Here is a 57,671-nt window from a genome sequence, read left to right on the forward strand (position 1 = left end):
GACCTGCTGGATGCCAACGTAGCCCTCCTGTCTTCAAAGATAAATGTATTGAATGCAAAAGCAGATGCGGCCCTGGCTTACCAGAAGCTGCTGGAGAGCAGCGGCATCTTACCTGCACAGCATTAATAAATAAATACCAAACTCTTAAAATCAGAAAACGATCATTTAATATCCGATATTATGGCAAAGGAACAAGTTCAAAATCAGCAGGGCGAAGCAGGCCAAAAGAAGAAAAGAAGTCCTATATTCTTTATCATACTTGCAGCATTGATCATTGGGGGAGGCTACTTTGGCATTAAAGCCTTTATCTACGGCCGGCATCATGAAGATACCGACGACGCCCAGATTGCTGCCAATGTAAGTCCGGTCATCTCCAAGATACCGGGATATATTGCCGGCGTAAAAGTAAAAGACAACCAGTTTGTGCACAAAGGCGATACGCTGCTGGTGTTGGATACAAGAGACCTGCAAATGGCGCTGGATCAAGCGGAAGCAGCCCTGGTTACGGCCCGGAGCAACGTGGCTTCTGCAAAAGCCGGTACCGAAGCGGCTCAAAAAAATATTGGCACTGCCACGGCCGCCGTTGCTACCGCCGATGCCCAGATAGAAGCAGCAAAAGTGAATATTTGGCGTACGTCTGAGGATCTCAAGCGGTATGAGAACCTGATCAGGGATCACTCCATTACCCAGCAGCAATATGAGCAGGCCCTTGCGGCCAAACAAACTGCCGACCGCCAGCTGGCGGTCCTGAAAGAGCAGCGGAACCAGGTAGCGGCTCAAACCGGAGTCGTATCCTCCCAGTCGAAAGCAACTGCAGAACAGATCAGTGTTTCCGAGGCAACAATGCGCCAGCGTGAAGTGGATGTTGAGAATGCAAAGCTGAACTTAAGCTATGCCGTCATCGTAGCCAATGAGGACGGTGTGGTATCAAAAGTTCCGGTGCAGACGGGGCAATTCATCCAGGCCGGTGCACAATTGTTCAGCATCATCCTCAACAATGATAAATGGGTGGTGGCAAACTTTAAGGAGACCCAGTTATCAAGAATGGTAACGGGGCAAAAAGTGGAGATCGACGTGGACGCATTTCCCCGGCATCATTTTGAAGGGGTGGTAAGCTCCTTTTCTCCGGCAACAGGCTCTATTTCCGCCCTGCTGCCAGCGGACAATGCCAGCGGGAACTTTGTTAAAGTGGTACAGCGGGTACCGGTAAGGATTGAATTCGTGAACAGGAATGATTCCCTGATACAAAAATTACGCGCCGGTATGAATGTGCTGGTGGATGTTCATCTTAATTAGTGAGACGTTAGTTAGTGGGAAGCTGGATAGTGAAATGTGCGCGGGTAAAAGGGGAAGCAGATTTTTTCACTGGTCAACTTTTTATTTCTCACTAATTAAATTTCACTTCTTATAATAAAAGATATCAATTTATGCAACAGGATTCTCTTGTAGAATATGGCGCGCGGCGTGTTATTGTAACGGTTACCGCGATCATTTGTGCTTTGCTGGAGATTGTGGACAGTACCATTGTAAACGTGGCGCTGAACGATATGAAGGGAAACCTGGGGGCCACCTTGTCCGAGGTAGGATGGGTGATCACCGCCTATGCCATCGGTAACGTGATCGTTGTTCCGATGACGAGCTGGCTTTCGCAGCAGTTTGGCCGGAGAAATTACTTTGCAGTTTCCATCGTATTGTTTACCGTTTGTTCCTTTTTATGCGGCAATGCCACCAATATATGGGAACTGGTTGCCTTCCGTTTCCTGCAGGGGGTAGGCGGCGGCGCATTGCTGGTTACCTCTCAAACGATCATTACGGAATCCTACCCGATTGAAAAGAGAGGCATGGCCCAGGCGATCTACGGATTGGGAGTGATTGCCGGTCCTACATTGGGACCGCCGTTGGGTGGCTATATTGTAGACAACTTCAGCTGGCCGTACATCTTTTACATCAACATACCTCTGGGGATCATTGCTACGCTGCTCACATTGCAGTTTGTACGCAGCCCTAAATTTGCGGAGAAAAAGGCCGCTCATGAAATTGACTGGCTGGGGATTTTTTTGTTGAGCGCCACGGTGGGGTCGCTTCAATATATCCTGGAAAGAGGGCATGAAGATGACTGGTTCTCCAGCAAAGCGATCATTGTGCTGACGATCACTGCTGTTTTTGGGCTGTTTTTCTTTATCTGGCGGGAGCTTACCTATAAGAACCCCATCGTGGAGCTGCGGGTGCTCCGGAACGGGAATCTGAGGGTTGGTACGATCATGTCCTTTATCCTGGGATTCGGACTTTATGGATCCACGTTTATTGTACCCCTTTATACACAGAGTATCCTGGGCTGGACGGCCCTGCAGGCGGGGATGTTGATGATCCCGGCCACGCTGGCGACGGCATTCATGATGCCGTTCATCGGGCGGATGATCGCAAAGGGGATCCCCCAGCAATACATGGTAGCTACCGGTCTTTTCCTTTTCTTTATCTACAGCTTCTGGGGATACAAGATCATTACACCCGATACCGGGAAGGATGCCTTTTTCTGGATGCTGATCGTGCGGGGGGTAGGACTTGGGCTATTGTTCATCCCCATCACTACGTTGGCGCTTTCTACCCTGAGAGGGCAGGAAATTGGCCAGGGGGCAGCGTTTACGGGGATGATGCGCCAGCTGGGTGGCTCCTTTGGAGTGGCGGCCATTACCACTTTTATCGCTAACCGTAATATGCTTTACCGCAACGACCTGGTGTCGAAGCTGGACGTGAACGATCTGGATGTGCAACAGCGTGTGAGCGCCCTGCAGCATGGTTTTACCGCAAAAGGAATGACCCCCGATGCCGCGTTGCAGTCGGCCCATAAAGTCCTTGATTTTACAGTGACCAGGCAGGCTACGGTACTTTCCTATATGGATGTATTTCTTTACCTGGGGCTGATGTTCCTGATCTGTATTCCGTTCATCCTGTTTATAAGGAAGAGAAAAGGCAAACGGGAAAAAATGGATATGAGCGAAATGATGCACTGATGAGGGCATTTCCGGTTTGTTTGAAGCTAGCGTCCGTTCGCTGCCTGATGCGCATTCGCAGTTCTATATATTGCTCACGGATTCCACGGATATTTATGGAATTCTGTGAGCGGCTTCTCCCGGTACCATCATTTATGCAGAGGGCAGGGAATATTGAATCTAAAATCTTTCCGTTTGAGGGCTGATAGATGACTGCTGAAAGCTGATCGCCCTCAACTCAGAACTTTGCCGTATTTTTAATCCCGATGTTACAAAAATATATGGCTGTACTGGGACTGGCATTGTTCCTTGTTTCTTTATGCGGGTGCGTTTCTTACCGCAAACGTCCTACACGCTTATACGAGAAAGTGCTTTCGAAAAAAATGACCTTTGATGCTGGTATTGTTCCGGGTGTTCCTTTTAAGGACGGAAAATGGGACACGGTGATGAAGGGAAGGGTGATCTGGGCTACACAGCTTTATAAACAAGGCATTATCCGTAACATTATATTTTCCGGCGGGGCCGTGTATTCACCTTATTACGAGGCCAGGATCATGGGGCTTTACGCACAGCAGCTGGGGGTAGATGCCGCACATATTTTTTATGAAACCAGGGCCGAGCACAGCACGGAAAACGTGTTCTATTCCTATCAGATTGCGCGCCGGCAGGGCTTTAAGTCTGTTGCCCTTATTACTGATCCTTTTCAATCGTCCATGATGAAGCGGTTTACCCGGCGTAAGTTTGGTACCCCGGTAGTGCATATACCCTTTATGGTAGATACTCTTAAGAAATACAATGATATCGATCCGGTCATTGATCCGTCTCCGGCCTATGTACAACCTTTCAGGTCCATCCTGGAACGGGAGGGCTTTTTCCGCCGGTTTCGCGGCACCCTGGGTGCTTTTATTCCCTGGGAGAACAGAAGGCGGAAAAGAGCCCGGCCTTTGTAGCAATAAAGATCTGTTAGGTTTTTAAAACCTATCAGGTCGCTTCCTGTTTGTTAAAACTATAAAGCAGGTAGAACAGTGCAGGTAAAATAAAAACACTTCCCGCCAGGAGGGCAACGGCCAATGCATGAATGGTTTTATCGGAACCTTTATGGACCAGCAGCGATAGACCCTCTGTGTTTTTCAGGTTGATCAGTACCGGATAATGCTCGTAGGTAATGGCTACCAGCAATAAGGTGATCTGAGCGCCGGCAATGATCCGCAGCCACCGGGTGGACTGGCGGAAGAGGGAGGCCCACATCCAGAATAGTGAAAGGGCGGCGAGCATGACACAGGTGATGCTTACAGGATTGCCGAAAAGCCAGCCGGCCAAAGGAACGTCATCGCGGTAAGCGGCAATCAATACCAGCCCGGCAGCGACAATAGCGGCCAGGCTCATATGCCTGGCTTTCCGGATAAACCGCTGCCGTTCCGCTGCTGTTTTTGTTTCACCGATAATAAAAATGGCAGCCAGGAATCCGCAGATCGTAACAGTAAAGATACCTACGGTTACCGGAAACAATCCCAGCCAGCTGAAGATATAGGCATCCGTGAAGTGGGTAGCCTGCGGATCGATCCTCCCCGAAACGGCGCTGCCGGCAATGATGCCGAGGAACAGGGGCGTAATGACACTGGAATACATAAAGGTTTTGGAATAAACCACCTGCATGCGATCCTGTACCGCATCATAGTTCCGGAAGCTGAAGGCGGTACCCCTTGCCACAATGCCCAGCAGCATAATGACCAGCGGAATGTGAAGGGATATGGAGACCGTGGAATAAATAACAGGGAAGCCAACAAAGAGGATCACGATAGCAATGATCAGCCACATATGATTGGCCTCCCATATCGGGCCGATGGCACGGTACATAACCTGCCGGGTCTGATCCTTGCTTTTACGTGTAGAAAGGAATTCGAGGATCCCCGCACCAAAATCGGCCCCTCCCATTAATACGTAAAGAAGGATCGAAGCCCACAGATATGCCATTACTACATAAAGCATCACGAATATTTATTTATGGTGAAGACCGGGAGCAGAGCATCGGGTGATCAGCTATCAGCCTTCAGCTCTCCGTTCCGGTGCCAACCTGAAACGTTGAATTTTAAACCTTGATCAAAATGTTCTTTTTACTCAACTTGTCACATCATATAATTTGCCCACCATCTTCACCTGCCGGTACAGCAGGGCCATCACTACAATGCTCAACGAAACATACACGGCAGTAAAGATAGAGAACGAATAAACAATGCCGGGCATGGGCGTAACCGCATCGCGGGTGCGCATAATGCCATAGATGATCCAGGGCTGGCGGCCTACTTCCGTTACGGTCCAGCCGGCTTCCACAGCGATAAAGCCTACCGGAATGGCGGCGGCGAACAGTTTCAGAAGCCATCGTTTTTCCAGCCATCTTTTTTTACGCCAGAGTGTAAAGAAATAAAAGACAGCGATCAGCAACATCATCATTCCCAGGCCTACCATCACCTGGAAAGCATAATGGGTAATGGCAACGGGGGGGCGAACGTCTTTCGGAAAAGCTTCCAGACCCGTTACCGGCGTTTTAAAATCGCCATGTGCCAGGAAGCTCAATGCCCCGGGGATCTTTAAGGCATAACGTACGGTATCGTTCTGTTCGTCGGGGATGCCGCCCAGGATAAGGGCTGCCTTTTCTTCTGTTTTAAAATGGGCTTCCATAGCCGCCAGCTTTACCGGCTGGCGCTTTGCCACGTCCTTTGCAGAGATATCGCCGCTCAATGGCTGCAGGATAGCGCCGGCACAGGCAAAAACGGCGGCAATGCGAAAGGCTTTTGTATGAAAGAGCACATTCTTTCGCTTGAGGATCATAAGGGCATGCACACCAGCCACTGCAAATCCTGTAGCCGTAAGCGCAGCCAGGATCATATGCAGGGCCTGCGAGAACCAGGCATCATTGAACATGGCCGCGATGGGATCAATATTCAGGTATTGCCCGTTTATATAGTCAAATCCGGCCGGACTGTTCATCCAGGCATTGGCAGCAACTACCAGGATGCCGGAGGCGAGCCCGCTTACACCAACGATCACCCCGGTGAACCAGTGAAACCATTTATTAAATTTATTCCAGCCATACAGATAAAAGCCGAGCGCGATGGCTTCAATAAAAAAGGCGGTTCCTTCCAGGGAAAAGGGCATGCCAAAAATAGGCCCGGCATGTTTCATGAACTCCGGCCAGAGCAGGCCCAGCTCAAAGGACAATACCGTACCGGAAACGGCGCCCGTGGCAAAGAAAATGGCCACCCCCCGGCTCCAGGCACGGGTTACATTGCGGTAAACGATGCTGCCGGTCTTCAGCCATTTATAATGCGAAACCGCCATAAAGAACGGCATGATCATGCCAATGCAGGAAAAGATAATGTGAAATCCTAATGAAAGCGCCATCTGGGAGCGCGCCGCAATAAAGTCATCCATAATCTATGGATTGGTTTAAAAATGAACCGCTGGTAAACGGTATTTACAAAGATAGTTCAACTGTGTGAGCAAACCAGTTGTTTATTACCTGTTGCGTTATAAAGAATTGTTGCGTTTAGTAAAACAGAACCAAAAAGCAGAGAAATGCTAATGAAGAAATATAGAACCCGGCTCTTTTGCTGCCTTGTGCTTGTTTTAAGTATATACAGTTGCGATCCTCCTTTTTCAAATCTGATTCATTGCACAAAGCTTGGCTATCTTCATATCCTCCAATTTGTGATCAGGGATAAAAAAACATCGGAAAATCTTATAACAAAAGGGGTTTATAAGCAAGATTCGATACGGCTTTTTTACGAGAGTGCTCCCGGAAAATATGATACCCTATATCACACAGGAGGGGCGCAGAACATGCCGAAGGATACGGTAGCAGTCGCATTGGATATTGATCACCCTGTTTTTAGCCAGTCAAGGGAATTTTATATTAAATACAATGCTTCGGACATTGATACCTTAAAAATAGTGGCCCGGTCCAAGCGGATCAACCTCTGTAAAACTGAATATACGCTGAAGCAGTTTTGGATCAATGGAACGGTTGAAGAAATACCAAAGCATTTTTCCGGAATTTTTGTCATTTATAAATAATGCGGGACTTCGGTCCGCTCATAGCAGCTACGACAGGAAAGCCATGGATGATGTATGATTGGCTGTTTTTTGGCTCCTTTTCAGGGTATCCGGCAAAGAAAACGAGGACGGCCGCAGGGTGCCAGGGAATAATATTTGTTTGACTCAACTGAAACTATTGTTTTTACTTAAAATTGATAATTATGAGAATCTTATTGTTTTGCGCCATAATACTCGGCTGCCTGATGACACCAAGCTGTTCTAAAAAGGAAAAGACCTATGGCTGTCCGCCTGTGGGTTATTACTATTCACCCAAATTCGTAATAATCAATAAGACCACGGGAGAAAATCTTATTGAAAAAGAAGTCTATAAAAAGGAGGAGATAAGAATGTTTTACCAGAATGGGCGGGGTGGGTATGATACGCTTTATAAATTTGGAAAAGGCGATACTATAGAAATATTGGTGCCGGTTGGAACTCCGATTATAAACGATTCCCGCGATTTTTATATAAAATATAATGGTGTAGATATTGATACACTAAAAATACGGACAAGGTTAGATAAGAGAGAGGCTTGCGTCACCTGGTATGCGCCGGTTCAATTTTATATTAATGGTAAAGCTGCCTTAACGCCCCCGAACCTTTTTGGGACCTTTGTTATCAATAAACAGGAAAACCGATAAAGCAACCCTTTTCCCGGTGTTTCCCGCCGGAAAAATAGAAACACTGCGGCTGAACGGAGCGGCGTCCGGCTGAATGACATCGTCAGACAGGCAAGTAAAGCCTGCCATGAGTACCGGGGCGCGGCCAATAAGAAGTGCAACTATATGCAACGTGCAAACACGGCACTGCCTTTTGAACAATCGTTTGTGCAACCGGCCGCAAATCCGAAATAGACCGTATCTTTGCAGCCTATGACACAGGAAAAATTACAGGATATGCGGTCCCGCGTTCTCGGGATAAGGAGGTTTCTTTGACGTCGAGAACCGTCAACAGAAAATAAATGAAGATAAACAGCTTTCGTTAAGTCCCGGCTTCTGGGACGATAATCAGCGTGCCACAGAGATCTTAAAGACCTTAAAGACCAATGAATACTGGATGAGCCTGTTTCGCGAGGCCGAAACAGCAGTAGAGGACTTTGCGGTTTTGTTCGATTTCTGGAAGGCCGGTGACGCCACAGAAACAGAAACGCAGGAGGCCTATGACCGGGCCCTTGAGGTGCTGGAAGACGCTGAGTTTAAAAGCACCCTGAATGAACCGGAGGATGAATTGCCTGCAGTGATGCAGATCAATTCGGGCGCCGGCGGCACGGAGAGCCAGGACTGGGCGGAAATGATCGCCCGGATGTACCGGATGTATGGCGAAAAACAAGGCTGGAAAATTACCGAACTGGACTGGCAATGGGGAGATGGCGCCGGTATTAAAACGGCCACCCTGCAGTTTGAAGGTCCGTTTGCCTATGGCTTTTTAAAGGCAGAAAGCGGTGTGCACCGCCTGGTACGGATCTCGCCGTTCGACAGCAATGCCCGCAGGCATACTTCGTTTGCATCGGTATTCGTATACCCGCTGGTAGATGATACCATCGATATTGAGATTAAGGATTCCGAAGTAAAGATGGAAACGGCGCGCAGCGGTGGTGCCGGCGGACAGAATGTGAATAAAGTTGAAACCAAGGTATTCCTGACCCATATTCCCACCGGTATTGTGGTGGTTTGCCAGACGGAGCGTACTCAGATGGGCAACCGGGAAAAAGCCATGCAAATGCTGAAGAGCCGGTTATATGAAGAAGAGCTGCGCAAGCGCGAAGAGCTGAAAAATGCGGCGAATGCCAATAAGAAAAAGATTGAGTGGGGCAGCCAGATCCGGAGTTATGTGTTTCATCCTTACAAAATGATCAAAGATCACCGTACCGAGCATGAGGTAGGGAATGTGCAGCCGGTAATGGACGGTGAGCTGGATGGCTTTATCAAGGCCTATCTGATGCAGCGGAAGGAAACAGTTTAAACATGCAAATACAGCACCCATATCAGTGCGCTGATCATCGGAGTACGGATGGTTCATGGCTGTAAACAGCCACAAACATGTTTTTATATTTTCAAATTTTCAAATTGAGATAATATGCACCAGGGATCATTTTCCTATCCTTTGCCGGCCAATGAGCCGGTTTTGAACTACGCCCCCGGAAGTAAAGAGCGGGAAAACCTCAAAACAGCCATTGCGTTGCTGAAGAGTCAGAAAGTCGATGTGCCCATGTACATCGGGGCCAACGAAGTGCGCACCACAAAAAAAGAAACCCTGCGCCCCCCGCATGAGCACCGGTTTGTATTGGGACAATTTTCCATCGGGGAAAAGAAGCATGTACAGCTGGCGGTGGATGCAGCGCTGGCTGCAAAAAAAGACTGGGAAGCCATGACCTGGGAAAGCCGGGCGGGCATCTTTTTAAAAGCAGCGGATCTGATCGCCACAAAGTACCGTGGACAGATGAATGCTGCCACCATGCTGGGGCAGAGTAAAAATGCGTACCAGGCAGAGATCGACAGCGCCTGCGAGCTGATCGATTTTTTGCGTTTCAATGTTCATTTCCTGAGCCAGATCTACCAGCAGCAGCCTATAAGCGGTGCAGGCATGCACAACCGCCTGGAGTACCGGCCGCTGGAAGGTTTTGTACTGGCGATCACACCCTTTAATTTTACGGCGATCGGCGGTAACCTGCCTACTTCTGCCGCCATGTGTGGCAACGTGGTCGTATGGAAACCGGCACATACACAGATCTACTCCGCGCAGTTGTTTATGCGCATTCTGAAAGAGGCCGGACTTCCGGATGGAGTGATCAACCTGATCTATGTGGATGGCCCCGCAGTGGGCGATGTTTGTTTTAACCACCGGGAATTTGCCGGCGTGCATTTTACCGGCTCTACCGGGGTGTTCAATCATATGTGGGAAACCATCGGGAAAAATATTCCCAAATACAGGAGCTATCCGCGCATCGTGGGAGAAACCGGGGGGAAGGACTTTGTAATGGTGCATAAAAGCGCCCACCCGGATGTGGTGGCAACCGCATTGTTACGGGGCGCTTTTGAGTTTCAGGGGCAAAAATGTTCCGCCGCATCCCGGGCATACATCCCATCGAACCTGTGGAAGGAGGTAAAGAAACTGCTGATCGAAGGAGTGCACTCATTTAAAATGGGAGCGGTAGAAGACTTTAGCAATTTTATTAATGCCGTCATCGATGAAAAAAGCTTTGACAAGATAAAAGGATATATCGATAAGGCCAGAAAAGATCCGAAAGCTGCCATTGTAGCGGGCGGCACCTGTGATAAAAAAGTAGGTTATTTTGTTCAGCCCACCATTATTGAAACAAAAGACCCGCAATATGTAACCATGTGCGAGGAGATCTTCGGACCGGTGCTGACGGTATATATATATCCCGCCGGTAGTTTTGAAAAAACGCTGGACCTGGTGGACAGCACATCGCCTTATGCATTGACGGGCTCGATCATCGCAACAGATCGCGCGGCTATTGAAACCGCAACCAGGAAGCTGTCCAATGCTGCGGGTAATTTTTATATCAATGACAAGCCCACCGGTGCCGTGGTGGGGCAGCAGCCGTTTGGGGGTGCGCGCGCCTCCGGCACCAATGATAAAGCAGGCTCCATCCTGAATCTTTATCGCTGGCTGAGTGTGCGCACGGTTAAAGAAACTTTTAACCCACCGGTTGATTACCGGTACCCGTTCATGGCGGAGGAATAAAATTTGTTTGCCGTTTGCCCGTCCGGTCAGGCGGATCTCGAACCTTAAATTGTATAGTTTTGAAACTGATTTTAAAACCAGAGGAGATTGCGATTACGATCCGGCGGCTGGCGCACCAGATCGTAGAGAATCACGAAGATTTTTCCAGGATCGCTATCATTGGCCTGCAGCCGAGAGGTATTTTTCTGTCAAACCGTATTTACGAAGAGATACAGAAAATATCAAAGGGACAATCCATCGATTACGGCAAGCTGGATATCACTTTTTACCGGGATGATGTGCGTAATGAGCTCCATACCGCCAATGAAACGGATATCCCCTTTTCCATTGAAGGAAAAGACGTGATCCTGATCGATGATGTGTTGTACACGGGCCGTACTACCCGCGCGGCGTTTGATGCCCTGCTGGATTACGGAAGGCCAAAAAAGGTGGAGCTTTGTGTATTGATCGACCGCCGGTTTACCCGGGAGTTTCCGATACAGGCCGACTACGTGGGCAAGTACATCGATTCTTTTGAAACACAGAAGGTGCTGGTACGCTGGACGGAAAACAGCGATAAAGATCATGTAACGATAACGGAAGGATAAAATAACTGAACGGAATACAGAAGGGGTGCAAGGGTAACTTGCGCCCTTTTTTGTCTGAACTTTTGAATGGAGGAATTGTTTAAAAAAAGAAAAACAGGCTTCACACAATGCGATTGCTTTGGACCCTTTTATTCTTTTCTTTCCATAGAGCAATACTAAGCCAGGAAAGAATTCCTTACAACCTCCTTTCCAGCGAGCTGGAGGAGATCCTCGCAAAGGACCAGGGTCCCCGCGATACGCTGAATAAACTGGTGTTACAATACGGAGCTCGTGCTGACACCATCGGCGCATATTGGAGCTATATTCATGCGGTCGACTCGCTCAATATGCGGCAGGTATCCGGGATCATCAATGTCTATGGATGGCCCGATAACCGGCGGATCTCTCCGGATGCTTCTAAAGCATTATGGCTCGTTATTCAGCATGCAGATTCCCTTACCCGCGAAGAATACCTGCCGGTACTGGAACAAGCCGTTGCGGAAAAAAAGGCCCCCAAAAAATATTATGCCTATTTATACGACCGGGTGCAGATGTTCCGGGAGCGCTTTCAGCTATACGGAACACAGCTGGGCGGCGATTATGAAGGGAATACTGTGTTGTGGCCCGTTAAAGACATGATCCGGCTGGATGCCCGCAGAAAAGCGATGGGATTGCCTCCAATAAAGGAGGCGCTTAAAGATTATTCGGTTTCCTGGTCTGATCCTGCTTACGACTCGCTGGCGGGCAGGATTGTATTTTATGGGCTTGTGAGCAACCGGCAGGGGAGCGGTATTGCCGGCATCCATATTTACGAGCCCTCCGGAAAGTTTGCCGGTAAAACCGGTCAACGGGGATATTTCAGGGTTTTGGCAAACCGGAGGGCATTGCGGAAAGGACTTTTATTCAAGGGCGTGGGATACCGGGCATTTAGGTATCACTTCCGGAATCAGCAGGCGGAGGTATTTTATGATACCATCTCTTTACCGGAAAACTGACCTTTTGAATGGAAATCTTAACAACCGCGGGATTTCTTTGGCCTGATCTTGGTAGTTTTCTGTAGATACCTGTCGGCACTGCCCGGCTTTTTCATCATTAAAAAGAATGTTATGGAAACGGGAAAGGAACAGTTTTCGATTGAAGCGACCATCGGCGGCAAGCGGACGCAGATACAGGTAACGCCTGCGGAAACAACAGACGGCGTCGCTTTTTATAAATGTACAGCCGGATCTGATGAAATCACACAGATCCGGAATGACGAAGGCTTTTGGAAACAGGTTTGGGGCGATCTGAGTGACGAGGAAGTAAAAGCCATTGGGGCTGTCATTGATTCTTACCAGGAAAAGAACAAGATCGTTTCGTAGCTGCAATGGGCTGACTGCACCGGTGCAGCTGTTGCCGGGTTAGAGAAAAACGGCGATGCCGGCACTCAACCCCCGCTGGCCGTATTTTTCTTCCAAAGGCCGGGCATTGCTAAGGCCATAGCTGTATTGGAGGTTCAGTGCTATTTTTCCGGAAAACTCAATGCCGCACAGCGCATTTGCACCCCAGGAAACCCGTTTAAAATATCCCCCGTTGCCGGGCTGTATGGTTACCGGCGGCTCATTGCTCCATGTTATTTTTTCGGAGAAAACAGTTCCGTCCGTAACCAGCGCCGCATACCGGTGTTTGCCACCCATACCATAGGCAATATAAGGCCCGAGCCCCAGGTAGAGGTCGGTGTGTTTTGCGCCTTTCTTCAATATAAGGTTTAGCGGTAATTCAAGATACATGGGAGCGGCCTTTCCGTTTTTGGTTAACGTATTTTCATATTTTGTTCCTTTACCCTGCCAGTCCAGCCCGGTCCGCAGGAAGATGTGCTCCTTCATTTTAAGGTCGATGATCACGCCGGCATGATAGCTCGTCAGCCAGCTGTTCGCGTCTGGCGGAACGGTGCTGCTATGCGACTCGCTCAGCTTTACATAGTTGATGCCGCCTTTGATCCCGAAACGGATCAGGGTATTTTGTGCTTTGCAGAGCGGAAAAAGAACAAGAAGTGCGATAACGGTCAAAATCAGCCTTTGTTGCATTCATTCATGGTTTTATTCGTCTTTCAATCAGGTGGTTGTACGAGCTGTCCGGGCGATTGCCCATAAAACAAAAATAAAGAATATCTGCGTATGCGCGTCGTTTTAAATAAGCGGGATACCAGACAATCCGTTATTTTTGCGTATCTGTTTAAAACCCCGAATGACCAGTGCTATGATGAAGACATTATTCCGGCCTTTTATTTTGACGATGTTACTGGGTTGCTTTCTATATGCCTGCGAGAAAAAGGATGCTTCCCCGGAACATGAATACAGCAATACCTACTGGGACCCCTTGTCTGCAAATTATTATGTTTCGTTAGCCATCAGAGGCGATCGCTCATTATGGGCCACGGGGAGCAACAACTATGGGCAACTGGGTAATGGTATTGCCGGACGTGATTCCAATTTCCGGAAAGTGATGGACAATGTAGCCCTGGTACGGTCAGGATATTTTCATACGCTGGTATTAAAAACGGATGGTACCTTATGGGGAATGGGACGGGTCGATTCCGGGCAACTGGGCAATGTGCCGGGTAGCAAGATCGTAAAAGTACCTGTCCGGATCATGGATGATGTGGTGCGGATGGCAGGTGGATTGGCGCATAGCCTGGTGTTAAAAAAAGACGGAACGGTATGGGCAACGGGCGGAAATTTTTATGGACAACTGGGGGATGGAACCGGCACCTCCAGGAGTACCCCGGTACAGGTTGCGGCAAACGTGAAGCAACTGGCTGCAGGAAGGGACTTTAGTTTGCTTGTAAAGGAGGACGGCAGTTTATGGGCGGCCGGCCGCAATAATTACGGACAACTGGGTAATGGAAGCCGGACAGATAAAAAAACGTTTGTAAAAATAATGGACCAGGTAGTTGCGGTTGCTGCGGAAACCTATCACTCGTTGATCTTAAAGACCGATGGCAGCTTATGGGGCGCCGGGCAGAACACTTATGGTCAGTTAGGAGACGGAACAAAGGAGAACCGGGCTGAGCCCATACAGATTACCGGAAATGTTGCGGCGATGGCTTCAGGGGCTTTTCATACCGTGATCCTGAAGAAGGACGGGACATTATGGACAACGGGAAGAAACCATGTAGGGCAATGCGGGAACGGCAAAATAGAACCTTCGGTATTAACCCCGGTTAAGATCGCTTCAGAAGTCATGGCCATTGCTGCGGGCCATTATCATTCGGTGTTCTTAAAAAAAGATGGCAGGCTGTATACAACCGGGCGGAACACATCCGGGGAACTGGGGTTGGGCAACAGCGAAGATGTTAGCAAACCCACGCCCACCCTGTCTCTGGTGAGGTAAATGAGCCCGAGCCGGTCAGTTGATAAAACAACGCGACCATTTGCCATAAGCAGGGAAAATATAAGAGATCAATCTGGTAAAATATTTTTACTTTTGAGCGTTTCATTTCTGGCCGGAGGATGGCCGGACGGGAGCGCGTAAAAAAAGGAAAGGATTCATGGCAAAAGAAATTGCAGTACCAAAGACAGGAGTAACATATGATGAAGATAGTATTAAAAGTCTCGACTGGAAAGAGCACATTCGCCTTCGCCCGGGGATGTATATCGGGAAGTTAGGAGACGGAAGCAGCCCGGATGACGGGATCTATGTATTGGTAAAGGAGGTGATGGATAACTGTATTGATGAGTACATGATGGGTTACGGTAAAACCATCGAGCTGACCATTAAAGACAATACCGTAACCGTAAGGGATTACGGGCGGGGTATACCCCTGGGAAAAGTAGTGGATGTGGTGAGCAAGATCAATACAGGGGCAAAATATGACAGCCGCGCTTTTCAGAAATCGGTGGGATTGAACGGGGTAGGTACCAAGGCTGTAAATGCGCTGAGCAACTATTTTAAAGTGGTTGCGGTCCGTGATGGAAAAGATAAGACCGCCGAATTTGAACGCGGAGTTTTGATAAAGGAAAGTAAGGAAGCAAAAACAGGGGAAGATAACGGTACCCTGGTTACTTTTATTCCGGACGATACCATCTTTAAAAATTTTAAATTTCATCCCGAGTTCCTCGAAAGTCTCATCTGGAATTATTGTTTTCTGAATGCCGGGCTGAAGATCGCTTTTAACGGCAAAACCTATATCAGCCGCAACGGATTGCTGGATCTGCTGCAGCGCAAAACCAATGAGGATGAGATCCGGTACCCGATCATTCACCTGAAAGGAGAGGATATTGAAGTGGCTGTTACGCACGGGAATGACTATGGAGAAGAATTGTACAGCTTTGTAAACGGCCAGCACACAACCCAGGGAGGTACCCACCAGCAGGCGTTCCGGGAAGCGTTTGTAAAAACCATCCGCGAGTTTTATAAAAAAGACTACGACGCTTCGGATATCCGGGGTGCTATCGTGGCGGCAGTTGCCGTAAGGGTGGTGGAACCGGTGTTTGAAAGCCAGACAAAAACAAAGCTGGGATCACAGAACGTAGATATTAACGGCCCCAGCATGAAACAGTTTGTGGGGGATTTCCTTTCCAGGGAACTGGACAACTATCTGCACAAGAACCCTTCAACCGCAGAGACGCTCAAAAAGCGGATCGAACAGAGCGAGCGCGAGCGTAAAGACCTTGCAGGCATCAAAAAGCTGGCCAATGAGCGGGCAAAAAAAGCCAATCTGCACAATCGCAAACTGCGTGACTGCCGGGTGCATTTGAATGAAGAGCCGCCGGCAAGAGGCAAGGAAGAATATATTGCCAAGCAGAATGAGAGCACTATTTTTATTACGGAAGGAGACAGTGCCAGCGGTTCCATTACCAAGGCCCGGAATGTTGAAACACAGGCTGTCTTCAGCCTGCGGGGTAAGCCACTGAACAGCTTTGGGCTTACAAAAAAAGTAGTGTATGAAAATGAAGAATTTAACCTGTTGCAGCATGCCCTCAATATTGAAGAAGGAATGGAAGGGCTGCGGTTCAATAATATTGTGATTGCTACCGATGCAGATGTAGACGGTATGCACATCCGGCTGCTGATCATGACCTTTTTCCTGCAATTTTTTCCGGAACTGGTCAAACAGGAGAAGGTATATGTACTGGAAACCCCGTTATTCCGGGTGCGCGACAAAAAAGAAACGATCTATTGTTACAGCGAAACAGAAAAGAGAGCTGCCATTAAAAAACTGACCGGAAAACCGGAAGTGACCCGTTTTAAAGGATTGGGCGAGATCAGTCCGGAGGAGTTTGCCCAGTTTATCTCCGGCGACATGCGAAAACAGCTGATGCGGCTGGAACAGGGAGATCATATACAGCAATTGCTGGAATACTATATGGGTAAGAATACGATGGACCGCCAGGAGTTTATCATAGACAATCTGGTGGTAGAGATCGATGAAGCTGCGGAAGAGGCTGCTGCCTGATGCTGATGCCCCGGCGGGAGCATCTGCTTTTGGAACGGTGCACATTGCCTTTTAGTAACGAACGGGCCTGTGGGATGGGCTGACGGCTGATCATTACCGGGCGGTAGCCGCCGTATCTGCAAGTTTTTGCAATGCTGCTTCCGGTATTGCTGAAATTTTACGTTGGGAATAATCAAAACAGACCATGCCGGTTTTTGCAAATGCAACGGGTATCTTTTTGCCCTGGCCCTCTTTTTCAATCAGGTAGTACAGGTCAAAACCCACCCGCTGAAAATCGCCGGTTGCTACGGACACCAGGAGTACATCACCCATAAAAGCCTCATTTTTAAATTCAATGGCCGCATCGGCCATGATCAGTCCCAGGCCCTCCAGGGACAGCTCGGTATACCCCAGCCGGCGCAGGAACTGAACCCTGGCTTCATGGATCATTCCCAGCAGGGCATCGTTGCCCATATGCCCCCCATAGTTGATATCGGTGACCCGTACCGGCAGGGTACAGGAAAAATGGAACGCCTGGGGTAGTGTGATCTTGATCCTCGGCATATTGTGTATTTAGGATTGCTGCTGTTGCATTGTTTTTTAATAACCGGAACTGCCTACGAATGCCCACCGCCGGCATCCACTGCATTGCATATACACCTAATGGAATGGATGCCGGAAGCCTGATATGGCTCGAATATAAGTATAAAAAAAGGTTGCACCCAAAGCCGTTTTATAGAATATTGTCCGTCCGAAATAAGTTCAGCCGGACAATAAAAGCTTTGATACAAACTTTTTAAATAGGTTTTCGTATTTGTTTGGAGTGAATTGTTGGTTTACAAACCGGCGTTCTCCGACTTGGCCAGTTCCAGGATATCCAGAAAATTGTCCGGGGTGGCGGCTACAGGCGCCTTCGCCATTTCTTTCTGCCATTGTTCGATCTGGTAATTGCAATCCTCGCTGGCATTTTCGCCCGCTATACAATCGGCCATATTCCCCAGCTTTTTTGACATACGCACCACGTTGCCGTCTTCGGTCATCAGCATAATATAGCGGCCCTGGATGGCTTTATTTTTTTCTACAGTGGTCTTATAAGTGTTGCCGGATGCGGTCCTGATCTGCACCGGCTTAACCGGGGGGTCATTAAGGGCAAGGCTGCCTCCTGCTTCTGAATGCGGCAGGGCTGCCGGCCCGGTCTTTGGTTGCTGCAGCGCTACCGGGGGCTTGCTGGAATCTTTTTTACCGTCAAATATCTTGGCCAGAATGTCCTTGGTATTATTATCAGGCTTGTTAGCCAGGTGAAAAAGTGCAAACGCCAGCAGGCCGGCAATGCAGGCCGCGACGGCGTACTTCGACCAGTTGAAAGCACCTCTTTTTACCGGAGCCTGCTTCGTGGCCGGCATATCTGTTTTCAGTGCGGCATCTATTTGGTCCCAGGCGGCGGCCGGGGGCATCACCTCCAGCGTCTGGAGCCGTTCCGCAACACCGGTAAACGAATGCTCTTCTTCAAGATGTTCCCGGATATGATCCCACACAGCCGGGGGAGGCGTGGTTTCCAGCGCCTGCAACCGCTGACCCAGTGGTTTTAACGTTTGCAGTTCTTCTAACTCGCCAGCAATGTTTTTCCATGCTTCAGCCGGTGGGGTTACCTGATGGTTATATAATTTATGTTGGCTGCTCATTGCTTACTGTATCCATTTTATCTTTATTCTCAATGTATTTTTTAACCAGGTCCTGCAAAATCGCTTTTGCGCGCGAAAGCTGCGATTTGCTGGTCCCTTCACTGATGCCTAACATTTCGCCGATCTCTTTGTGCGAGTATCCTTCCACCACATACATATTAAATACCGTCCGGTAACCGGGAGACAATTGGGTGATCAGTTGTAAGATATCCTTTTCAGCTAGTTCATCCAGTACGGAAACATATTTGCCTTCGATGGTATTCTCTTCCCTTTCTGTTACCGGCTGCAGGTATTTTTTCCGGCGGAAATGCTCAATAGCCGTGTTCACAAAGATACGGCGCACCCAGCCTTCAAATGATCCGTCACCGCGAAAACTGTCCAGCTTTTTATAAACCTTAATGAACGCGTCCTGCAATATATCCTGTGCTTCTTCAGCATTAGAAGCATAACGCAGGCAAACAGCGTACATTTTTGGAGAAAAGCGGCGGTACAGTTCTTCCTGCATCCTTCGATCTCCGTCAATACATCCTTTAATTAAGTCGTTGTCCGGTATATTATGGTTGCTTTCTGTGTTCAAATTTTTAAATTTTTTAAAAAGTGGGCGACTATAGCAGGCCGGCGGGATCGGTTGACAGGAGGATCGGAACGTTTTTTCCTGTCAGGTTCCTGTTCTTGGCTTGTTAACTGCCCACAAGTTCCTTCAAATATACCACCAGTTTTTTAACTGCTTTCTTTCGGTGGCTAAATTCCTGTTTTTCTTCGAGAGTCATCTGTCCAAATGTTCGGTCGCTTCCGTCCGGGATAAAGACGGGATCGTACCCGAAGCCACCGGTACCGAGCGGTGCTTCCGCTATTTTCCCGGTGCAGAGGCCTTCAAACCGTTGTTCTTTTCCATTGATAATAAGCGAGATAACGGTTTTAAACCGGGCTTTACGGTTTCCCTGGTTGCGGAGCAGTGCAAGAAGTTTATCCGTGTTGGATGTGTAAGCCGGCTCGTCGTCGGCAAAACGGGCGCTCCGTACGCCCGGGGCTCCGTTAAGGGCTTCTGTTTCCAGCCCGCTGTCTTCGCTAAAGCAGTTCTTGCCGGTAAGCTGGTATATAACGGTCGATTTTTCGGTGGCATTGGCCTCGAGGGTGGGATGGGGCTCTGGTATGTCTTTCAGGATCCCGGCTTCCCGGAGGCTGATGATTGAAAATCCTTCAGGCAGGGCCTGCCGGATCTCGAGCACTTTATGTTCATTATTGGTGGCAAAAATCAATTCGATCATATATTGAATATTGTTTTCAGGCTGGCCCAGAGCTGGGTTTTGGCGGGTTTGTCTTCTTTAAGTTCGTGCAGTGAAGGGGCGTGGACCACTGTCAGCCCCGCATGGTTTTGTACCTGGTATGGCGGAATTTCAAACGGAAGGCCAAATGCGGCGGTGGTAATACCAAATAATAATACCACCGCACTTTGAAAATGCCCGATGATCATTTTGTGATCCAGGGCCGGATAGTTATGGCGGTTCACGATGGCCACGTCGTTCGGCGTTAGTTTACAGGCATTGAGCAGCTGTGAGAGAAACTGAAACGAAGTATCCGGCAGGTGCAGGTCGCCCGGGTAATACACCACCACGAGTATATTCTTTTTATTTCCGCCCAGCGATTTCCAGTCGGGCAGAGCTGCTGCAGCCGGTGCATCTTCACCGGAAGCAATAGCGGCGGGCTCCGGCTGCACAGCAGGCGGGGCCTGGGTTGTGGGGTCTATTGACAGGGATCTTGGATAAAGCCGGGCAACCAGCCCGGGCGTCAGATCAATTTTATTCAGACTCATACGTTTTACTTTTTTCCTAACAGCACTGTTCGTACCTTCGCTATACTCCCGTAAAGGTATCGGGATCAAAAATAATATTTTATGGTGGAAGCAATGAGTATTCCGGTAACGAAAACCGGTAAGAGCAAGCTGCAGGAGGTGGATTTTGACCACCTGGGTTTTGGTAAGTATTTTTCTGACCACATGCTGGAAGCGGATTACGTAGATGGTCAGTGGACAAATGTCAATATCCGCCCTTATGAGTCTCTTGGCTTTCTACCGGCCCTATCCGTGCTGCATTACTCACAGACCATTTTTGAAGGACAAAAGGCGCATAAAGATGAAAACGGCAATATCCACATCTTCAGGCCCCATGAGAACTGGAAGCGCATGAACCGTTCGGCAGAACGGCTGGCCATGCCATCCGTTCCTGAAGAGATCTTTATTGATGGTATGAAACAACTGGTGGAGCTGGATAAGGATTTTATTCCTGCCGGCTATGACGAATCGCTGTACATCCGTCCATTTCTTTTTGCTACGGAAGAAACACTGGGCGTAAAAGAGTCTTCTTCCTATAAATTCCTGATCATTACCGGCCCTGCAGGTTCTTATTTTTCCGCTCCGGCGCGCATTTATGTGGAAGAGAAATATACAAGGGCCGCGCCTGGCGGAACCGGTTTTGCAAAAACGGGTGGCAACTACGCCGCATCCCTGCTGTCTTCCGCGGAAGCAAAAAAGCAAGGCTATGACCAGGTATTGTGGATGGATGCCCTGGAACACAAATATGTGCAGGAGGTAGGGGCCATGAATATCATGTTTATCATTGGAGATACATTAGTAACCCCGGATCTTACGGACGGCACTATTTTAAGTGGCATTACCCGACTGAGCCTGCTGGAGCGGTTCCGTGACCAGGGTTTTAAGGTAGAAGAACGCAAAGTGTCGATCGATGAATTGATCGATGCTTATAAAGCCGGCAATTTAAAAGAGGTATTCGGGTGTGGAACAGCTGCCACCATTTCCCATGTTAAAGAACTGAAATACAAAGATTTTGTAATGGAATTTAATGTGGATAGCATGACCATTTCCGCAGAGATGAAAAAATACCTGCTGGATTATAAAGAGAACAAGCACGGTGATCCCTATGGATGGCTGGAAAAAGTATAAGTTGTAACAATTTCAACAGGTGAACGGGCCCGGAATACACTTCCGGGCCCGTTTCGTTAAATGAAAGACCTTTGACTATCATTGAATTAGGACCTTGCGCTGACAGGTATCGGTGTGCTACCCGAGCCACTTATAAGTAGTACCTTTGCAGGCCGTATATCTGTAATTTAATGAAAAACAGATGATTAGATATTTTCCGGTACAAGAGAGTGACACAACGAAGATGCTGGAATTACAGCAGGCGGCTTAAAAAATAAGAGAAGGGCAGAAAAAATGAGAATTATTTTTGAAAGTTCCGATACAAATGCTACCTTTGCCGTCCTAAATTTAAAGCATTAAAGAATGCCTACTATTAATCAGTTAGTTCGTAAAGGAAGAGAAATCATAAGGGCAAAAAGCAAATCCAGGGCCTTGGATCAGTGTCCGCAGCGTCGTGGTGTTTGTACCCGTGTTTATACTACAACTCCCAAAAAACCAAACTCTGCGCTGCGTAAAGTGGCTAAGGTACGTTTGACCAATAAGGTAGAGGTGATCGCTTATATTCCGGGTGAAGGACATAACCTGCAGGAGCACTCCATTGTACTGATCAGGGGTGGTCGTGTAAAGGATCTGCCGGGTGTGCGTTACCACATTGTACGTGGAAGCCTGGATACTGCCGGTGTAAAAGACCGCAAGCAGAGCCGCTCTAAGTACGGAACTAAAAAGGCTAAAAAATAATTAGCTGTCAGATATCAGCCCCGATAGCTATCGGGATCAGACTTCAGAAAAAAGAAAAAATTAGAATAAAATGCGTAAAGCACAAGCCAAGAAACTTCCGTTAGCACCGGATCCCAAATTCAATGATAAATTGGTTACCCGTTTTGTAAACAACCTGATGTGGGAAGGTAAAAAAAGTGGCGCGTTCACGATTTTTTACGATGCAATTGATAAGGTGGCAAAACAAACCAACGAAGATGGTTATGAGGTTTGGAAAAAAGCTTTGGCCAATGTAACACCAGCGGTTGAAGTACGTAGCCGCCGTATCGGTGGTGCAACCTTCCAGATCCCTGCAGAGGTTCGTCCAGACAGGAAGATCTCCCTGAGCATTAAATGGCTGATCCGTTATAGCCGCGACCGGAATGGCCGCAGCATGGCGGATAAACTGGCCAACGAGATCGTTGCTGCCAGCAAGGGCGAAGGCGCCGCTTATAAAAAGAAAGAAGATACCCACCGTATGGCAGAAGCCAACAAGGCGTTTGCGCATTTCAGGGTATAACAATACTAAAGATGCTTTAAACAAGGGCCCGTTCCGTAAGGAGCGGGCTTTTTGTTTGCTGCAAATACAGTATTTTTATAAGCGACCCCGGAATGGGTCTGCGGGTATCAAAAAACAGAATCTTTTGGAAGTAAAAAAAGAAGTTTGGTTACGCGGGGAGAAGGACCCGCACCTGGCGGCGGAGCTGCAGCCCGCTGCAGATGCATTGCTACAGGCCGGCGAAGAGCTGGAGGCCCTGTTAAAGGATTTTCCCGACGCATGGTTATGGGACCGGCCGGCTGGTGTGGCCGCTGTCGGTTTCCACCTCAAACATATTGCCGGGGTGCTGGACCGGCTCCTGAGCTATGCCGAAGGCAACATGCTTGCCCCGGAGCAACTGGAATACCTGGAAAATGAAGTAGCAGCAGGCGAGGCTACCGTAAATGAATTGCTGCAGCAGGTGCACGGTGCTATTGAAAGATGCATTGCACGGTACCGGCAATTTTCTTCTGCTGCGCTTGCAGCGTCCAGGAGTGTGGGCCGCGCCGGACTCCCTTCAACCGTGATCGGGCTTTGTTTTCATGCCGCGGAGCATACCATGCGACATACCGGGCAGCTGTTAGTTACGGTGAAAATGCTTCAAAACCAGTAACTGGATCGACCGGTTACCGGGGCCTGTTAAGGGAGTTATTTTCATCAGATGTGGACGAAAATAGAAAATTATACTTGTCCATAACTGTATTTGTGTGTATATTTATGGACGAGTATAAAAATATATACTTGTCCACATCTATATGCCGGAGACGATCATTGGCCGGGAGGCCGAGAAGAAAATACTGAAAGACATGCTGGGCTCGAAGGAAGCGGAGCTGATCGCCATTTTGGGGCGGCGCCGGGTTGGAAAAACCTTCCTTGTGCGGAGGTATTACCAGCAACAGCTTGTATTTGAGTGCACAGGTCTTCATGAAGCTGGCCTGGCAGAGCAGTTGCTGAATTTTAGCAAAGCCCTTCAGCAGGCCATGCAGTCTGCGATACCCCCGGCAACCCCGGATGGCTGGATGCAGGCATTTGCTTTTCTCGGTGCTTTTCTGCAAACAAAAATTAAAACGCAACCGGTGGTGGTGCTGTTTGACGAATTTCCATGGATGCACACTCCTAAATCCGGGTTTTTAACGGCCTTTGGGCATTGGTGGAACACCTGGGCATCGCGCCAGCCGCAACTGAAAGTGGTCATCTGCGGTTCGGCAGCATCCTGGATGGTTGAAAATGTGCTGCACAACCGGGGTGGCCTTCACAACCGGGTAAGCCGTACCATCCGGTTATTGCCTTTTAGCTTAAAGGAATCCGAAGCGTATCTCGCAAGTCGCGGCATCCTGTTGGACCGCTACCAGGTATTGCAGCTTTATATGGCGATGGGAGGCGTTCCCCAGTATCTGAAGCAGGTTGACAGGGGAGAAAGTGCCAACCAGGTTATTGATAAACTTTTTTTTGAGCGGAACGGAATGCTGAAAACCGAGTTTGATGTACTTTACCGGTCCCTGTTCAACAATGCCGGCCATCATGAGTCCATCGTCCGGCAGCTGGCAAAAAAAGCAAGTGGAATGAGCCGGACAGAGATCATAAAAGCATGCGGGTTCACTACTGGCGGAACAACGACCCGGTTGTTTGAGGAGCTTGAGCAGTCGGGGTTTATTGCTCAATATATACCCTTTGAAAAAACTTCGCGTGATGCCCTCTATAAGCTATCGGATGAATACTCCCTGTTTTACCTGAAATTCGCTGACCGGGCCCGCGCTATGGGGGCAGGCACCTGGCATAAGATGGCGGCGGGGCAATCGTATAATAGCTGGAGCGGTTATGCCTTTGAAGCCATTTGCCAAAAGCATGTACCGCAGATCAAGGAAGCCCTGGGAATCAGAGGTGTATATACCGAAGCCTCTGGCTGGCGGTACATTCCGAGACAAGGAGAGATGGGCGCTCAAATCGATCTCCTGCTGGACCGCCAGGACCATTGTATCAATGTATGCGAAATGAAGTTCTCAGATAAGGCCTTCGTCATTGATAAAAAGTATGCATCGGAACTGGACCGGAAACTGAGCGTTTTTAAGGAACGGACAGGGACAAAAAAAACGGTCTTCCCCACAATGATCACCACCTATGGCACAAAGCAGAACGTCTATTACACCGGGCGCATTACATCGGAGGCAACAATGGAAGATCTGTTTGTATGATTACCCCTTCAGTTTGCCGACCAGCTCAATGTACTCCTGCATGGCAGCTTCTTTTGACTTTCCTTTTTGTTCTTCCCGGGCGTTGTATTTAGCTTTTGCTACAAAATCGAACGGGTTAGAAGGCACTTCTGTGTGCACATCACCTTCGGTGGCCTGTTTGTAGAGGGCGTATAGTTGCAGTAATATTTCGTTGACCGGCTTTTCGGCCAAAGTCTTGCTGGCAGCCACCGCGGCTTCAAATTGCTGATCGAGTTCCATACTTTGCTGATTTATTCGTACTAAAATACGGCTTGGGACGCAATACAGCACTGCGGGGAAGATTTCTTGTTCGGCGTCAAGGAGAGGGGAGGACGTAGACGTCTCATACAGCAGTGGACTAAGCCCTGTGAGGTTTTAAAAACCCACGGGTCTATTGCCTAAAACGAATAAATAAAGCCGGGAATGACCTGGTTGTTGATGCGTACAAAGGTTAAAGACAGGGACGACCGGTCATTTTTATTCATACCGATCGATTTTAGCAGCTTCCTGCTCCGGCTGGCAACGGTTTTGGCGCTCAGGTACCCCATGCCCAGCGCCAGGGGGTAGTCGCTGGCCCAATGTACGTCGTTATCGATCATGGAAAGACCTAAAAGCGCAACCATGCCGTATCCGATGGGCTTAATAAAGCGGCTTTCAGGATAGTTCTGTGCCAGGATGGTTACGCTGCTCATCAAAGTGGCCAGGTGGCCGGAAGGGAAGGCATCGTAATTGGGCGTATTTTTTTGGTATTCTTTAATAGAGGGAAAGGGGTGCCAGTTGCCACCTGGGCTGCTGGCCATAAAGGGCGATTGACGGCCGGTGATCCGCTTTACCAGCTGAGTGCTGGCGCCCATCAGGAAAAAGGATTCCAGCAACTGACTGGCCGTGCTTCGCGAGCGGTAATCATTGGCTATTTTGCCATAGGTGAACAGGCCGGCGCCTACCAGCAGGCTGATATATCCCTGACCCATCTGGTAAAAAGCGCTGTTCAGGTTGTTGGGGATCCTTAACATGCTGGTTTTTGTACTTCCTGCTTTAAGCTCCCATACCGTTTTATATGAATTATTACGCTGGTAATGGATCCTGTCGGAGAAGCGGTGCAACTCATCGGCAATGGGCTGATCCAGCGCCAGCAGGATGCCGGTGGCCCCTGCTATCATGATCCAGGGTTTGATGCTTTCTTTTGAAAAACTGTTTTTAACATAGCCCCATCCGTCGCGCGGCAGGTCGGTGATAAAACCAAAGTTCTTTGGTTTGGGATAAACCAGTGTAATACCCTTTCTGAGATGGTACACCTGCTCATCCCTTGCCGGGGAAGCCTCATGCTCCGTTTTTAATAACAGGGAGTCTATGGATACGGGTAGAACAGTATCTGCCTGGGGGCGGGTATCAACCGGAGCCCCCAGGCTGTCTGTTTGCGCGTGCACGCTTATAAAGGATATGAGGGATAAAAGAAAGGACCCCAACTGCCTGCTCATAAAACTTATTGCCCTACTTCGGGTATCACACTGCCAATGCATCCGTTGGGACGCTGAATATGCAATAACGCGGCAAGCGTGGGCGCAATATCGGTCATATGCACTTCCCGCGTCAGCCTTCCGGGTTTGATGCCCCAGCCAAACCAAAGCAGCGGGATATGGGTATCATGCGGGTTCCAGGTTCCATGGGTGGTGCCGGTACCGCCGGGGCTTCCGCTGAACCATGCCGGATCCAGAACGATCTGGATAGGGCCGGAGCGCTTGGGATTGTGCCCGTTAATAATCATGGTTTTAACAGGCTCGGGTATGGATGCGTTGCCAATATTTTCCACGTCTGCTACGAACTGAACCCCGTCTTGTTTTTGCAGGAATGCAACGGTTGCTTTTTTGATAGCTGCAAAATCGAGTTTCTTTTTTTCGATCCGGTCATTGTCGAAATGAATCTGGTAGTTGGCGCCTGAGCGTACGAGTTTCTCTTCCCCAAACTCAGCTTTCAGCTGGTCGTTCAGCTCACGGATCACTTTTCCGCCCTGGAAGAAATCGGCTGGCATTTGGTGCTCCTGCATAAACCCGATCGAATGTGCTGCACCATGGTCTGCTGTCAGAAAAACGAGGTAATTGCCTTTTCCTACTTTTTGATCCAGGTATTTAAAGAAAGCATCCAGGTCTTTATCCAAACGCAGGTAAACATCTTCTACCTCGATCGAATTGGGCCCGTATTTATGACCTACATAGTCGGTTGAAGCGCAGTTGATGGTAAGGAAATCTGTAAAAGACCCGGTCCCTAACTCGTAGCCGTCAACGGCGGCTTTTGCAAAATTCAGGGTCAGCGTGTTTCCGTAAGGGGAGCTGCGGATCACATCCGGATCCTGCTTGAAGATCTCGCTGAGATCGTGCGGAAAGCTGGTGGTCTTTTCTCCTTTGAATTTCCCTTCCCACCTTACGTCATCAGCGGTGCTTTGTGTATAGGTATTGATGGGATAAAGCGTGGTCCAGGGTTTTGATGTCAATGCTTCCGGTTCTTTTTGGGCATTGAATTGCGCCACCCAGCGGGGCAGCTCTTTCATATACCAGGTGCTGGTAATGAACTGGCGACTTTCGTCATCAAACCAGAATGCCGCGTTGGGATTGTGCCCGGCGGGTAAAATGGATGCCCGGTCCTTGAGGGAAACACCCACTACTTTTGAGCGGAAGTTGGTGGCCAGGCGCAATTCATCGGTGATGGTTGTAGCCAGGTTGTTCCGCGGAGACATTTTGCCGGCCCTGGAATTGCTGCCCACACCCTGTACGGTGGAGTCTTCGGTACAATAAACGGATCTTCCGGTCAGCTGGTCTACCCAGTCATTTCCCGTAATGCCATGTATGGCAGGAACCGAGCCGGTAAATACAGTAGTATGCCCTACTGCTGTAAATGAGGGCAGGTGGCTGATAAATGTGTTTTCACAGGAATATCCTTCTTTTAGCATCCGGCTAAAGCCCCCGGTGCCGTAACGATCGGCATAGCGGTAAAGATAGTCCCAGCGCATCTGGTCTACCACGATGCCAACAACCAGTTTGGGGCGCTTTACGGCATTTTGTCCAGATCCGGCAAGGGCAATGACCAATGCAATCAGTAGAAGGTGAATTTTTTTCATTGTAATAATCAATTTGCTCAAAAATAGTGAAAGGAAAGGGATAAAACGCACCGGTTGTGTAAAGTTTCGTTGAATAATTCCGGTTCGCCGGCCGGGTCTGGCCGATGGTATTTTCAGCAGCAGGGAGCAAGCAACATAATGAAGCCTGGAGAAAAGCGGGAACGCTTTTCCACCAGGCGGTCATTTCAAAAAACAATTAAAAAAACTATTTGCCGAAAACTTTTAAAATGGTTGCTACCGACATGGAGCCTTCAAAACCGCTGATCAGCTGCTTGTTGCTGTTGTAGAAGGCATGGAACGGAAGATTTTTAATGCTGTAATAACCCGGCAGTGCAAAAGCATAGTCTTTGCCTACAAGAATATTGGGATACTTCTGAAGTTGATAATGTGCGGCAAACTTCGCCATTTCTTTTAAAGGAAGGGGTGTTGCCATGATGATCTGAATGTCCCGGAACTTTTCAATGTTTTTTATCAGCTCTTCTGTTTCATGTTTGCAATGGTCGCATTCGGGGCTGAACACCATGATCATTACCGGTTTGTTCTTTTGTAGTTTCGCCTTTAACTCCCAGCCGGTGCTGTCTGCAGATAGCAGCCTTACAGAAGGAATGGTTTTGTATTGCCGGTATGGAGGAAGCGCCTGGCTGCGGGCGCCGCTAAAACTTAAAATGGTAACCAGTAATAATAGTAAATACTTCATCTTGTTGGTTTTATAAAAATAAATGCTCCCAAAGATAACAATAGGATGCGGATTCGGTTGTGAGGGTTGTCTTAAAAGGATAAAAAATTTTACCTTTGTTACGAATTATTCGTAAATTTACTTCAAAATCGTATAGTGATGAAAAAATTAACCGCTCAGGAAGAGCAGCTGATGATCGCCATCTGGCAGGTGGGGGAGGGAAACGTAAAGGCATTTATGGAGCAGTTGCCCGGACAGCTGCCTTACACAACAGTGGCTTCCACTATTAAAAACCTGGAAAAAAAAGGGTACGTAGCCAGCCGGCTGTTTGGAAATGTGTATGTGTACAAGCCGGCTATTTCCGAAGATGAGTATAAAAGGAAATTTATGGGAGGCGTGGTGAAGGATTATTTCAGCAATTCCTATAAGGAGCTGGTGAACTTTTTTGTAGATCAAAAGAAATTATCGGCCCAGGAACTGAAGGAGATTGTAAAGATGATCGAAAGCGGGAAGAAGAAATAACGATCAGTTGTCAGCTATCAGCTTTGAACTTTCGACTTTCAGCAGTGGGCTCATGGCTAAAAGCTATTGGAATCTCAACTCTCAATTCTCGAATCTCAACTTCTATACTATGCCTGTCATTATTGATTATATCCTTAAGCTGAGTATTTGCCTGGCCATTGTGCACCTTTTTTACCAGCTGTTCTTAAGGCGGCTTACCTTTTATAACTGGAACCGCTGGTATTTGCTGGGGTACAGCGCTCTGAGCTTTGTGATCCCGCTGATCGACATTATGCCGGAGTTGCAACGAAAGGCGCTGGACCGGAATGTGTTTGTGCAGATGATACCGGCATTTGGGTTTTCACCGGCTCCTGCAGGTGCTTCGCTGCTGCAATCCCTGTCTGCCTGGGATTGGATAATGATCGCGGGAGTTGCGGGGTCGCTGATACTGCTGGTGCGTTTCTTTGTAATGTTTTTTTCATTCATCCGCATCAGAAAAAGAGCACAGCTGATCTCAGATGCCCGTACCCGTATCTACCAGCTGGATGAAGATGTACGTCCGTTTTCCTTTGGGAATGCCATTTTTATCAATACAGAACTGCACAGCGGTGAAGAGCTCGAAGAGATCATCCGCCATGAGTTTGTGCATGTACGGCAAAAACATACTATTGATATTATCTGGAGCGAGCTGCTGTGTATCCTGCTCTGGTTTCATCCTTTTGTATGGCTGCTGCGCAAGAGCATCAAGCAAAACCTGGAGTTTTTGGCCGACAAGCAGGTATTGCAAAATGGCATGGACAAAAAGGAATACCAGTATCTGCTGTTAAAGGTCATGGGCAATAAACAATTTGCCTTTGCCAATCATTTTAATTTTTCATCTTTAAAGAACAGGATCGCCATGATGAATACCATTAAATCTGCAAGGATTCACCTGACTAAATTTTTGTTCCTGCTGCCGGTAGTGGCCGTGCTGCTGCTGGCCTTCCGGAAAGAGGTGATACGGGAGGAAAAGAACAAGGCGGAAGTAAATAAGGAGCAAAAGGCGACGGATGGTGAGGATATTATTCAAAAAGCAACCAGGATGGCGGAGGGCTCGCCAAAACCTGTTTGGATAGTGGGTGGCATACCGGTTGCCGTGGGAAATGGATCCTGGGCTTATTTTGATAAGCAGGAGCTCGCAGGCCCGGATGATTTCAAGGTCTGGTTTGACGGGAAAATCATAGACATGGAAGAAGCCAATAAGAAAGTGAACCGGTTTGTCTTAAAGGGTGTGGGAACGGCTACCAAAGCAAATGCATACAGGGAGTTTGGCATAAATGAAAATTTGCTCCTGCTTTCTTCCACAGGCCGGTTCGGCTCCGGGCGCAGGCCGGCTAAAGACACCGTTCCTGCTCCTCGTACATCCAAAGCGAAGATCGTTTTATCTCATGCAGGGACAGATCCGGAAAAAAGACCGCTGATCGTGCTCGATGGTATAACACAACCCAAAGGCTTGACCCTCGATAAGGTAGATGCCCATACAATTGAGAGCCTTACGGTTTTAAAAGATGCGTCTGCTGAGTCATTATATGGCGAAGGAGGTAAAAATGGGGTATTGATCATTACTACAAAAAAGGCGGCGACGACTATCCGCGATTCTTCCCAACTGCAGAAGAATATCCGTCTGCAGCAAAAAAACTCTGGCGGGTCTCAACAACCGGCGCTGCCCTTAAAAGGCAAGGTAACCGGCGTGCATGTTATAGACCGGGGTATTGTAGCATCGGGCGTGGGTGATGAGCTGGTGTATAAGGGATACGGGCCCATAAAACCGGGCAACAGGTCCGCCGGAACGCTTATTTCCGGCAGTGGTAAACCTTTAGAAATGTTTAAGGGCGTTTATGTGATCGATGGAAAGGTACAGGATGGAAAAAGCCTTAAAGATCTTCCTCCTGACCGTATTGAGTCCATAGATGTGTTTAAGGGCGATAAAGCCCTGGACCGGGGATATGGAGAAAAAGCGAGGAACGGCGTCATTGAGATCAAAACAAAGAAGCGCGAAGAGCACAGGGCTGCTTCCGGGCCGGCAATAGCTCCAAAAGAAGTGATGGTGATAGGGTATGGAACAAAGATCCGGCCCGCCCGGGCCGGAACCACCGTTGTGCAGCCGGCAGTTAAAACAGGACATCAGCAACAACAAAAAAAAGGAGCGGATTCCCCCGCTATGCGCCCGGCAAAGCCGGCACCGGCTGCCATTACCTTCCGGACGGCATATTCCTATGATCTTGTACAAACCCCCGCGCCGGAGGATAAGGAGGTTGTTAAAAATGGAAAATCACCCAAACATTACCTGCAGCTTCGGTATGTCGGACCGGTCGGGAGTGATAAAAAGGCAGGAGCCGCGCTTGCCAGGCCCGGAAAGCCGGTTGCTGTGAAAAGCAGCAGTAAGACAATACCGGCCGATACCATCCGGATATACGACAAGCTGGATACAGAGCGTATTTTTAAACGGGTGGGAGGTATGAATGAGTGATCTCATTTCTTTCACCACCGAAATCTATGCGCGCATTTTACAGAAAAAGTAGCCGGGTATTAACAACCCGGAAGAATAGGCTCTGTGAAGGGCTGTAAATAATAGCTGCCCGGCAAAAGAAGATGCTTTTGTTAATAAGTATTGCTCCTTGTTATGGACAAACGCCGGCTGAAATGGAAAATTTAATAGCAGAGGCCGACTCTATTAAGAACTCCAAGCAGCTGAATCGGGCGAGACAGCTGGCAACTGTCAACGACTATGGACCGCCTTCGCTTTTTGCGCTTGCGGCGTTGTTCACCAATACAGGAAAAACCAATATTTATTCCGATTGCTGGAAGCGGAGCCTGACTGCCGGCGAGGTGGCTATGATCTTTGCAGACCATACTGAAAGGGTGCCATACGCTACCCTGACCGGCATGCAAAATTGCACATTGACTTTTTCATAAAAATTGATTTTTTGTAAAGGTTCCGTTGCGCTGCCGGACAAAACATACTTCTTATTTGCCCCTACGCAAACCGGAGTACCCGGCAGGAGCCGACAAAAGGACCGGTGGATGAATGGGGCCCGCAACTAAAAACAGGAACAGCAGCGATCAGTCACCTTGAGTTTTCAATTTGCGTTGCAAAATCAATGAAGCCATGACAAATCCGCTTTGGGTCATCCTGAACTTGTTTAAGGATCTGCCTAAATCATGCGTAGATGCCGAAACAATCCCGATCGCCATCGGGATGACATAACTGAAGTATAATTGATTTCCAATGCGTAAGCAATCTGTCATTGGCATCCGTGTCCTCATGACCGCGAAAAATGTTATGCACCTCCCGCGCACTTCGTCTGTTTATCTTCATTTATTTTTCCTATTTTTATTTGCAAAGTATGGCCTGTTATTGAGATGAGTATTTTTAAGTATATTGAACTGGATGTTTTATCCGCCACCCCCAAATACCAACAGTTAGCCCAGTCGATCATGAACGCGATTGCCGATGGCAGCATCCGGAAGGATGAGATCCTGCCTTCGATCAACGAACTGAGCTACGAGTTTGAGATTTCCCGGGATACGGCCGAGAAGGCCTATAAACACCTCAAGCGGATGGGTGTGCTGGGTTCCGTGCCGGGCAAAGGGTATTTTGTAAAAGCCGGTGAACTGCAAAGCACCCTGAAGATATTTTTGCTTTTTAACAAGCTGAGCACGCACAAGAAGCTGATCTATGATGCATTTGTAAAAACGCTGGGGCCCACAGCCCTGATTGATTTTTACATTTATAATAACGACTTCAACTTATTCAAAAAGCTGATCTCCGGCATTGAAAAACAATATACCCATTTTGTAATAATTACCCATTTCCTCGAAGGCGGGGAGGGTGCTCCCGAGATCATCAATGCATTGCCCAAGGAAAAGCTGATCCTGCTGGATAAGCTGGTGCCGGGTGTTACCGGCGATTTCAGCGCGGTATATGAAAATTTTGAAGAAGATATCTACCAGTCGCTCGAGAAAGCGCTGGACCGCCTGAAACACTATGAAACCCTGAAGATCATTGTGCCGGAGTATTCCTATTTCCCGCAGGAGATCACGAAAGGTTTTAAGCGGTTCTGCCAGCAATATGCTTTTAACGGGAAGATTGTGCACCATATTCAGAAGGAGCTCATTGCCCCTAAGGAAGTATATATCTGTCTGATGGAAGATGACCTCGTGACGCTCGTGGATAAGATTATAGAAACCCGGTTGGAGATCGGCAGGGAGGTGGGAGTGATCAGCTATAATGAAACGCCCTTAAAAAGACTGATCCTGCAGGGGATCACCACATTTTCCACTGATTTTTCCGTGATGGGTGAAGAAACGGCAAAACTGGTACTCAGCGGAGAAAAACAGCAGGTAGCGGTGCCTTTTCATCTGCGATTGCGCCCTTCCCTGTAAATTTGCAGCTATGGAAATTTTGTCCGCGACCTACGTTAAGAGCAGTGCTGCTTATACGCAATGCCCCAAAGCCGACCGGCCGGAATATGCTTTTATAGGCCGGAGCAACGTTGGAAAGTCCTCCCTGATCAATATGCTGTGCCATAAGAAGGCATTGGCCAAAACATCGGCGGCGCCGGGAAAAACACAGCTGATCAATCATTTTGAGATCGTATCCGGTACGCGTGATAAAGCCGGAAAAATGAAGCAGTCATCCTGGTACCTGGTAGATCTTCCCGGTTATGGGTATGCAAAAGTTTCACAAAAACAGCGGAAGAGCTGGTCGATGATGATTGAACAGTATATCCTGAAAAGGGAAAATCTTGTCAGCTTATTCGTGCTGATCGATAGCCGGCATGAGCCGCAGAAGATCGATCTTGAATTTGTTAACCAGCTGGGTGAGTGGGGGATCCCCTTTGCCCTGGTGTTTACCAAAGCAGATAAAAACAAGCCGGGCGCCACTACCCGGAACGTAAACGCCGTGCTGGATGTATTGAAGGGAACCTGGGAAACACTGCCGCAGTATTTTGTTACCTCTGCTATCGACAGACTGGGCCGGGATGAGGTACTGGGGTATATTGCGGTGCCTGGCGGGCAGCAATGATCTGCACATTCCGGGCCGGGCGTTTCGCCAAGGCCACCGGCTACAGCTTGATCATTACGCTTCCGGAAAGGATGTCGTGGATGGCCCTTCTTTGTTTGCTGGCTCCTATAGTAAAAAAAGATACCAGTCCGAGGAACAGCTTAACCGGGTACCGGAGCAGCGACTGGGCAAAACCGATCTTCTTAAGCGGATCGGTGCTTTGTCGCACCCGGATCCCCTTTATATAATTTCCCAGGGTGCAGCCCAGCGCGATTAACAGGGGCTCGTAGATGATCAGGAAGATAAAAATGCCGATCTTAACGGCGTCGGGCACCTGCTCATAGCGGTCGAGGATCATGGCAGCAGCAAACATAAGCAGTACCAGCAGTCCGAGGTCGATAAGGGAAGACTGAATTCTGTCGATTACTTTGGGGTATGTCATGGCTCTATAGAATAAAAAATAATACTCAATATAGTACAATATTTCTTTTTTATTGTTGCGTTTGTCATACAGGGGACGTTATATAAGAAAAGCTTATTGTGAGAAAAGCCTGCCTGATCCTGCTGCTATTTTTTCCTGTAAAGGGGAACACCCAGGTATTAAAGAACTGGTATGCCGAAGCACAGGCTGCGGGGGGCCATAGCTGGTACAGTAATTATCGCGGACATACCCTATGGCACCCACATTATAAAGGCGGAGTGAACCTGGTGAAGATGGGCGGCAGCCTTGTTGGTTTTGGCGTCGGAGCCACGTTTAGCGGGGAGGGAGTTTCTAAAAGATGCGATCGATTGGACACGCGCGCAATTGAGAATGCGTACTATGTAAAAGTTCCATTATTCGCCAGGTTCCTATTCTGCCGGGCACGAAAAATAAAGCCCTTTGCAGACGCCGGTGTGGAGTGGGGCTTTTTCATGGGCGGGCAAAGCTGGTCCGTTCACGATGATAAAAAAAGCTCCAAAGAGAATACCACGGTTACCAATGAAACTGACCTGGGGCTGTTTACCAGGCTGGGGGCGCAGCATTGTCTTAATGACCGGTTCGTTATTTCGGGCTTTGGAAGCTATTGTCACGGGCTTTCGCAAAAACATGTTTTAATGGGTGGAACCTCCCCCTTTATTACCAACCGGAGTATCGTGATCGGGATCGGGCTTGCCCGTATGTTATGATAACGGCTGTGTTACAACCGTTCCAGCATTTCCACAACTTTTTCTTTTTTCAAAATAAAATAGCCCAGGCGGTCCTTGCTGATGCCATCCTTTAGTTGATAGCTGAAGGATAGCGTATCCCCTTCGATCTTGGTTTCAAAATGTTTAAATGCAATCGAGGGCATAGGCGCTAACTCTTCACCGATCTCATACAAATGGGTGGAGAGGATGAACAGTGAGCTTTTTACCTTCAGCAGCCCCTGAATCACCGCCAGCGAGCAGCGCATGGCATCCTGCACGTTGGTGCCCTTGAACAGCTCATCGATCAGCACCAGCCATTTTTGTCCGTTGCTCACTTTTTCAACCGTATTCCGGATGCGCTGTACTTCATTGAAGAAAAAACTTTCGCCTTTAACAATGTTGTCCACCACATTGATGTTGCTGATGAGGCCCTCAAACATCGTCAGCTTCATGGAGCGCGCGGGCACGCCCATGCCGATATGGGCCAGGAAGACGGCGGCGCCCACCGATTTGATCAGGGTGCTTTTTCCGGCCATATTGGCTCCGGTAAGGAACAGGAAATTATTTTCCTGGTTGATCTTCAGCTCGTAGGGCACAGGTTCCTGCAATAAGATATGGTAAAGCCCTTCGGCCTCTATTACTGGTGTGGGCTGCTCTGTAAATTCCGGGAAGGCGAGGTCGTAGTGTTTAACGGCCATGGCCATGGAGTACCAGGCATCCAGGCGGCTGTAGATGTCCATCAGCTCCTGTATGGCATGTTTGTGTGCTTCCCGGAGCTGACCTGCAAAATACAGGTTCCGGCTCATGGGGAAGGATTGGTCCTTCTCTGACTCGGATAGTTGGTTAAATGCTTCGATCTTTAACAGCTGGCCGATCCGCTCAATATATATGCTGAACCCTGCCGGCAATTCCACTTCTTTCAACAGGTTTGCGATCTGCCGGATGCTTCTGAAAAAATCGGCAAAATGATTGATCGAAAAGCGCACCATCGAATAATCGGCATGATGCAGCACCCGGTAAATGGCCGCATCCAGCGCGTTTGGCCGGTTGCTTACCCTGTCCAGCGCGTAGTCGAGGAACCGGTCCATTACCAGGATGGTGCCATTGGTGATGTCTTCCGGCCACTCGTCTACATGCAGGATCAGCTTCCGGAGAATGGTTTGTGTGCCCCGGATCTTTTCAACATCGCTAAAGGGATTGGAAAAGAAATGCCGCAGCCATTCCCTTCCGCCAAATGTGCGGGTAAAGTTGAGTTTGTGAAAAATGGAATAGTCCTCTTCCGGGTGAAAAATAGCGATGTCGTTAAAAGAGATGTGATCGATCTGCATGTTTCTTGTTTAGGGTTCCCTGTTCAACGTTTAAAATTTCAAGTCACCGGGCCGGTCGAAAATTATCCGATTGTCTCAAACCCTTATCGTACTGCGTGTTAGCTCGTTTTACCGGTCAAATAACAGCCGTTGTCCTTTTACAGACTCATTCCACTGTCCCTTTCCATAAATCAGATTCCCGTTGACGAAGGTATGGGTGATGCTTGCGGGAAAGGCAAAAGGAGTGCCCCGGCCATCTACGTTCTCAAAGGGGCTCCAGCCGCATTTATACAGGATGTTTTCCTTTGTTGCGGCAAAGGGAGCATTCATATCTGCAATCACCAGGTCGGCCTGGTAGCCTTCCCGGATATAACCGCGGTCTTTGATCTGGAAGCAGTCGGCTACGGCATGGCTCATTTTTTCCGCAACCTTCTCAATAGAAAGTTTTCCCTGTTTTACATAATGAAGCATCAGCGGCAGCGAGTGTTGTACCAGGGGCACACCGGCATGTGCTTTCAGGTAGGGCTGCTGTTTTTCCGCAAGGGTATGCGGTGCATGATCGGTGGCGATCAGGTCCAGCCGGTCGTCCAGCAATGCTTTCCACAGTGCTTCCCGGTTGTGGGGCGCTTTAATTGCGGGATTGCATTTGATCAGGTTGCCCTGAACGGCGTAGTCATCCGCCGTAAAATGCAGGTGGTGCACACATACTTCGGCCGTGATCCGCTTGTCTTTCAGCGGAAGCATATTGGTAAACAACTGCAGTTCTTTTTCCGTGCTGATGTGCAGGATGTGCAAGCGAGAGCCGTGCTTTTTGGCAAGCTGCACCGCGTAGAAGGAGGATTCAAAACAGGCTTCTTCGTTCCGGATCAGGGGGTGATCCGCTGCGGTTAATTCTTTTCCGGAGTCAAGCGCCTTTTGAAGATTGGCTTTAATGATCCGCTCATCCTCGCAGTGGGTGGCAATGAGCAGCTCGCTTTCTCCAAACAACTTTTCCAGTACCAGCGGATTGTCTACCAGCAGGTTGCCGGTGCTGGATCCCATAAAGGCTTTAATGCCGCAAATACGGTCTTTATGGGCATTGGCTGTCAGCGCGTCGGCTGCATTCTGGTTGTTTGTGCCCATAAAAAAAGAGTAGTTGGCCAGGGACGTTTTCCGTGCCGTTTCATATTTGTCCTCCAGCAGTTCCAGTGTAAAGGCAGGCGGTAGGGTATTGGGCATTTCCATAAAGCTGGTAACGCCACCCGCTATGGCCGCTTTGCTTTCTGTATAGATCGTAGCCTTATGGGTAAGCCCCGGTTCCCGGAAATGCACCTGGTCATCGATCGCGCCGGGCAAAAGGTATTTGCCTTCTCCGTTGATCTCGGTGATGCGGTCTTTTGCTTCGATGGTACCGGCTATTTTTTCGATCCGTTCCCCGCGGAGCAGTACATCACCGGTTTGCGTTCTGCCTTCATTTACGATGTTTATGTTCCGGATCAGGAATGTTTGCATGGTTTTTGTTATTGAGTGCAACAATATGATTGGTAAAATACGCTAAAATCGTTCGAAATTAATCAATTGGCAGGAATCCTGCTACAATAAACTTGGGGATGGTCTTATCTTTGCTACGGTTAGGCCGGGGGAAGAAAATCATTAAACCTTTATTTTACATCTATGCAAATCAAAAATTTCCTGAAGCTCGCTTTGATCGTGCTGCCCCTGTATAGCAGTGCACAAACCGATAATATTGAGCTGAGCGACAAACAGAACCGGTTGATCAACCGGCTGGATATAAAGCTGCGGGGAGATTCTGTATTGCAGTTTACGACCGTAAAACCCTACGGGCGCAAGCGCGCTACCGAACGGGTGGAACGGATCGATTCCCTGGATAAGGCCGGGGCATTGGAAGGAGTGCTCACGTCCGTGGACCGGTACAATATCCGGAGCATGATGATGAATAACTCCGACTGGACCGTCAACCACGCGGATTCCTTCCGGAGAAAACCCATTCTCGGCGCTTTTTTTAAAAACCCGGCGCACTTATATTCCATTGATAAACGCGACCAATATAGCCTGATCATTGACCCCGTGATCAACTTTGAGCTGGGAAAAGCTACGGGCACCAAAACCTTTGTAAATACGAGAGGGGTCCGTTTTCGCGGGCAGATCGATCAGCGGGTAGGCTACTATCTGTATTTTTCAGAGAACCAGGAGCGGGACCCGTTGTATGTGCAGGATTACAATAAGGCGCATGTAAGCGTGCCCGGTCGGGGATATTACAAAACCTTTAAAGACGACGGGTTCGATTACTGGGATGTGCGCGGAGGCGTTACGTTTCATGCAGGAAAGTACATCGACTTCCAGATCGCCCATGATAAATTTTTTATCGGAGATGGTTACCGCACCACATTCATCAGTGATTTCAGCGCCCCGTACCCCTTCCTGAAGCTGGGTGTGCAGGCCGGAAAATTGCAGTTGACATCGGTGGCAGCGCAAACGATCGCTCCTTTTGATAATGCTTATTTTGGAAGAGACTCCACCCGCCCGCGCAACTATATGATGTTCCATTACCTCACCTGGCAGCCTACCAACTGGTTGAAGCTGGGCTTTTTTGAAAGCACTATGTATAACAGTAAAAAGAATGGGGGATTACAGGTGGGCTATCTCAATCCTTCGATGTTTAACCGGGCGTATTCCTCCTATACCGGCAACAGCGCCAAATCCAGCATCGGCCTTGATTTTAAGGCTAATTTTGCAAAATATTTCCAGGCCTATGGCCAGTGGCTGATTAATGAATTTGTGGTAAGCAAAGTGTTCAGCTCCGGCGGCCCCTGGGTCAATAAATTCGGGTACCAGGTAGGCGCGAAATATATAGACGCCTTTACCGTTAAAAACCTGGACCTGCAGGTGGAAGGTAATTTTATACGGCCGTTTACCTATACGGATAAATGGGCACAAAACAACTTCCTGCATTACAATCAGCCGCTGGCGCACCCGCTGGGAGCCAATTTTAAAGAGTTTGTCGGCATCGCCCATTATCAGCCCTTGCCGCGCCTGTATCTGAAGGCTATGCTGATACTCTACAACAAGGGATTGGATACAACCAACTATAATACGGCATGGACTTCCCCCAGTTATGGTGGTGATCTTTTCCGGAACTATAGCGACGGCCGTTTGAGCGACGATGGTTATTTTATAGGAGGAGGGGTCAGTAACAAGGCCATGCTCGGGTCACTGATGGTTTCTTATGAGATCTTACAGAACCTGTTCTTTGATGTTACCGGTATGTACCGCAAGTACCAGGTAGCCGACATACCGGATAATACCACCAAGTGGCTGTCTGTTGGTTTGCGTTGGAATATGGCGCGGCGGGATTTTGTATTTTAAGGTTATGAAAGTATTGCTGCTGGTTGCTGGGTTGTTTTGGATACATTTGGCAATTGCGCAGACATCCAAGATCCGGTGGACGGCATCGCGGGTGCTGCAGTTGTCCGATTTTCAGATCCTGGCAAAAGGAGAAAAAGAACCGGCAAGGCTGGAGCAGAATATGTCGGTGACCCGGACAGGCTTTGTCTATACGATGAGGCGGATCGGCTCCGGAAAAAATAAAGGCAAGACCCTGGTCAGCGTTTACGCACATATGGATCCCTCAAATTCATACCTCGCCCACAAGGTACTGAAAGAGTCCGCGTCCAACATTGCTTACCTGCTCAACCATGAGCAGCGTCATTTTGATATCTCTGAGATCTATGCGAGGGAGCTTTCCCGGTATTTAAAGACACAGTCGCTTCGAAGGATAGCTACCGCAAAGATCACAGAAGCAGGGCGGCGGTTATTTGCGGAACTGGATGCGTTCCAGCGCTGGTATGATATAGAAACCGATCATGGGCGCAACCAGGATAAGCAGGAGGAATGGAACCGGATCATCGCCCAACGGCTGAAGGCGCTTTCGCCCTATGCCCGTAAGGAGTATCTGCTAACGATAACTCCGTAAGCCGGAGGGAGCAAGTATGCTGTTGTATGTAATATTCCCGTTTTTAGGTACCGGCTTGCTGTTTTTATTTTTTCATTCTGCTGAACGGAGCAGGTCGCGGGCTCCTTTCCCTGAAGGCAGGGCTGCTTCTTCAGGCGTATATTCTCAAATTCAGCGATACAACAGATCTTCATTATAGAGGAGCACGATATTGCCTGGTGCTTCTCAAAAGTATGCGGGCTTACCGGCAGAGGCAGGGTTACACATTATTTTGCCCGGCATAGTCCTGCAGGTAGGCATATTCCTTCCCCAGCGCCCCGTTCCGGGCAATGGTTGCCCTTGTCAGTATCTCGCTTCCCGCGTTCAGCAGATCGTCCAGTACAAACTTGATCAGTTGTTCACCGAAGTAACGGCTGGCATCCCGGGGCAATTCATTGGGCAGGTTGCCCACAGCCATGATATCGATCGAGTTCTTTTGATAGGGCGCGGTTACTTCTTTTGTTGCCCGGTCAATGCCATAAACGGGGTCATCGATCGTTTGCGTCTGTTTGTTGATGGGTACAGACCCGTTTTCGTCGTCGGAGACATCCGCAATGGTTTCAATAATGAAGTCGTTCCGGCTGATGTCGTCCATTTCAAAGAGACGGGGTACCCCTTCATACCAATAAACGCCGTTCAGCAAAATATCTGTCTGGCGGGTATAAGAACCAAATCTGCTTTCGTAGCGTTGGGGATGTTCGTGAAAATTCAACCGGTTATAGGCGCCGGTGCCCGGTTGTTCGTAAAGATCATGACCCTTTAACTGCGTATATACGGGATAATTAAAACGCCGCTCCAGGTATTCGTCAGGTTCCACTTCATGCACGCCCATCAGATTCATGATCTCCAGCAGCCCGTGCGCAACCCTGCCGCTCCCGGTAATGGCTATTTTGAGGTTGGGCAGCTTTAGCCCGAAGTAGGTATGAATAAGCTCTTTAAAATTTTTTTGTTTGTACACCCGGTCCAGCTGAAAAAGTCCGGTCCGGTTGCCATAGGCCATCAGCCCGTTATGAGCGCCCACAATGCCCGCAAAGAAGCCAAAGCCGATGATCCGCTTTCCGTCTTCGTGCTCCAGGCATTCATAGTCGATCAGGGTGATCTTCTTTTCCAGGATGGCCTGCAGCAATTTCCGGTTCTGGGGTTGTTTCTTTTTGGTATGGGAGAAAAAAAGGTAGGTTTTATGATCGATGAGATCACCTACGGGCACTTCTTTGATACCCAACAGGATATCGCAGGCAGTCAGGTCCTCACTAAGGGGGATCCCGGCCCGGTCGTATTCTTCATCTTTATAGCAACGCCCCGGTGAGGGTTGAACGATAAAAGAGAGGCCCGTCCGGTGCGCCTGCAGCCATTTGCATTGCGCGGGGGTAAGGGCTACCCGGCTGTCGTGCGGGATCTTCCCTTCGCGTATCAATCCGATTTTAACCGGTTTCATAACAAAGCGGTCTTTGGGTGAAACAAAAAGGCCATTTAATTGTAATTTTATGGATGCGATCATGAAAGTACTGAATAAAATATTATCCATTCTCCGGAAGGTGCTGCTTCCCAGGAAAAGCTGCTGTAAGTAACCCTGGCCATAACGGCAAAAAAATATGTAACCGCGAGATACGGTTTTCCGCTGAAACTTTGTAATATTGCAGCCCGTTTGAATGGTTCAACGTTTGAATGTTCTAAGTTTAACATTAAACCCCCCAACAGGCCCAGATGGCGGAATTGGTAGACGCGCTAGACTCAAAATCTTGTTTCGGCAACGGAGTGCAGGTTCGATTCCTGTTCTGGGCACTTGATTTTCAATCAGTTATAAAGATCGCTAAAAAGCGATCTTTATTTTTTGACCTTTTCAGACAATTTAATCAATTTAAAGGCAGCCAATTGAGTGAGTGACTAACGATCCTGGGAAATACAGATTTTGTGCGGCAAAAAATATTTATTAAATACCAATCAATTTTCAGAATATTTTCCCTCTTCTTTTAATGTATTTACAAACGTATTCCATTGAGCTTGAACTGCTTTAACGCTTTCGTCTCGCTCCTCCCTCCAGCCATTCTGAACCGGTTCGCTCGAAACAGTATTTATTGCAATACCCTGCGGGTACCCATCCAAAATATACCATTTATTTTCGCTACCGCCAGCAAAATAGATTACAGGCTCGTTGTATACAAAACTAAAGGTTGGTGAGGAAAAAGTCAGTGTAAATAACGGAGAATCGCTTTTATATACGGACAGCTTTAACTTATTGTTTGCCCATTCTCCTAATGCTGGATTCTTGTCAAACACAACCTCTCCGGTCTTTGCATTGTATGATTTAATATTCAACGTTGCAACGACGCCATCGTTAGTAACACTCCGTTGATTGGATGCAGTGGGAGCTGTAACAAACTTTGCTTTCAAACTACCTGGGCTGGCATTATCCTTATTGCCCTTGCTACAGGAAATAAGTAGCAGAATTCCCACCAAAAAGTATAACATTTTCATATTCTCAATTTTTGTTTGATTAATGTGATATAAGTTACAATCTTTTTAAAATTTCTTTGACGTATTTTTTTGTAAATGTTTCGGGTAAAGGTGCAATGTATCTTCCATCTTTTGTGTATTTGTTATTTTTCCAGTTCGCTTTAATATCCTCCATTATATTTCCGTATTTGCCTTTTGCAACCTGCCAGAACATATAATAGGATATATTTTGCTCAAATGATTTACTTTTGTCATCTTCAAAAATAATTGAGGTAAAGAACAGAATCGCCTCTTCAATATTTCCTTTTGAATATGCCAATAATTGCCGCCCTTCCTTTGTTTCAATAAAAATGTACGGGTTACTGATCATCTTATACCTGTCTGACTTAATTAAATTCATCCAATTGTCATACAGCGACTGTATTTTGGTTATGCCTTCTTTTAATTTAGCTTTTCGAGAACCAACTAACATCGTCTCCGTGCTCGACAATTCTATTGATTCATTTACAGTCAACCCACGAGCCACCGATTCATCAAAAGATATTCCACCTGGCCCATTATTCGATGAATTTCTTGCATAGAGTGGCGTTGCCTCTGTATAGTACTGTACAATCGAGCCATAGCCATAAGTACTTGTAGAAGCTAAAGCGTCCCGTGGGTGAAATGTCCTTGCTAATTGTCCAGGCTTACTTTCCCAATCATATCCATATGCATTTCCGTTTCCCGGTTTGCGAATAGATCCGTGTGTAATAGTTCCATTCGATTGAGCCCACATTGCAATAAGGCCATTATTAGCGTCTGCTCCGACAGAAGTATAAGTTTTGGCACCAACGTATCTCTCTGGATTATTTCCATAATAATCGTCCCAGGTACTCCAAATAAAGCCGCTTCCGTAATAATAACTTGGAGTAGACCCCCAAAACCAGAAAGATGTAAAACCCCCAGTCCACGCAGTACAGTTATAAACAGTACTTGCCGGTGAACTCATAATCGCATCATCGCCTTTTAAATTTGGAAAACCTAAAGTGTTGTCAGGATTAAGATAAGTATGAATATTACTATTCTTGCACCCAGAATATATATCTGTTGTACCCGTTGGGTTGTACGAACTGAATGCAGTAACAACTACTCCCTGGATAGATCTGTTAAAGTTTTTCTTTATTCTTGAGTTCAAGCTCCAGGAAAAATCTCCACCATTGTATCCGTAATCGTCGTTATACCCGCAAACTCTGCCCGGGGATCCACTGTTGTCAACAACCCACATCCTTGGATCACCGGTGGTATGAGCTGTAAAATAATTGAGTTCTTGATTATTGTTATGGTAGTGAGAAAGATTTGCTAAACCGGCAATAGGACAATCATAATAGTATGACGGCGTTGATCCGGATCCTGCATAAACAACAAGACTTGCCATTCCTGTTTCAGCTAACCAATATGAACGCAGTTTTACATAATAGTAACCTGTGGTGGGTACTGTGAAAGCAATGTATCCTCTTTGTGACCCACTTACCACATATGATTGAGCAGACCAGCTCTGACTTTGGGGGTTATCAGCACTGAATACTTCCATAATATGTAGTAAGGATCCGGCCCAACTGGTAAACGACATGTTTTTGCCGGCAGTTAAATAAACAGTTGTATAATAGCTGTACGCAAAATTTCTGTCTAAACCATAAGCATAATCGTTCAAATCTGGATCGGGCGATACCGTAGACATTGTTGACGTTAATGCGTTATTTTAGTTGTCGGGTTTGCTGACTTTTCATTTTTAACACTGCGAGCTGTAAAAGAGAGACATGATACTTTCATAAACTTAAGCAGTTGGAGTTTTAGCATGATTCTTTTGTGTTTTAGTTTAAATACGACAGAGCAAAGTGAAGGTATTAAAATTTTAGATAATCTATCCATTTTTTCTAATAGCATTTTATATTAATGTTTAAACATTAATATCGCGATTCTTTTTCCATCACGCCTTATATTTAAACACTTGACGGTTCATAATCAATTCTTTAAATTGAATTTATTTATATCAGGTAGCATTTTAAAACATTCTTAAAAGTTAGCGCCAACCTACTTTGTCACTAAAATTCATGACAAAAATTCCATTATAATTAAAATTGAACATCGGAGGCTCACTGAATGCATAGTAAACTTCATTAGACAGCTTTTAAAGTGGTATTATCTTGTTTGGGGATATTCTTAAAAGCCAGCAATTTTCGAGAGAACTCTTTCTTTACAACATCTTCATAGTCTCCTAAATAAATTTCTGTTGTGGTCTTGGTCGTGTGGCCCAAAGCCTCCTGTACATATTCTGTGCTTGCTCCGGATCGCTTGGTAATAGTGGCATAGGAATGGCGGCACACCATATTATTTACCTCTTTTTCTATACCAAATTCTTTGCATATCCTCTTCACGCCATCGCAGATAAATTTGCACAGCCATCTAACTCGAATATGCTGCTGCAAAGGATCGGCGTCCTTATCAACTATAGGAAACAGGAAGTTATCCGGGCTTTTGTTCTTATTTCCCCATTTTTCAATAATTGCCCACATATCTTCATTGATGTATGCACGGATTAGTTTGGGGTCGTTGCGTGTTTCCCTTTCTGTCTTAGCCCTGATAAAATGCAGATACGCCCCATAAATATCTTTGAATTTCAGATAGGCTAAATCCTTTGGATTCATGCCGTTTCTATGCAATGTTGTCAGTGATGTAATTAAATTAAAGAAGCAGCTTAATCATCTTACTAAATATCTACAGGGAGTGGCTGTCTTTCCATGTTGAAAACCAAGCTTCGGGTATTAAGATTTCAATGCTGCATCAGCTTTTATGGGCTGGTGCAGATCTTTTTCAAAACATACAATGGAAATGAGACAAAAAAAGATGTTCCTTAATATCTTGGGAAGTATCCCAATTATTGCTCTGACCGTTCTTAATTTGGTTGACCTATTTACTGTTTACATGGGACCTGGAGGTTACCCGTTTGGTAGTGACTTTTTTAGTCCTGCGTCTATTTACAACTCTAAAACTGTTTATGTAAGTTATCAATTTGTATTTACATTATTTTTGATAACCACAATATTCTTTTTATTTAAATCAAAATGGATATGGTTCCTTGTCTTCTTATTTTGTGATATGATTTTATTTTTTTATCCAATGCTTACGAATACATGATATAAATTCGTCTCATTGGTTTGTCTTTTCCTGCAAAAAAGACAGAGGCTTTTTGGGTAGTTATATTTTCTATACCCCAGAGTCAAAAAGAAAAATTCAAGATTATTGGAAATATATAGAAACAGTTTTTAGATACGAAGATTAGCTCGGCTTGTTTTACCATGTTTTTCATCGGTTAACAAGGCTGAGCATTAAACGCCGGCACTGGGAATCCTCAAACGGTATGATTGTCTCCGGAGATTGGGATTTGTTCTTATGCATTTAATAACCATAGTTTTTCCAGCCAACTACACACTTAACAATACTGTAATGAGATAAAATGAGGGTCAATTTTCGTACGATCGCGCACGGTTTTAATAATTACACCGGGTTCTGCTATTGCATTTCTCCTTTATGGTTTATATAGCTGTCAAATACTGCCCTGATAAGCGCTCGTAATCGATCGGTTTTTTAAAAATGAAATACCCGTTGATTCCCGGGATATAGTAGTATAGGTGCAGGAATCATTGTTGTTAAGGGTCTTCGCTTCGGCGATGCATAAAAGCCATCAATACCGGCTTCATTTTTATTGACTCATAACTCAATGAACTTTTGAGCAATGCGTTTATGCCAGACGTGGTAATAATTGCATTATGAATTTAATTAATTTTATTAAATTGAGGCAGCTATTTTAAAAGATTAAACAGAACTATTGGAATACCCAAGATAGCGCTCCTCTTTTAAATTGCTTATGTAACGATCCCGGGACTATCCATTTCATAGCTATATTTTATGAAAAGTATGCTGATTTTTGTTGCCATTCTTTGCTGCTGGAACTTCGCAGGCGCCCAGCGTATGATTAAAGGGGCGGTAATCGATAGCCTGAGCGGGAAACCGGTGGCGGCGGCCAGCGTATATTTTAACGGTTCGCGATCAGGTACGGTTACGGATGCAAAAGGTCTGTTTACGATAGCATCTCCCTCTCAGCCGCAGCTGCTTATTGTTTCCAATGTAGGATATAAAACGATTGCCCTTCCAACAAATGATATTCAACCTGATCAGCTTCTTACTGTAAAAATGACAATAAAAAGCGCTGATCTGGATGCGGTTACGGTTCGCTCTTTAAAATATAAACCTGCCAACACCAGGTACTGGAAGAAAAAGTTTATCGACTATTTTATCGGCCCCCGGGACAAAACAGCTGATTGCTCCATTCTGAATTTTGACGATATTGCTTTGAAAGTCTCCGCAAACGAAGAGGTCCTCAAAGCACAGTCGAAGAAGACGATCGAGATTGTGAACCATTGGTTGGGATACAGGATCTATTTTGATATGGAAGACTGTACCATAAATTTTGAGAAGAAGACCTTTGTCAATTTTGGCTATGCCCGGTTTGAGGATATTGGTAAGGGGGATACTAAATTTAAGGAAAGAAGAGACGCGGTTTATCAGGGATCGCTTCCGCATTTTCTAAAATCACTTTACAGTAACACCCTCCAGTCAAATAACTTTGAAGCGAGGCGGGCAAGAGTAAGACGGAATACCGAAAGGGACCGGGTAAGACAATTGATGAAAGAACAGAAGTTTGATCTGAATTTTCATGCAGAGACCCTTCAAATTGGAAAATCGCCGTCGGACAGTTCTTTATATTACTATCGTGTTTATGTGAAGGGTAAGGACCAGGTTATCGAATGCGATAGCAGCCTGCTCCATGTGGATGATGTGTTTGTGACGGATCTTGAAGTGGTCAAGGAATTGTATTTTGAGGATTATCTGTTAGTGACCTATAAAAAAGAGGTTTCGGACCAGCTCAGACTGTTTCCATTACTCCAGGGATTGGAGCTCAACGGCAGCTATCAGAATTCACTCCTTTCTTTGAAGGACAATAACAGTGTCTTTGTTTTTGCGAATGGTGCCGCATCCCCGGCCAGCGTTTTAACGGCACAGGGGTATTGGTACGCTGCAAGCTCCATAAAAAACCTCCTCCCTTACGATTACTAAAATATAACGCCTGCGCTTATGAAGAAATTTGAATTGTTGGTTTTGGGTCTTCTGATCTGCTGTCCTGGGAAAGGGCAACCTAAGACAGCTGATCTTACAAATGCCTTACCCCATTCTTTTGTAAGATTATACCTGCAGACAGACCGGGATGCCTATCTTTCGGGGGATACGATCCGGGCAAAGGGGTTTTTCACCAATACGGAGCATAGAAGCGTAACACCCCAGAGCATGACGCTTGAATTGCTGGATCTCCGGGCAGGAAAAATCATTGCGACGCATTCCTTTTTGCCTTTCAGAGGAGCATTCCCCGCATCGCTTGCTTTGCCCTTTGATCTATCCACCGGTACATACAGGATCCGGGCGTATTCCGGAGACCTTATACAGGAGGATCAGGCTGTGTTTACGAGGCTGATCAAAGTATATAGCCGCACTAAGAAAAAAAATGATAGCCCGGTCTATGACAAAGCGCTTGTTTTTTATCCCGAAGGCGGGCGGCTGATAGCGGGAGCGACAAACAAAGTTGCATTTAAATTTGCCGATGAAACGGGTGTGCCTTTTGATATTTCCGGGAGGATCGTTGACGCTTCCGGGAAAAAGATCGTTGATTTTAAGAGCGTGCATAATGGAATGGGCTTTTTTATGCTCAACCCGAAGGCCGGAGCGCCCTATTTTGCTGTAATGGACAGTGGCTTTTCAGCTCATAAATACCCATTGCCCGTTGCCGCAGATAAAGGAATCGTATTAAAGGTGTCCAATGATGGCAGCCGCCTTTTATTGAATATCCAGGTATCATCAGCGGGTGTATTGACACCTGCTTTTATGGTGTTGCAGGGAGGAAGCGGGATCCTCCATCGTGCAAACCTTCAGACAGATTCAGCTGCATATCGGGCTTCAATCGATATTGGGGGCTTCCCTTCCGGCGTGGCGAGGCTGGGCATATACAGTAAGGATACGCAGCTGCTGGCAGAACGGCTTTGTTTTATCGATAACAAAGAGTACCGGCTCGCCGCCGGCCTTTCCACCCCCCTGCTGAACAGTAACCCCAGGGCAGAGAACCTGCTGTCCCTGGATTTAAAGGAACCCGTTAAAGGAACGTTTGCCGTTAGCGTCGTCGATGCGGGTTTCGGAGCGTTTGGAACAGACCGGCAAAATATTTACTCCGCCAACCTGCTGACCTGCTATCTGGAAAACAGCGTGTACGATGCCGGCAGCTATTTAGATGGAAGTTATCAAAATGCTAAAGAGCTTCTGGATTTAGTAATGTTAACAAGCCATTGGGGCATTTCAAAATGGGAACATGATGGGAAGCGTGGAACTTCTGTGAAGAAAGAAAAAGGTATTTTGTCGGGAACCGTATTTTACAAAACCACCAAAAAAATATATGCAAATAAGCCCATTCATTTAATTGCGGTATCTGAAGAGGACAGCAGCACAAAAACGATATCGTTTCAAACAGACAGCGCCGGTGCTTTTGATCTGAAAGGACTGGGTCTTTCAGGAAGAAATAAACTTTTGTTTAGCCCTGCCGATAAAAAAGGAGGATTTATAGACGTGGTTCTGGATCCTGCAAATGAAGGCTCTTTGGATATAAAGTTTCCGCATGTAAGAGCTGTCGAGAACTCTGTTAATAATGCAGACAGTCCTGCATTGGACCGTTTCATTGGTGCTAAAGATTATATTGAAAATGTGACGGTCAGCGCTAAAATGAAGGACCGCCTGCAAATGCTGGAGCAGCGTTATGCTACGGGAAAGTTCCGGGATCTTTACGGGGAAATCTATGATCTGACGGATCTCAAACCCCGCAAAGGAAATATTCTTGATTATTTGATGGCGCGTTACCCCGATATAAAGGTCGGGATAGATTCCATAGGCGGATACCATGTAAAAGCAAGGGATAGGAATGGGGAATTTGTACTGCCTTCGATTTATATAAATGAGGTTCAAGCCCTCCCCCCATATGAACAGCAGCTATTCTCGGTCAGTCCGCACGATGTTGCCATGATCAAACTTGTACAGGGTATTGATCTTGGTGGAAGAGGCCCGATCCCCTCAATTGCCATTTATACCCGGAAAGGCCGGGATTTTAATGCGGCAAGTGAAAATTATGACATTGAATATGTTGAAGGCTATACAAAGGCAAGCACGTTTTACAGTCCGGTTTATGCAGGCGAAAATCCGGGGGGTCCGACAGACAGAAGGATCACGCTATTCTGGAACCCCAGAGCGGCAACCTCTGACCGGGTTCATTTCATCCCTGTCCATTTTTACAATACCGATTTTACAAAACGCTTCCTTCTTATAATCGAAGGTGTTACCGAAAATGGAAAGTTGCTTTCATTTGGCAAAGCCCTGTTTTAAACGGACATGCAATTCAGGACTACGGTATCTTTTTGAACGGCATATCCGGTACGCGGGAGCGGGGAGTAAGGCTAAATAGAAAAGTATATATCCAGTCAGTTTAAATTAAAAAACAATTCTGTATAAGTCCGGATGGTGACGGTACCGCCGGCCATATGGGGTGCCTGAAGACACGGATCCCGGCAGCCGGCATGGGCGGCTTTTTAAAACTTCTGTCCTGTGTTAAAAGGATCGTATGTTTTTGAACATTTTGGAATGATTCGACAAAGGATTGAACAAAATATTCAACAGGTATTTATTTTCTTCGCAACTCCATTGGATCCCGGTGTTATTAATTTAGAAAATCATTCAATTTAGTTGTATCGATGTTTGCTAAGCGTTTGTTATTATTGGTCCTTTTACTGACTCTTACGGTTCATTCAAATGCACAACAACTGGTGCTGCCCGGTGATCATCCCGATCCTTCGGTGGTTAAAATAGGCGATGAGTACTGGGCCGCAGGCACCACCTCAAACTGGTTCCCGGCGTTTACATTATATCGTTCGACAGACCTCATAAACTGGAAAGCTGCGGGGCATGTGTTTACAAAAATGCCTGGCTGGGCCGGCTATTATATGTGGGCTCCGGAAATTACCTATGACAACGGTAAAGTGTATGTTTATTATACGGCAGGTAAAAAGGAGGGCGGCCTGTGCATCGCTGCAGCTGTTGCCGACCGGCCCGAAGGTCCGTATCGTGATCTTGGCCCGTTAATGTGTCAGAAAGATGGGTCGATTGATCCATTCGCTGTCCGCGATGAAAATGGTAAACTGCATATGATCTGGAAAGAGGATGGAAATAGCGTGGGGAAACCGACGCCGATCTGGATAGCGGAAATGAGCGAGGACCGGACATCCCTCCTTGGTGAAAAAAGAGAACTTTTCCGGGCGGATATACCCTGGGAACGGGGACTGGTCGAAGGGGTGTCTGTAATGCGGCATAAGGATTATTTTTATGCCTTCTATGCCGGTGCAGGATGTTGTGGAAGAACCTGTAGCTATGGTACAGGGGTGGCCCGGTCAAAAAATCTCTTTGGTCCCTGGGAGAAATATCCCGGCAACCCGGTGCTTACCGATAACAACGAATGGAAATGCCCGGGACACGGAACACCGGTTGAAAAAGATGGCCGGTTTTATTTTCTGTATCATGCCTACAGCAGGAGCAGCAGCATATACGCCGGGCGGCAGGGCGTGTTGAACGAATTTGAATTTACGCCGGATGGGTGGCCGCGTTTCCTGAATAAAGGGGAAGATGCAGACCCGGTAAAAGCCGGGAGCAGCAGGGATGATTTTTCAACGAAAACATTGGCCGATAGCTGGCATTGGAGCATATTTCAGAATGTGAAATACACGGTTACCGGAAATACATTGAGATTGCATGCCCTGCCCGCTGCCTGTGGCGCCTATATTGGTCGGGCTGTTTTGACCCCCGATTATGAATCGCAGGTAACATTGCTAAAAGCGTCTTCTTCAAAAGCCGGGCTTGCCCTGATCGGGGACGACAGGAATATGGTGGTGGCGACTGTTTATGAAAACAAGCTTCGTTTGATACAACTGAAGCAGGATAAAACGGAAGTGATTGCCGAAAAAACGATCCGCATGCCTCTACGGCTGGTGTTGAAAGTGAGGGTAACGAACAATACGCAGGCTACTTTTCTGTACAGTACAGATGGCAGGCGGTTTAATATCTTGAATGACCGGCCGGCGGATATCTCCTACCTGCCTCCATGGGACAGGGCCGTACGTGTGGGATTGGTTTCAAAAGGAACCGCCGGGGAAACCGCACTTTTTAAAAACTTTGTTTTGAAGAATCAATAGCCCTTATCGCATGGTTGCCTGCGGTCCTGTATTTTGGAACGATTCGACAAAATGTTGAACAGAATATATCGGGTGTATTTATTTCCTTTGTTGTGATAATGAAGCTAACTGAAATAGCTTGCCTTTTTGCTCAGACGTATTGTTTGTAAACTAAGTTTTATTTCAGCGCTTATTGGAAGGAAGAACTGTTTATCGGAATCAGAGAAAGATCCCAAAATATTGATTGCGGATACAGATCAGTTCTGCCATATAGTAATTTGTAAACACAAGATAACGCCGTTATGAAATTTCAAAAGAGAATTAATTGCTTTTTCATTTTTTTCCTGTTTTTCGGCAGTTTGTTTTATGCCTGTAAAGACAAAGATCTGATCCGGAAGGACAATAATTATGATCCGGGAAAACCTACGGTATTTGCTGATTTTTCTCCGAAGAAAGGTGCGATCAGAACGCGCCTCTATATTTACGGGGACAATTTTGGTACCGATGTTTCCAAAATTCATGTTTATATCGGCGACAGGGAGCTCAAAGTCGTCGGCGCCAATGGGAAGCAGATCTACTGTTGGGTGCCGGGCCAGACCAGTACCGGTCAGGTGCGGGTGGTCATAGACGGCAACCCTGCTGCGGAGCATACGTTCACGGATCCGTTCACCTATACCAAAAGTACCACTGTGGGTACGCTGGTGGGCAATGTAGATGAGGATGGAAAGTCCGGGATTATAGACGGCACCTTTGAAGAAGCCCGGTTCGAATACCCGGCCTGGATCACCTACGAACCCGGAAGCAATGCATTGTTTGTAACGGAGCTGGATAAGGCGGTAAGAAGGGTAGACCTGGCGGCACAAACCGTATCCACCCTTATTACCAACGGACAGGCCGGCTTTGGTAAGATGCAAACCACCATGCTTAGCCCGGACACGGACACGCTGTTCCTTGCAAACGATAACGGGAACCGGTCTACCCCAAACAAGGTGGCCCTTGCCTACTCCCTGCGTTCGGAAAACTACCGCCGCGTGCACCCGATCCTTTACGATGTTGGTGCTTTCAGCTGCGCCCCGCACCCCGTACATCATGACTTGTATTATAACAGCATGAATGGAACGATTATCAAGAAAGCTGTTGCCGATCCGGTAACAGGAGAGATGGTTCCGAAAAAACTGTTCAGCATAGGAGGCAATCTCAGCACACTGATCTTCTTTCACCCCACCGGCAATTATGCCTATATTATGGCACATAGCCGCATTTACAAGAGCATGTATAACTGGGAGCGGCGGGAGTTGGAACCGGCCATTATTTTTGCCGGCGGCGCTGCGGGTGATGTGGACGCCATTGGTACTTCAGCCAGAATGGGCAGGGCCTACCAGGGTGTGTTCGTCAAAAACCCCGCTTATGCCGGGCAGGCGGATGAATATGACCTTTACTTCTGCGATCAGAACAATCAGAGCATCCGCATTCTGTCGCCCACGGGGATGGTGACCACGTTTGCCGGCAAAGGCAGCCCTACACCAGACGGCAGCAAGAAAGGCTATATCGATGGCGATCCAAGGCTGGAAGCCCGGTTTGCTGATCCTACCGGGATTGCTTATGACGAGGTCAATAAAATCTTTTACATCGCGGAGCGTGATAACAAACGCATCCGTACCATAACAGTGGAATAACCGCGTTCCTGTTTATCCTCATTTTTTAACCAATTGCTTTGTTTGCAGTAAGCACAACAGGCTTACGGCGAAGCGACCAGGCAGTTACTGAATACAGATTCATGAAGAAAATTATTTTTTTACTGATAGGGATCATTGGAGCTACAGCCTGCTCTCTTGCACAGGACACAACCCAGGTACCCGTCACCGTTACCGGTACGGTTATCAATGAACAGCAGGAGCCGATGGTAGGTGTTTCCATCACCATCAAGGACCAGCCCGGGCTGGGCGTAACCACCAACGAAAAAGGCGAATACAGCGTTCGTGCCAATAAATACCAGTGGCTTGTTTTTTCATTCACCGGCTATACGCCGCAGGAAGTTTTAATAAAAGACGGGTTAAAGCTGGATGTTGTGCTCAAGCTGGCAGAGAACAAAGCCATGGATGAGATCATCGTTACGGCATTGGGTACCCAGAAAAAAGCTACGGTAACCGGCGCCATCACCACGGTGGACCTCTCTACCCTTAAAACGCCTACTTCCAGCATTACCAATGCGCTTGCGGGAAATGTGTCGGGGGTGCTGGCCATGCAGTCGAGCGGACAGCCGGGCAGCAACTCCTCCGAGTTCTGGATCCGGGGCATCTCCACCTTTGGCGCGGGCACATCGGCCCTCATCATGGTGGATGGTTTTGAGCGGAGCCTTTCGGAAATAAACATAGAAGATATTGAAACCTTTACCGTGCTTAAAGATGCTTCCACAACGGCCATATACGGTTCCCGCGGGGCAAACGGGGTGGTGCTCATTACCACCAAAAAAGGGAAAAGGGACCGGGTAAGCATCAATGGCAAGTATGAGGCATCCTACAATACCCGCACGTTCACACCTGATTTTGTAGACGGGTACACGTATGCCAGCCTCATGAACGAGGCGCGGACCACGCGCAACGAAGAAGCTTTTTATACACAGGAGGACCTGACCCTGATCCGGAACCAGCTGGATCCGGACCTGTTCCCCAACATTAACTGGATGGATATGTTCCTGAAGCCCGGTGCTTTTACGCAACGTACCTCGCTCAATTTTGACGGCGGCGGCGCCCTGGCCCGCTATTTCGTATCGGGCAGCTATATCAACGAGGGTGGTATGTACGAAACCGATGAAAACCTGAAAAGCTATAATACCAATGCCAATTATAAAAGATGGAATTACCGCGCCAATGTAGACATGAACCTTACCAAAACAACGCTTGTAAGAGTTGGAGTGAGCGGTTCTTTAGGCAAGCAAAACCTGCCGGGAGGTACGTACAGCGAGATCTGGGCTTCGCTGATGGGGCAAAATCCTATTTCCATTCCCATTAAATATTCAAACGGTAAAGTGGCTTCACGTGGCGGCGCCGAAAAGCAAAACCCCTGGGTGCTCATTACCCAGCAGGGCTATATCGAAAACTGGGAGAATAAGATACAGACGAACGTGACCCTTGAGCAAAACCTGAAATTTATTACCAACGGTCTTCGCTTTGTGGGGCGGTTTGGTTACGATAACAATAACAAGAACTATATCCGCAGGATGAAATGGCCCGAAGGCTGGATCGCCGAACGGCAACGGGAATCCACCGGGGAGCTGCGGTTAAAACGCACGATCGCCGAGCAGTTGCTTACCCAGCGATCGGACGCCACCAGCGACCGGTTTGAAACCATACAGGGAGAGCTGCACTACAATAAAAGCATCAGAAGCCATACATTAGGCGGGGTGCTGCAATATACCCAGGAAAAAAGGGTGAACACTTCCAATTATGGCGAGGACATCATGCAGGGCATCGAACGCCGCAACCAGCGCCTTGCAGGCCGGTTCACTTATGGCTACCAGTCGCGCTATTTCTTTGACGTAAACTTCGGGTATAATGGATCCGAAAACTTTGCGCGGGGCCACCAGTTTGGCCTGTTCCCCGCTCTTTCCGGCGCCTGGAACGTGGCCGAGGAAAAATTTATCACGGAGCACCTGAAATGGATGGATATGTTCAAGATCCGCTATTCTTTTGGAAAGGTGGGGAACGATTATATGCCCATCCGCTTCCCTTACCTTGCTTCCTTTGCAACGGATACGGAGCGGGGCTATAACTGGGGCGATATCGAAAGCAGGAACGCATACTCCAGTCTTGCATACAGCGTGATCGCCTCCAATTCCATCACCTGGGAGGTAGCCACCAAGCATGATCTTGGCCTGGATTTTTCCTTTTTTGGCGATAAGTTTGGCGGTGCCCTCGATTATTTTCATGAGCAGCGTGACGGCATTTACATGACCCGGGATTATATGCCGCCGAGCGTAGGCATCCTGCCGGATGCTGCCCCGCGCGCCAATGTGGGCTCTACCTTATCCCAGGGGTTCGACGGGCAACTGAAGTTTTCACAACGGATCCATAAAGTGAATCTTACCGTGCGGAGCACAATGACCTACAGCCGTAACGAAATACTGGAGGCCGATGAGCAATACAGCAACTATCCTTACACCGCCCGCGCGGGCTACCGGGTAAACCAGAACAGGGGGCTTGTGGCCCTGGGACTTTTCAGAGACTATGAGGATATCCGCAACAGTCCTACCCAGAACTTTGGAAGAACCGCCCCCGGCGATATTAAATACAAGGATATTAACGGCGATGGTACCATTGATAACAATGATATTGTTCCCATAGGAGCTACCCGGTATCCGAACCTGGTTTATGGTTTTGGATTGTCCGCCAGCTGGAAAGGTTTTGATGCCAGTGTGCTGTTCCAGGGAGCCGGAAAGTCCTCCTTCTTCATAAATGGTTTCACGGTGTATCCCTTTAGCGAGGGCGACTGGGGCAATATCCTCACCGATGTCGTTGAATCGAACCGGTGGATCCTGGGTGTGAACGAAGATGTGAACGCCGTTTACCCCAGGCTGAGCTACGCCGGAAGCGCGAACAACTACCGTGCTTCTACCTACTGGCTGCGCGAAAGCTCATACATGCGGCTGAAAACCGTAGATGCCGGGTACACGTTTCCAAAAACGTTCACCAACAGGATGGGCGTGAAAACCATGCGCCTGTACTTCCTGGGTACCAACCTGCTTACGTTTTCCAAATTTAAAATGTGGGATCCTGAAATGAACAGCACAAACGGCCAGGCGTATCCGCTGGCGAAAACAGTCACCCTTGGATTAACTGTAAACCTATAATTTAAAAGGCCATGAATAAAAAACAAATCACAATAGGTATATTACTGACCGGTGTAATCGCATTTTTCAGCTCCTGCTCCAAGTATCTTGATGTGGAGCATTATTTTGATGACCGCCAGAGCGAGGAGCGTATCTTCAGGAGCAAGGATTATACGGAGCAGTGGCTCGGCACCTGCTACAACCGGTTGCTGAACTATAACCTCGAGATCGGGCACCGGAACTACACGATCACCAATTATTCCGACGATATGTTCTTCAATGAATCGGGGGGGAATAATGGTCAGCAGTACCGGCAGTTCAAGTTCGGGGAATATGACTACA

51 protein-coding genes and 1 tRNA gene (2 of these 52 cut by a window edge) are annotated in these 57,671 nt (G+C 47.6%); 33 read left to right on the plus strand and 19 right to left on the minus strand.

The features are described from left to right. The 4 genes from B160_RS0126045 to B160_RS0126060 all read left to right on the plus strand — a co-directional run. Window positions 1-126, plus strand: the 3' end of a protein-coding gene (locus B160_RS0126045; RefSeq protein ID WP_018630909.1) for a TolC family protein. Its footprint begins 1,212 nt before the window's first position; only the last 126 of its 1,338 coding nucleotides appear in the window; its start codon lies off the left edge, out of view; the stop codon is at window positions 124-126. 54 nt (window positions 127-180) lie between these two features. Beyond that, window positions 181-1,296: an HlyD family secretion protein gene (locus B160_RS0126050; protein ID WP_018630910.1), complete on the plus strand. Its 1,116-nt coding sequence runs from the start codon at window positions 181-183 to the stop codon at window positions 1,294-1,296. A 131-nt stretch (window positions 1,297-1,427) separates the two neighbouring features. Then, window positions 1,428-3,011 carry a DHA2 family efflux MFS transporter permease subunit gene (locus B160_RS0126055; RefSeq protein WP_018630911.1) on the plus strand — a complete coding sequence of 528 codons (1,584 nt, stop codon included), beginning with the start codon at window positions 1,428-1,430 and terminating at the stop codon, window positions 3,009-3,011. Between the two features lie 260 nt (window positions 3,012-3,271). Continuing rightward, window positions 3,272-3,940: a YdcF family protein gene (locus B160_RS0126060; protein ID WP_018630912.1), complete on the plus strand. Its 669-nt coding sequence runs from the start codon at window positions 3,272-3,274 to the stop codon at window positions 3,938-3,940. Between the two features lie 31 nt (window positions 3,941-3,971). Here the strand turns inward: B160_RS0126060 and B160_RS0126065 are convergent, their stop codons facing one another. Further along, a complete protein-coding gene (locus tag B160_RS0126065; protein ID WP_018630913.1) occupies window positions 3,972-4,979 on the minus strand; it encodes a cytochrome d ubiquinol oxidase subunit II in 1,008 nt (335 codons plus the stop codon). Between the two features lie 129 nt (window positions 4,980-5,108). Then, window positions 5,109-6,422, minus strand: a complete 1,314-nt coding sequence (locus tag B160_RS0126070; protein WP_018630914.1) for a cytochrome ubiquinol oxidase subunit I — start codon at window positions 6,420-6,422, stop codon at window positions 5,109-5,111. 408 nt (window positions 6,423-6,830) lie between these two features. Between B160_RS0126070 and B160_RS31865 the strand changes: the two genes are divergently transcribed. The 7 genes from B160_RS31865 (at window position 6,831) to B160_RS0126110 (ending at window position 12,720) form a co-directional block, all read left to right on the plus strand. Continuing rightward, complete coding sequence (locus B160_RS31865) at window positions 6,831-7,064, plus strand: hypothetical protein (protein ID WP_157558237.1); 234 nt, start codon at window positions 6,831-6,833, stop codon at window positions 7,062-7,064. 182 nt (window positions 7,065-7,246) lie between these two features. Further along, complete coding sequence (locus tag B160_RS0126085) at window positions 7,247-7,726, plus strand: hypothetical protein (protein ID WP_018630917.1); 480 nt, start codon at window positions 7,247-7,249, stop codon at window positions 7,724-7,726. A gap of 231 nt (window positions 7,727-7,957) precedes the next feature. Then, a protein-coding gene (gene prfB / locus B160_RS0126090; RefSeq protein WP_157558238.1) for a peptide chain release factor 2 occupies window positions 7,958-9,047 on the plus strand; the annotation gives its coding sequence in 2 pieces (ribosomal slippage) (window positions 7,958-8,017 and window positions 8,019-9,047; 1,089 coding nt in all). Between the two features lie 114 nt (window positions 9,048-9,161). Beyond that, complete coding sequence (gene pruA, locus B160_RS0126095) at window positions 9,162-10,793, plus strand: L-glutamate gamma-semialdehyde dehydrogenase (RefSeq protein ID WP_018630919.1); 1,632 nt, start codon at window positions 9,162-9,164, stop codon at window positions 10,791-10,793. A gap of 59 nt (window positions 10,794-10,852) precedes the next feature. Further along, window positions 10,853-11,380: a bifunctional pyr operon transcriptional regulator/uracil phosphoribosyltransferase PyrR gene (pyrR, locus tag B160_RS0126100; protein ID WP_018630920.1), complete on the plus strand. Its 528-nt coding sequence runs from the start codon at window positions 10,853-10,855 to the stop codon at window positions 11,378-11,380. Between the two features lie 107 nt (window positions 11,381-11,487). Further along, on the plus strand, window positions 11,488-12,354 hold the full coding sequence (locus tag B160_RS30915) for a DUF6624 domain-containing protein (protein ID WP_018630921.1): 867 nt from the start codon (window positions 11,488-11,490) through the stop codon (window positions 12,352-12,354). A 111-nt stretch (window positions 12,355-12,465) separates the two neighbouring features. Further along, on the plus strand, window positions 12,466-12,720 hold the full coding sequence (locus B160_RS0126110; RefSeq protein ID WP_157558239.1) for a hypothetical protein: 255 nt from the start codon (window positions 12,466-12,468) through the stop codon (window positions 12,718-12,720). A 39-nt stretch (window positions 12,721-12,759) separates the two neighbouring features. Here the strand turns inward: B160_RS0126110 and B160_RS0126115 are convergent, their stop codons facing one another. Continuing rightward, window positions 12,760-13,425 (minus strand): porin family protein, encoded by a 666-nt coding sequence (locus B160_RS0126115; RefSeq protein WP_018630924.1) that lies wholly within the window; start codon window positions 13,423-13,425, stop codon window positions 12,760-12,762. A 172-nt stretch (window positions 13,426-13,597) separates the two neighbouring features. Here B160_RS0126115 and B160_RS30155 point away from each other — a divergent pair, with 172 nt between their 5' ends. Together B160_RS30155 and B160_RS0126125 are read left to right on the plus strand one after the other, a co-directional pair. Beyond that, a complete protein-coding gene (locus tag B160_RS30155) occupies window positions 13,598-14,731 on the plus strand; it encodes an RCC1 domain-containing protein (protein ID WP_169540139.1) in 1,134 nt (377 codons plus the stop codon). Between the two features lie 157 nt (window positions 14,732-14,888). Then, entirely contained in the window at window positions 14,889-16,796 is a 1,908-nt protein-coding gene (locus tag B160_RS0126125; protein WP_026310041.1) for a DNA topoisomerase IV subunit B, read from the plus strand. Window positions 16,797-16,889: 93 nt separating this feature from the next. Here B160_RS0126125 and B160_RS0126130 read toward each other — a convergent pair whose 3' ends face one another. From B160_RS0126130 to B160_RS0126150, 5 genes are all read right to left on the minus strand, one after another. Further along, window positions 16,890-17,339, minus strand: a complete 450-nt coding sequence (locus B160_RS0126130) for an acyl-CoA thioesterase (protein ID WP_018630927.1) — start codon at window positions 17,337-17,339, stop codon at window positions 16,890-16,892. A gap of 272 nt (window positions 17,340-17,611) precedes the next feature. Then, entirely contained in the window at window positions 17,612-18,457 is an 846-nt protein-coding gene (locus B160_RS0126135; protein WP_018630928.1) for a hypothetical protein, read from the minus strand. Beyond that, window positions 18,441-19,034, minus strand: coding sequence for an RNA polymerase sigma factor (locus B160_RS0126140; RefSeq protein WP_026310042.1), 594 nt, complete (start codon window positions 19,032-19,034; stop codon window positions 18,441-18,443). The genes B160_RS0126135 and B160_RS0126140 overlap by 17 nt, the downstream gene beginning before the upstream one ends. 103 nt (window positions 19,035-19,137) lie before the next feature. Then, window positions 19,138-19,725: an RdgB/HAM1 family non-canonical purine NTP pyrophosphatase gene (gene rdgB / locus B160_RS0126145; RefSeq protein ID WP_018630930.1), complete on the minus strand. Its 588-nt coding sequence runs from the start codon at window positions 19,723-19,725 to the stop codon at window positions 19,138-19,140. Continuing rightward, the gene (locus tag B160_RS0126150; RefSeq protein WP_018630931.1) at window positions 19,722-20,270 is read right to left on the minus strand and encodes a hypothetical protein; all 549 of its coding nucleotides are present in this window, start codon (window positions 20,268-20,270) and stop codon (window positions 19,722-19,724) included. Before B160_RS0126150 ends, rdgB begins: the two co-directional genes overlap by 4 nt. Window positions 20,271-20,351: 81 nt before the next feature. Between B160_RS0126150 and B160_RS0126155 the strand changes: the two genes are divergently transcribed. From B160_RS0126155 to B160_RS0126175, 5 genes are all read left to right on the plus strand, one after another. Continuing rightward, complete coding sequence (locus tag B160_RS0126155; RefSeq protein WP_018630932.1) at window positions 20,352-21,416, plus strand: branched-chain amino acid aminotransferase; 1,065 nt, start codon at window positions 20,352-20,354, stop codon at window positions 21,414-21,416. Between the two features lie 342 nt (window positions 21,417-21,758). Beyond that, window positions 21,759-22,133, plus strand: a complete 375-nt coding sequence (gene rpsL, locus B160_RS0126160) for a 30S ribosomal protein S12 (protein WP_026310044.1) — start codon at window positions 21,759-21,761, stop codon at window positions 22,131-22,133. 70 nt (window positions 22,134-22,203) lie between these two features. Then, on the plus strand, window positions 22,204-22,671 hold the full coding sequence (gene rpsG, locus B160_RS0126165; protein WP_018630934.1) for a 30S ribosomal protein S7: 468 nt from the start codon (window positions 22,204-22,206) through the stop codon (window positions 22,669-22,671). Between the two features lie 124 nt (window positions 22,672-22,795). Beyond that, a complete protein-coding gene (locus tag B160_RS0126170; protein WP_026310045.1) occupies window positions 22,796-23,302 on the plus strand; it encodes a DinB family protein in 507 nt (168 codons plus the stop codon). 142 nt (window positions 23,303-23,444) lie between these two features. Then, the gene (locus B160_RS0126175; RefSeq protein ID WP_018630936.1) at window positions 23,445-24,881 is read left to right on the plus strand and encodes an AAA family ATPase; all 1,437 of its coding nucleotides are present in this window, start codon (window positions 23,445-23,447) and stop codon (window positions 24,879-24,881) included. Here B160_RS0126175 and B160_RS0126180 read toward each other — a convergent pair whose 3' ends face one another. The 4 genes from B160_RS0126180 to B160_RS0126195 form a co-directional block, all read right to left on the minus strand. Next, window positions 24,882-25,139: an acyl-CoA-binding protein gene (locus B160_RS0126180; protein WP_018630937.1), complete on the minus strand. Its 258-nt coding sequence runs from the start codon at window positions 25,137-25,139 to the stop codon at window positions 24,882-24,884. A 158-nt stretch (window positions 25,140-25,297) separates the two neighbouring features. Continuing rightward, entirely contained in the window at window positions 25,298-26,377 is a 1,080-nt protein-coding gene (locus B160_RS30160; RefSeq protein WP_018630938.1) for a phosphatase PAP2 family protein, read from the minus strand. A 5-nt stretch (window positions 26,378-26,382) separates the two neighbouring features. Further along, a complete protein-coding gene (pafA, locus tag B160_RS0126190; RefSeq protein ID WP_018630939.1) occupies window positions 26,383-28,011 on the minus strand; it encodes an alkaline phosphatase PafA in 1,629 nt (542 codons plus the stop codon). Between the two features lie 205 nt (window positions 28,012-28,216). Further along, on the minus strand, window positions 28,217-28,708 hold the full coding sequence (locus B160_RS0126195; protein WP_018630940.1) for a TlpA family protein disulfide reductase: 492 nt from the start codon (window positions 28,706-28,708) through the stop codon (window positions 28,217-28,219). Between the two features lie 138 nt (window positions 28,709-28,846). Between B160_RS0126195 and B160_RS0126200 the strand changes: the two genes are divergently transcribed. The 5 genes from B160_RS0126200 to yihA all read left to right on the plus strand — a co-directional run bounded on the left by B160_RS0126200 (window position 28,847) and on the right by yihA (window position 34,256). Continuing rightward, on the plus strand, window positions 28,847-29,209 hold the full coding sequence (locus B160_RS0126200; protein ID WP_018630941.1) for a BlaI/MecI/CopY family transcriptional regulator: 363 nt from the start codon (window positions 28,847-28,849) through the stop codon (window positions 29,207-29,209). 109 nt (window positions 29,210-29,318) lie between these two features. Then, window positions 29,319-31,697 carry a M56 family metallopeptidase gene (locus B160_RS30920; RefSeq protein WP_018630942.1) on the plus strand — a complete coding sequence of 793 codons (2,379 nt, stop codon included), beginning with the start codon at window positions 29,319-29,321 and terminating at the stop codon, window positions 31,695-31,697. 173 nt (window positions 31,698-31,870) lie between these two features. Next, window positions 31,871-32,143 (plus strand): hypothetical protein, encoded by a 273-nt coding sequence (locus tag B160_RS0126210; protein ID WP_018630943.1) that lies wholly within the window; start codon window positions 31,871-31,873, stop codon window positions 32,141-32,143. A 447-nt stretch (window positions 32,144-32,590) separates the two neighbouring features. Continuing rightward, window positions 32,591-33,613 carry a GntR family transcriptional regulator gene (locus B160_RS0126220; protein WP_018630946.1) on the plus strand — a complete coding sequence of 341 codons (1,023 nt, stop codon included), beginning with the start codon at window positions 32,591-32,593 and terminating at the stop codon, window positions 33,611-33,613. Between the two features lie 10 nt (window positions 33,614-33,623). Beyond that, complete coding sequence (gene yihA, locus B160_RS0126225) at window positions 33,624-34,256, plus strand: ribosome biogenesis GTP-binding protein YihA/YsxC (protein ID WP_018630947.1); 633 nt, start codon at window positions 33,624-33,626, stop codon at window positions 34,254-34,256. A 40-nt stretch (window positions 34,257-34,296) separates the two neighbouring features. On the opposite strand, the gene B160_RS0126230 is transcribed toward yihA, so the two are convergent. After that, complete coding sequence (locus B160_RS0126230; protein WP_026310046.1) at window positions 34,297-34,677, minus strand: RDD family protein; 381 nt, start codon at window positions 34,675-34,677, stop codon at window positions 34,297-34,299. Window positions 34,678-34,775: 98 nt separating this feature from the next. Here B160_RS0126230 and B160_RS0126235 point away from each other — a divergent pair, with 98 nt between their 5' ends. Beyond that, entirely contained in the window at window positions 34,776-35,402 is a 627-nt protein-coding gene (locus B160_RS0126235) for a hypothetical protein (RefSeq protein WP_018630949.1), read from the plus strand. 11 nt (window positions 35,403-35,413) lie between these two features. Here B160_RS0126235 and B160_RS0126240 read toward each other — a convergent pair whose 3' ends face one another. Then, window positions 35,414-36,730: a MutS-related protein gene (locus tag B160_RS0126240; RefSeq protein ID WP_018630950.1), complete on the minus strand. Its 1,317-nt coding sequence runs from the start codon at window positions 36,728-36,730 to the stop codon at window positions 35,414-35,416. A 108-nt stretch (window positions 36,731-36,838) separates the two neighbouring features. Further along, window positions 36,839-38,200, minus strand: a complete 1,362-nt coding sequence (locus B160_RS0126245; RefSeq protein WP_018630951.1) for a dihydroorotase — start codon at window positions 38,198-38,200, stop codon at window positions 36,839-36,841. Between the two features lie 162 nt (window positions 38,201-38,362). On the opposite strand from B160_RS0126245, the gene B160_RS0126250 reads away from it, so the two are divergent. Together B160_RS0126250 and B160_RS30925 are read left to right on the plus strand one after the other, a co-directional pair. Continuing rightward, the gene (locus B160_RS0126250; RefSeq protein WP_018630952.1) at window positions 38,363-40,075 is read left to right on the plus strand and encodes a hypothetical protein; all 1,713 of its coding nucleotides are present in this window, start codon (window positions 38,363-38,365) and stop codon (window positions 40,073-40,075) included. 4 nt (window positions 40,076-40,079) lie between these two features. Beyond that, window positions 40,080-40,682 (plus strand): DUF922 domain-containing protein, encoded by a 603-nt coding sequence (locus B160_RS30925; RefSeq protein WP_018630953.1) that lies wholly within the window; start codon window positions 40,080-40,082, stop codon window positions 40,680-40,682. Window positions 40,683-40,920: 238 nt separating this feature from the next. On the opposite strand, the gene B160_RS0126260 is transcribed toward B160_RS30925, so the two are convergent. Continuing rightward, a complete protein-coding gene (locus tag B160_RS0126260) occupies window positions 40,921-42,135 on the minus strand; it encodes an NAD(P)-dependent oxidoreductase (RefSeq protein ID WP_040680560.1) in 1,215 nt (404 codons plus the stop codon). A 263-nt stretch (window positions 42,136-42,398) separates the two neighbouring features. On the opposite strand from B160_RS0126260, the gene B160_RS0126270 reads away from it, so the two are divergent. After that, a tRNA-Leu gene (locus B160_RS0126270) sits at window positions 42,399-42,482 on the plus strand. A 159-nt stretch (window positions 42,483-42,641) separates the two neighbouring features. Here B160_RS0126270 and B160_RS30185 read toward each other — a convergent pair. The 3 genes from B160_RS30185 to B160_RS30195 form a co-directional block, all read right to left on the minus strand. Further along, window positions 42,642-43,175, minus strand: coding sequence for a hypothetical protein (locus B160_RS30185; protein WP_018630956.1), 534 nt, complete (start codon window positions 43,173-43,175; stop codon window positions 42,642-42,644). A 34-nt stretch (window positions 43,176-43,209) separates the two neighbouring features. Beyond that, on the minus strand, window positions 43,210-44,871 hold the full coding sequence (locus B160_RS31870) for a DUF7689 domain-containing protein (protein WP_157558241.1): 1,662 nt from the start codon (window positions 44,869-44,871) through the stop codon (window positions 43,210-43,212). A gap of 439 nt (window positions 44,872-45,310) precedes the next feature. Further along, a complete protein-coding gene (locus B160_RS30195) occupies window positions 45,311-45,838 on the minus strand; it encodes a tyrosine-type recombinase/integrase (protein ID WP_018630959.1) in 528 nt (175 codons plus the stop codon). Window positions 45,839-47,108: 1,270 nt separating this feature from the next. Here B160_RS30195 and B160_RS0126305 point away from each other — a divergent pair. From B160_RS0126305 to B160_RS0126330, 6 genes are all read left to right on the plus strand, one after another. Next, a complete protein-coding gene (locus B160_RS0126305; RefSeq protein ID WP_018630962.1) occupies window positions 47,109-48,308 on the plus strand; it encodes a carboxypeptidase-like regulatory domain-containing protein in 1,200 nt (399 codons plus the stop codon). An 18-nt stretch (window positions 48,309-48,326) separates the two neighbouring features. Beyond that, window positions 48,327-50,666 (plus strand): MG2 domain-containing protein, encoded by a 2,340-nt coding sequence (locus B160_RS0126310; protein WP_018630963.1) that lies wholly within the window; start codon window positions 48,327-48,329, stop codon window positions 50,664-50,666. Window positions 50,667-51,031: 365 nt separating this feature from the next. Then, window positions 51,032-52,522: a family 43 glycosylhydrolase gene (locus tag B160_RS0126315; RefSeq protein WP_018630964.1), complete on the plus strand. Its 1,491-nt coding sequence runs from the start codon at window positions 51,032-51,034 to the stop codon at window positions 52,520-52,522. Window positions 52,523-52,803: 281 nt separating this feature from the next. Continuing rightward, the gene (locus B160_RS0126320; protein ID WP_018630965.1) at window positions 52,804-54,177 is read left to right on the plus strand and encodes an IPT/TIG domain-containing protein; all 1,374 of its coding nucleotides are present in this window, start codon (window positions 52,804-52,806) and stop codon (window positions 54,175-54,177) included. 101 nt (window positions 54,178-54,278) lie between these two features. Next, a complete protein-coding gene (locus tag B160_RS0126325) occupies window positions 54,279-57,350 on the plus strand; it encodes a SusC/RagA family TonB-linked outer membrane protein (protein ID WP_018630966.1) in 3,072 nt (1,023 codons plus the stop codon). A gap of 11 nt (window positions 57,351-57,361) precedes the next feature. Further along, window positions 57,362-57,671 carry the 5' portion of a RagB/SusD family nutrient uptake outer membrane protein gene (locus tag B160_RS0126330; protein ID WP_018630967.1) on the plus strand. Its footprint extends 1,706 nt past the window's final position, so 310 of the gene's 2,016 nt are visible here — the first part of the coding sequence; the start codon lies at window positions 57,362-57,364; its stop codon lies off the right edge, out of view.

Source organism: Niabella aurantiaca DSM 17617 (assembly GCF_000374125.1).
Taxonomy (GTDB): Bacteria; Bacteroidota; Bacteroidia; order Chitinophagales; family Chitinophagaceae; genus Niabella; species Niabella aurantiaca.

Coding starts and splice junctions, on each gene's coding strand:
- B160_RS0126050 (WP_018630910.1), top strand. CDS start 181: ATGGCAAAGGAACAAGTTCAAAATCAGCAGGGCGAAGCAGGCCAAAAG.
- B160_RS0126055 (WP_018630911.1), top strand. CDS start 1,428: ATGCAACAGGATTCTCTTGTAGAATATGGCGCGCGGCGTGTTATTGTA.
- B160_RS0126060 (WP_018630912.1), top strand. CDS start 3,272: ATGGCTGTACTGGGACTGGCATTGTTCCTTGTTTCTTTATGCGGGTGC.
- B160_RS0126065 (WP_018630913.1), bottom strand. CDS start 4,979: ATGCTTTATGTAGTAATGGCATATCTGTGGGCTTCGATCCTTCTTTAC.
- B160_RS0126070 (WP_018630914.1), bottom strand. CDS start 6,422: ATGGATGACTTTATTGCGGCGCGCTCCCAGATGGCGCTTTCATTAGGA.
- B160_RS31865 (WP_157558237.1), top strand. CDS start 6,831: ATGCCGAAGGATACGGTAGCAGTCGCATTGGATATTGATCACCCTGTT.
- B160_RS0126085 (WP_018630917.1), top strand. CDS start 7,247: ATGAGAATCTTATTGTTTTGCGCCATAATACTCGGCTGCCTGATGACA.
- pruA (WP_018630919.1), top strand. CDS start 9,162: ATGCACCAGGGATCATTTTCCTATCCTTTGCCGGCCAATGAGCCGGTT.
- B160_RS30915 (WP_018630921.1), top strand. CDS start 11,488: ATGCGATTGCTTTGGACCCTTTTATTCTTTTCTTTCCATAGAGCAATA.
- B160_RS0126110 (WP_157558239.1), top strand. CDS start 12,466: ATGGAAACGGGAAAGGAACAGTTTTCGATTGAAGCGACCATCGGCGGC.
- B160_RS0126115 (WP_018630924.1), bottom strand. CDS start 13,425: ATGCAACAAAGGCTGATTTTGACCGTTATCGCACTTCTTGTTCTTTTT.
- B160_RS30155 (WP_169540139.1), top strand. CDS start 13,598: ATGATGAAGACATTATTCCGGCCTTTTATTTTGACGATGTTACTGGGT.
- B160_RS0126125 (WP_026310041.1), top strand. CDS start 14,889: ATGGCAAAAGAAATTGCAGTACCAAAGACAGGAGTAACATATGATGAA.
- B160_RS0126130 (WP_018630927.1), bottom strand. CDS start 17,339: ATGCCGAGGATCAAGATCACACTACCCCAGGCGTTCCATTTTTCCTGT.
- B160_RS0126135 (WP_018630928.1), bottom strand. CDS start 18,457: ATGAGCAGCCAACATAAATTATATAACCATCAGGTAACCCCACCGGCT.
- rdgB (WP_018630930.1), bottom strand. CDS start 19,725: ATGATCGAATTGATTTTTGCCACCAATAATGAACATAAAGTGCTCGAG.
- B160_RS0126150 (WP_018630931.1), bottom strand. CDS start 20,270: ATGAGTCTGAATAAAATTGATCTGACGCCCGGGCTGGTTGCCCGGCTT.
- B160_RS0126155 (WP_018630932.1), top strand. CDS start 20,352: ATGGTGGAAGCAATGAGTATTCCGGTAACGAAAACCGGTAAGAGCAAG.
- rpsL (WP_026310044.1), top strand. CDS start 21,759: ATGCCTACTATTAATCAGTTAGTTCGTAAAGGAAGAGAAATCATAAGG.
- rpsG (WP_018630934.1), top strand. CDS start 22,204: ATGCGTAAAGCACAAGCCAAGAAACTTCCGTTAGCACCGGATCCCAAA.
- B160_RS0126175 (WP_018630936.1), top strand. CDS start 23,445: ATGCCGGAGACGATCATTGGCCGGGAGGCCGAGAAGAAAATACTGAAA.
- B160_RS0126180 (WP_018630937.1), bottom strand. CDS start 25,139: ATGGAACTCGATCAGCAATTTGAAGCCGCGGTGGCTGCCAGCAAGACT.
- B160_RS30160 (WP_018630938.1), bottom strand. CDS start 26,377: ATGAGCAGGCAGTTGGGGTCCTTTCTTTTATCCCTCATATCCTTTATA.
- pafA (WP_018630939.1), bottom strand. CDS start 28,011: ATGAAAAAAATTCACCTTCTACTGATTGCATTGGTCATTGCCCTTGCC.
- B160_RS0126195 (WP_018630940.1), bottom strand. CDS start 28,708: ATGAAGTATTTACTATTATTACTGGTTACCATTTTAAGTTTTAGCGGC.
- B160_RS0126200 (WP_018630941.1), top strand. CDS start 28,847: ATGAAAAAATTAACCGCTCAGGAAGAGCAGCTGATGATCGCCATCTGG.
- B160_RS30920 (WP_018630942.1), top strand. CDS start 29,319: ATGCCTGTCATTATTGATTATATCCTTAAGCTGAGTATTTGCCTGGCC.
- B160_RS0126210 (WP_018630943.1), top strand. CDS start 31,871: ATGGAAAATTTAATAGCAGAGGCCGACTCTATTAAGAACTCCAAGCAG.
- B160_RS0126220 (WP_018630946.1), top strand. CDS start 32,591: ATGAGTATTTTTAAGTATATTGAACTGGATGTTTTATCCGCCACCCCC.
- yihA (WP_018630947.1), top strand. CDS start 33,624: ATGGAAATTTTGTCCGCGACCTACGTTAAGAGCAGTGCTGCTTATACG.
- B160_RS0126230 (WP_026310046.1), bottom strand. CDS start 34,677: ATGACATACCCCAAAGTAATCGACAGAATTCAGTCTTCCCTTATCGAC.
- B160_RS0126240 (WP_018630950.1), bottom strand. CDS start 36,730: ATGCAGATCGATCACATCTCTTTTAACGACATCGCTATTTTTCACCCG.
- B160_RS0126245 (WP_018630951.1), bottom strand. CDS start 38,200: ATGCAAACATTCCTGATCCGGAACATAAACATCGTAAATGAAGGCAGA.
- B160_RS0126250 (WP_018630952.1), top strand. CDS start 38,363: ATGCAAATCAAAAATTTCCTGAAGCTCGCTTTGATCGTGCTGCCCCTG.
- B160_RS30925 (WP_018630953.1), top strand. CDS start 40,080: ATGAAAGTATTGCTGCTGGTTGCTGGGTTGTTTTGGATACATTTGGCA.
- B160_RS0126260 (WP_040680560.1), bottom strand. CDS start 42,135: ATGAAACCGGTTAAAATCGGATTGATACGCGAAGGGAAGATCCCGCAC.
- B160_RS30185 (WP_018630956.1), bottom strand. CDS start 43,175: ATGAAAATGTTATACTTTTTGGTGGGAATTCTGCTACTTATTTCCTGT.
- B160_RS31870 (WP_157558241.1), bottom strand. CDS start 44,871: ATGTCTACGGTATCGCCCGATCCAGATTTGAACGATTATGCTTATGGT.
- B160_RS30195 (WP_018630959.1), bottom strand. CDS start 45,838: ATGAATCCAAAGGATTTAGCCTATCTGAAATTCAAAGATATTTATGGG.
- B160_RS0126305 (WP_018630962.1), top strand. CDS start 47,109: ATGCTGATTTTTGTTGCCATTCTTTGCTGCTGGAACTTCGCAGGCGCC.
- B160_RS0126310 (WP_018630963.1), top strand. CDS start 48,327: ATGAAGAAATTTGAATTGTTGGTTTTGGGTCTTCTGATCTGCTGTCCT.
- B160_RS0126315 (WP_018630964.1), top strand. CDS start 51,032: ATGTTTGCTAAGCGTTTGTTATTATTGGTCCTTTTACTGACTCTTACG.
- B160_RS0126320 (WP_018630965.1), top strand. CDS start 52,804: ATGAAATTTCAAAAGAGAATTAATTGCTTTTTCATTTTTTTCCTGTTT.
- B160_RS0126325 (WP_018630966.1), top strand. CDS start 54,279: ATGAAGAAAATTATTTTTTTACTGATAGGGATCATTGGAGCTACAGCC.